This window comes from Bradyrhizobium sp. UFLA06-06 (assembly GCF_054820065.1).
In genome coordinates this window covers 1-50501 of sequence record NZ_JADFUD010000057.1, presented here as the reverse complement: position 1 = coordinate 50501, position 50501 = coordinate 1, and the positions used below count along the sequence as shown (strand labels likewise).

The following is a 50501-nucleotide window of genomic DNA, read 5'->3' as shown; positions in this document are numbered from 1 at the left end:
ATGTTGCAGGGCATCAATCGCGGCCGGCGCGATCCGGATGCCAGATTGACGCGTGCTAAGGTTGCGCTTGACGAGCCCAGAACTAAGTCGGAGGATCACCCGACATTAACCGGGAAGAAATCCCGCCGCCTCCCTAAGCTATTCAGAATCAGGGAGAAGGCGCATCATCCCGGGCCAGACTTAAGCTCGGTGAGCAGTCACGTGGGGATCGAATCGGTGGCTGGAAAGATGTCCGATACAGTCCATTCTCTCAGCACGAACGGATTGACGCCCAAGCGGCAGATCCAGCGCTGGTCGGATGCGCTCACTGACCTTTGCGGCCAGTTCGACGTCGATGCGCTGGAGGGATCCTCGCTCGAAGCCCGGGTCAATTTCACGACGGTATCGCGCCTGAAGCTGTGCCAGATCGAGGCAAGCCAGCACCGCATCGCGCACACCATCTCGCGCATCAAGCTGAGCGAGCACCCCTACATCAAGATCGTGTTCCAGACCCACGGCGTCTCGCATTTCGAGCAGGACGGCCTGCACTTCGACATCATGCCGGGCGACTGCTTCGCCTACGACGTGTCGTGTCCGCACACCATCATCAGCCCGTCGCTGACGCGGCACGAGGTTGTCATCGTTCCAAAAGACTTGCTCAAGGAGCGCGGCTTCCAGCTCTCCAAGATGGCGCCGTGCAAGCTGTCGGCGCGCAACGGCACCGGCCGCATCGCCTATGATTTCGTTCATGCCGCCTTCGGCGAGGCACCGACGCTGACGCCGGTCAACGCCGTCGGCGTGGCCGATGCGCTGATCGACTTGCTGCTGTTGCCGCTGCGCGAGACCGGCGCCATGTTCGACCGCGGCAGCGCCGAGGCCACCTATGTGCGGGCCCAGGGCTTCATCCGCGAGCATCTGCGCGATCCGGATCTCTGCATCGACCGCATTTCGGCGGCGCTCGGCTGTTCGAAGCGCTATCTGCACATGCTGTTCAGCGATCGCGGCATGACGGTCAGCGACTACATCTGGAAAGCCCGACTGCAAAATTGCCGGCAGGAGCTGGAGTCCCAGAACGGCAAGACCATCACGGACGTCGCGTTCTCCTGGGGCTTCTCGAGCTCGTCGCATTTCAGCCGCGTCTTCCGGAAGTATTTCGGCATCGCACCCTCCTCCGTCCACAAGGGCCTGCACGGCGGTATGCCGGCGGATGTGGTGCTGGAATAGCGGTTCCATCCGACGTGCAGGCGTTGCGCCATGCCGTCCGCCAACAGACTTTCCCCAATCAAGTTGTCCTCAACCAAGCTTTCCTCGATCAAGGTTTGGGCACGCAACCTCAAACGGGACAGCGTTGCGCTGTATCTCGCATCGCGTGATCCGCGTGTGCCCTGGTATGCCAAGGCCCTTGCCGTCGCCGTCGCGGCCTATGCACTGTCTCCCATCGATCTGATCCCGGATTTCATTCCGGTGATCGGCTATCTCGACGATCTGATCCTGCTGCCGCTCGGCATCTGGCTCGCGATCTCGCTCGTGCCGGACGAGGTGATGACGGAATGCCGTGCCAAGGCGAGCGCCGTCTTGCAGCGTCCGACCAGCCGGGCGGGAATGATCGCGATCGTCGTGCTCTGGATCGCCGGCGCAGCGGCGCTGGCTTGGGCGGCTTTCAGATACTGGCGACAGCCAATCGTCTAGGACCGTGCGGCCTTTGGCACGAGCGCCTCGACCGTCACGCCATCATCGCTGGAACTGATGTTAAGCGTGCCGCCGAGCGCGAGGATCCGCTCCTGCATCCCGGTCAACCCGCGGCCAAGCCTGTGATCGCTCAGCAGGCCGCGGCCATTGTCGCGAACCCGCACCAGCGCACAGTCGCGGCTGCCGCGTAGGCCTGCCTGCCGTTCCGCCGGTTCGATCGTGATATCGACCGCCGTTGCGCCGGCATGGCGGAACACGTTGGTGAGCGCTTCCTGGACGATGCGATAGATCGTGAGGTCGGCCATCTCGCCGGTATCGCCGAGCGCCGGCGAGATGCGGCTCTCGATCTCCACCTCCGGGTGGGTTTCGCTCCATAGCCGAACCAGCGCGCCGAGCGCTTCCGCAAGCCCGAGTTCGGCCAGTCCGACCGGCCGCAAGCGCTCCAGAATCCGGCGCGTGAACTGCTGGAGCGCGTTGACCTGCTCGAGGATGGCGTTGCCGTGCTTGCGCAATGCCGCAGGGTCCGGCCGTTCGACTTCCGACAGCCGGGTTAGCGCGCCGGCATGCGCGCGCAGCGCAAACAGATAGGGCCCGAACTCATCGTGCAATTCGCGCGCGATCTCCTTGCGCTCGGAATCCTGCACCGAGACCGCGCGCTCAGCGAGCTGCCGCTTGCCCTCCACGGCGTCGCCAAGGGTCGCCGCCAAATGGTTCAGTTTGGCACAGATCGCGGCCAATTCCGGCGATCCGCCAGGCTCGACGCGTGCATCGTAGTCCCCGGCCTCGATGCCGGTCATGGCCTGCGACAATGCCTCCAGCGGCGCCAGCGCGCGGCCGACCACCAGCATGGTGACCAGAAGCAGCGCGACCGCGATCGCGGAGCCGACCTCGAGCTGGGTGACGATGCCGTCCCAGATCTCGGCGATTTCGTCGTCGGGATGCGAGGTGATGACCAACGATTGCGGCTTGCCATGCACCGAGATCGGCACCCGCACTGAGGTCTGCTCGGGATGGACCAGCGCGACGAACCACTGCGGCGGAGCGCGCGGATCGCCGGCGCCCTCGGGGCGGTCAGGAGACTTTGCGGCCGCGCCATCCTGCCGCGTGATGCTGACATGACGCAGCCGGCTCAGGTCCTGGACGATCTGGTCGAGCCGCGCATCGGGATCCGGCGCCTCGTCGAGACCCGCCACAATCGTCGCAACGAATTCGCGCGCCAGGCGGATCACGCTCTGGTCCTCGGCCTGGACACGCGGTCCCGCTTCCAGCACGAGCCGCGCAATATTGATGCCGAGGCCAAGCGCCAGGATCAGCGCCAGCAGCAGGTTGATCCGCGCGCGCAAGGATAGCTTTTGCCACATGACGTTGCCCCCGACCGCGATCCCTCCTCCGAGAGGATCGTTGACAGCCAAATTTGCCCGGCTATCTAATCGCACCCTATCGCAATCTCGCACGAGGTGCACAACCGGTCGGAACCGACCTGTCCTTCGCGCAAACCGATGTGATGATGAGTGAATCGAAGCAGGTCGCCGGAACAACGCCATGCGCATTCTGATCGTTGACGATCATCCCATCGTTGCCTCCGGCTGCCGCACGGTGTTTGCCGACGATCCCGAGATCACGTTGCTGGAAGCGGCCGATGCCGAAAGCGGCGAACGGGCGTTCGTCGCGGAGAAGCCCGATCTCTGCGTGATCGACATCAACCTGCCGACGGTCTCCGGCTTCGAGCTGGCGCGCCGCATCCTGACGCATGATGCATCTGCGCGCCTCATCATGTTCAGCATGAACGACGACCCGGTGTTCGCCGCCCGCGCCATCGACATCGGCGCCAAGGGCTACGTTTCGAAGACCGGCGATCCCAACGATCTGGTGGAAGCGGTGCGCGAGGTCGGCAATGGCGGCGTCTATCTGCCGCCGGCGATCGCGCGCAACGTGGCGTTTGCGCGGCCGGGCTTTGCGCAAAATCCACTCTCCAAGCTCACTTCGCGCGAGATGGAGATCCTGCGCCTGCTCAGTTCAGGCAAGAGCCTGTCGGAGATCGCCTGGCTGGTGCATTCGTCATACAAGACGGTCGCAAACACGTCATCGATCATGCGCCAGAAGCTTGGCGTTCGCACTTCGGCAGAGCTGGTGCGGCTGGCGATCGAGAGCGGCGTCGCCTGACGCAGCGCTCCAACCAAGAGGAATACGACAATGCAGACGGTTTCCCAGAACAAGTCGCATGGCGGCACGCAAGGCGTCTATCGGCATCCAAGCCGCGAGACCAAGACCGAAATGACCTTCTCGGTGTTCGTCCCTGAGCATGCTGTTGGCGCCAAACTGCCCGTCGTCACCTATCTGTCGGGACTGACCTGCACGCACGCCAACGTCACCGAGAAGGGTGAATTCCGGCGGGCATGCGCCGAGCTCGGCCTGATCTTTGTCGCACCCGACACCAGTCCGCGCGGCGAAGGCGTCCCCGGTGATCCCGCCAATTCATACGATTTCGGACTAGGCGCGGGCTTCTATGTCGATGCGACGGAGCCGCCGTTCGCGACCAATTACCGGATGTGGAGCTACGTCACCGAGGAATTGCCCAAGCTGATCGCCGAGCAGTTCCCGGTCGACACGACGCGGCAGTCAATCCTCGGTCATTCCATGGGCGGCCATGGTGCGCTGACGGTGGCGCTGCGCTATCCCGATCGCTATCGGGCGGCGAGCGCGTTCGCGCCGATCGTGGCGCCTTCGCAGGTGCCATGGGGCAACAAGGCGCTCGGCGGCTATCTCGGCAGCAACAAGCAGGCGTGGCGAAAGCACGACGCGGTAGCGCTGATCGAGGACGGCGCCCGCTTCTCCGATCTGCTGGTCGATTACGGCGATGCCGACGGCTTTCTCACCGAGCAGCTGCGGCCCGAATTGCTGAAGGCGGCCTGCGAGAAGGCCAACATCCCCCTCACCCTGCGGCGTCAGCCGGGCTACGACCACAGCTACTACTTCATCTCGACCTTCATGGCCGATCATCTGCGCTGGCACGCCGCGCGGCTGAAGGCTTGAGCGTCACGCAGTACGTTCATCCCGTCATCCTGAGGAGGCCGCGCAGCGGCCGTCTCGAAGGATGCACGGCCGAATTTCTGCGTGTGGCTGTAACCGGGCCGATTCATCCTTCGAGGCTCGCTCCGCTCGCACCTCAGGATGACGGAGGTCCATTCGCGAGCGCAGGCTACCGCGCCTGCGGCGCGCCGTAGTTCGGCCCGAGCAGACGGTTGCGCACGAGGTAGTCGGTGGCGCGCGACCACGATTCGTCGGTATTGCCGCGCATGTCGGCACTCGCCGCTGCCAGCAATTGCCCGCTATGTACGTCGCGCAGATAGAGATTGATGTTGAGGATGAGGTTGGAGACCTTCTGCACCACGCCCGTCATCACGAGATCAGCGCCCAGTTCGCCGGCCAGCTTCACATCGCAGCCACCACAGGCCTGAAGATTGCTGCCATGCGCCGCAGCATTGACGGGGGCGATGTCGAGCACGCGGAACTTGCCTGAGTCCGCGAGCTCCTTGCGCACCTGGTCGCCGGCCCGGAGCAGCCGCGCCTGCTCATCAGCGCGCGGCCCGCTCACTTCGCCCTGCAGGCTGGTGTCGATCATCTCGAGGTCGAACACCGCGAGCTTGGGCGGTTCGGCGCGCGCCGCCGCAGACATCACCAGCAAAGATATGACGAAGCCAAGCGCCGATCTCATGATTGTGAACCAATCGAATTTGTAACGTCGCAACGACAAAAAGCGGGGTTGCAAGCTAGGCCAATTCCGGCATCTTGCAAGTCAACAGCATGGAAGCCGGATTTCCGAAGGCCGTGCCGAGTGAAAAAGACTGCGGGAGGAGTTATGTTGCGATGGCTGATCGGCACGATCGCGCTCAGCATGGTGGCAACCGGCGCGCTGGCGGCTGATCCCGTCGAGGTTCATATCGGCTATCTCGGCCATGCCGGCGTCAAATCGACGCTCTCGCTGATCGAGCAGCCCGCCGACAATGACGGTATCGCCGGCGCGCGCCTTGCGATCGAGGACAACAATACAACCGGGAAATTCCTCAACCAGCGCTTCGTGCTCGACGAGGTCAAGGTCAAGGACAGCGACGATGTCGCCAAGGTCGCGACCGATCTTGCCGGCCGCAACGACTATATCATCACCGACCTGCCGGCAGATGCCCTGCTCAAGGTCGCCGACGCGCTGCGCGACCGCGGCACCGTGCTGCTGAACGCCGGCGCGATCGACGACCGGCTGCGCGAGCAGGACTGCCGCGCCAACGTCATCCATATCGCGCCGACCCGCTCGATGCTGGCGGACGCGCTTGGCCAGTATCTGGTGTGGAAGCAGTGGAAGCGCTGGCTGCTGGTGGTCGGCTCGCATGATCAGGACAAGCTTTACGCCGACGCGCTGCGCCGCGCCGCCACCCGTTTCGGCGCCAAGATCGTTCAGGAGCGGACCTTCGAGGACACCGGCGGCGCACGCCGCACCGACAGCGGCGTGACCTTGATCCAGCGCCAGATGCCGGTGTTCACGCAGCAGGCGCCGGCTTACGACGTGCTGGTCGCTGCCGACGAGAGCGAGGTGTTCGCGAACTATCTGCCGTACCGCACCTGGGACCCGCGCCCGGTGGCCGGCTCCGCGGGCCTCGTGCCGACCAGCTGGGACGCGGCGCATGACCAGTGGGGCGCGGTCCAGATCCAGAACCGATTCGTCAAGCTGAACATGCGCCGCATGACGGCGCTCGACATGCAGGCCTGGACCGCCGCGCGCATGATCGGCGAAGCCACATCGCGCACCAATTCGGGGGACCCCAAGAAGGTCATCGCCTTCCTCAAGGGCAAGGATTTCTCGATTGCCGCTTTCAAGGGCACGCGATTGACCCTGCGAGACTGGAATCTGCAGCTCCGCCAACCGATCCTGCTGGCCGATGGTCGTATGGTGGTTTCGGTCTCGCCGCAGGAAGGTTTCCTGCATCAGGTCTCCGAACTCGACACGCTCGGAGTTGACCGGCCTGAAACGAAGTGCAAGCTGCAGTGAGGGAGATGAAACGCATGTGGCGCCGCTGTCTGTTGACCGGGATGCTCGTTTGGCTTGCCGCGACACCGGCGTCCGCCTTCGTTGCCTACGTCTCCAACGAGAAGGGCAACACCGTCACGGTGATCGACACCAACAGCTGGACGGTGACCAAAACCATCAAGGTCGGCCAGCGGCCGCGCGGCATCGAGTTCTCGCGCGACGGCAAGTTCGTGATGGTCGCGGTCGGCGACGACGACACGATTCAGGTGATCGATACCAAGACCCAGGAGATCGTCGACACCCTGCCCTCCGGTCCCGACCCTGAATTGTTCACCCAGGATGCCGCCGGCAAGACCATGTATGTCGCCAACGAGAACGACAACACGGTCACCGTGATCGATCTCGAAAAGCGCGCCCGGATCGGCGACATCCAGGTCGGCGTCGAGCCCGAGGGCATGACGATCAGCCCGGACGGCAAGATCCTGATCAACACCTCCGAAACCACCAACATGGCGCATTTCATCGACACATCGACGCGCCAGATCGTCGCCAATGTGCTGGTGGATTCGCGGCCGCGCTTCGCCCAGTTCAAGCGCGACGGCTCCGAATTGTGGGTGTCCTCCGAGATCGGCGGCACGGTGTCGATCATCGATCCGGTCAAGCGCGAGGTGACCGGCAAGATCACCTTTGAAATTCCGGGTCTGCGCAACGAGGCAATCCAGCCCGTCGGCATCGGCATGACCAAGGACGGCAAGACCGCATTCATTGCGCTGGGCCCCGCCAACCGCGTCGCGGTCGTCGACGGGGTGACCCACAAGGTCCTCAAATATCTGCTGGTCGGCCAGCGGGTCTGGCACATGGATTTCACCCCGGACGAAAAATATCTGCTGGTCACCAACGGCGTCTCCAACGACGTCTCGGTGATCGACGTTGCATCCCAGAAGGTGATCAAGACCATTCAGGTCGGCGAACTGCCCTGGGGGATCACGATCGCGCAGCCATGACCGCAACCGACGCCCATATCGCGAGCCAGCCCTCGCCGGATGCAGGCCCTGCAACCGACGCGGCCGTGCAGCCGGCGCTGTCGATCGGCAATGTCAGCCACAGCTACGGTCCGCGCCGCGCCCTGATCGATGTCAGTTTCACGGTCCAGCCTGCGAGCTTCACCGCGCTGCTGGGCCTCAATGGCGCCGGCAAGAGCACGCTGTTCTCGCTGGTGACGCGGTTGTTCGGCATCCAGAACGGCCAGATCAAGATCTTTGGCCACGACATCAGCCGGACGCCGGGTGAAGCGCTGCGGCTCATGGGCGTGGTGTTCCAGCCGCGCACGCTCGATCTCGACCTCTCGCTGACGCAGAACCTGCTGTATCACGCCGCGCTGCACGGCATTTCGCGGCGCGAGGCGCGGCTACGCAGCGCCGAGGTGCTCGGCCGCATCGGGCTTGCCGACCGCGCCGCCAGCAAGGTGCGCGATCTCTCGGGCGGCCAGATGCGAAGGCTTGAGATCGCCCGCGCGCTGCTGCACCGGCCCCGGCTGCTGCTGCTCGACGAGGCCACGGTCGGGCTCGACGTCAAGGCGCGCGCCGACATCCTCGACCATGTCCGGCAGCTCGTCACCGAACAGGGCATTGGCGTGCTCTGGGCGACGCATCTGTTCGACGAGATCATGCCAAACGACGACCTCGTCGTGCTGCATCAGGGCCGAATGCTGGCGCACGGCCCGGTGTCGCGCGTGATCGCGGACGCAGGCGCCCAGGACGTCAATACCGCGTTCATGCGGCTGACCGGAACGGCAACACTCGCGGGGAGACCGCCGTCATGACCAGCACGACGGTCACGCCTGAGCGAAGCGGCTTCTCGCTGTCGGAATATATCGTCTGCCTAAACGGCATCGTGTGGCGCGAGGCGCTGCGCTTCCTGCATCAGCGCGAGCGCTTCGTGTCGGCGCTGGTCAGGCCGCTGGTCTGGCTGTTCATCTTCGCGGCCGGATTCCGGCAGGTGCTCGGCATCTCGATCATCCCGCCCTACGAGACCTACATCCTCTACGAGGTCTACATCGCGCCCGGGCTGATGGCGATGATCCAGCTCTTCAACGGCATGCAATCCTCGCTGTCGATGGTCTATGACCGCGAGATGGGCAATATGCGCACGCTGCTGGTCAGCCCGCTGCCACGCGGCTATCTCCTGTTCTGCAAGCTGCTCGCCGGCACGGCGGTGTCGCTACTCCAGGTCTATGCTTTCCTTGTCATCGCGTGGTTCTGGGACATCGCGCCGCCGACGATCGGCTACCTCACCGTGCTTCCGGCGCTGGTGCTGTCGGGCCTGATGCTCGGCGCACTCGGCATGCTGATCTCGGCCAGCATCAAACAGCTGGAAAATTTCGCCGGCGTGATGAACTTTGTGATCTTCCCGATGTTCTTCGCATCGTCGGCCCTCTACCCGCTGTGGCGCGTGCAGGAAGGCAGCCCGATGCTGTATTATTTCTGCCAGTGCAATCCGTTCACGCATGCGGTGGAGCTGATCCGGTTTGCGCTGTACGGCAAGATGAACTGGGTTTCGCTCGCGGTGGTCGGCGGCTGCACGGTCGTCTTCATGATCGGCGCGATCCTGGCTTACGATCCATCGCGCGGCCTGGTGCGCCGCGGACCTGGCGGAGGCGAGGCATGACAGGCTGGCGAACAGGACTGGGCGCGCTGCTCGCGATGGTTCTGTCGAACCAGGTCGCATCGGCCGCCGACCCGCGCTATCCGGACTGGCCCTGCCAGCAGGCCAAGGTGCCCGAGATCTCGCTCGCCGCGGTCTGGGCCGGGCCGCCGCTCGGCGATGCCGAGACCAAGTGGAAGGACGACCCGAAAGTCAGCGCGCTCGCGATCAAGCTCGCGGCGCGCCGCGTCCCGCTGGAGGAGGCGCAGAAGCAGATCACCGAATTCCTGTCAGCTGCTGCGGCCGACAAGGCCAATGCGGGAAAGCTGCTGTTCGCGGGCCTGTTCGATACGCTCAACGGACAGCGCGCCTCGGTCATGAACGGGCTCGAGCGCGTGATGCGCAAGCAGCGCGAGGCCGCGGAGAAGATCCGCGACGACACGCTCAAGCTGCAGGCGCTGCAGGACGCGACACCGCCGGACCAGGCCAAGGTCGACGATCTCGGCAATCAGCTGGTCTGGGAGACCCGCATCTTCGAGGACCGCGGGCGCGTGGTGAAGTTCGTCTGCGAGGTGCCGACCGCCATCGATCAGCGGCTGTTCGCGCTCGGCCGCACCATCCAGCAGGAGCTGGATTGAGGCCTGCGACCGATCGCCCCGGGATCGTTAACGTGCCGCTTTGACGATCTCTTGGGTAACAATCTTTTGGGCCACGCCGATCCGGAACAAACATCGCTGCCCGCTCGTTGTCTCCAACTATATCTGAAGTTGGGAGACCTCCATGAAAGCAGCCAAGATCGTCATGACCAGCCTTGCCGCCGCGAGCCTGGTCACCTCAGCGGCTTTGGCCCAGCAATCCATGTCGGGAATGGTCACGAAGATTGACCGACTGAGTGGAACCATCTCGATCCAGCAGACGCAAAGCGGCACGGTGGGCGCGTCCGGCGGCGCGATCCAGGAATACAAGGTGCCCAAGGGACAATCGCTGGAGGCCTTCCACGCCGGTGACAAGGTCACGTTCACCACAACGGACAGCGATGGCGGCAAGACCATCAACAAGCTCGACAAGCAGAAGTAACGCCCGGGTGGCGCGTTGGGGGCGGGCTCATTGCTCGCCCTCGCGCGGCTCGGGCTCGGCATCCGCCAGCGGCAATTTGGCACGCTCCCAGCCGTCGGTTCCCTCCGGATACCAGGCCACGTTGCGGTAGCCGTAGGACAGCACGCGCTTGGCGGCGTTCCATGACATCCAGCAATTCTCCTGGCAGTAGATCACGAGCAATCTGGTCGCCTTGCCGCCTGAGGCGCGGACGAGCCCGCGTCGCAGATAATCCTCCGTGGGCGCAGCGAGCTTGCCGTAGCCGGTGTCGGGCAGCCAGATGCTGCCGGGAATGTTGAGGTGCGGCCGTTCGCGCCACACCGTGCCGGCGGGCAGATTTGGCTTCGGCGCGCGCGGCAGCACGTCGACGAAGCCGGCGGACTTGTCGCGCCAGATCGCTTCCGCTTCCGCGGTCGTGAGCACCCGTGCGCCGGCAAGCGTCACCGGCACCGGCGCGCGGTAGTCCTCGGTGCGATAGCTCTCCGGCTCTGCGGGCGGGTCCTGCGCGCGGACAGGCGAAGCGGCAACGAACATCACCGCAAGCATGGCCGCGAGCCTGATCATGGTGATTTGGTCGCGGTCTCCGGCCCGATTGGACGGTCGTTCTCGTCGAGCAGCGGGACGCCGTAGTCAAGCAGGATCTTGTTGATCTCGGGCTGGTTCTCCTGGATCAGGCGATTGAGCTGGCGCTTCCAGTTCTGGTCGGACGCCCGCACGCCCATGCCGATGCGGTAGATCAGCTTCGGTCCCGTGGTCTCCTTGACCAACGGCGTGATGTGCAGCGGCGGGTTGGCCTTCTTGGCGTAAAATCCCGCCATCGGTCCCCACAGGATGCCGGCGTCGATCTCGCCCTTGGCGAGATCGTTCATCATCGCCTCGGCGGATGAGTCGTAGCGCGTATCGATCATCAGCGGATAAGGCTTCGCATTGGTCATCAGGCCGTTGATGGCCATGTTGGTCGCGGGCGGCGTTCCCGCCACGATGCCGATATGCTTGCCCTTCAGCCGCTCGTCCTCGAGCGTCGTGACCTCATCGAGCCCACTGCCCGGCTTGGCGACGATCGCATAGGCCGTGCGGTAATAGGGATTGGTGCCCTGCGCGAGGTCATCGCCTTGCGGAAAACCCATGATCACGTCGCAGCGATGCGCGCTGAGCGTCATCCGCACGAACCCGGTCGCCTGCGGAAAGAACATGTAATCGAGCTTCTTTTGCAGCTTCCCGGCCAGCAGTTCGCCGATCTTGTTCTCAAATCCCTCGCCCTTGTCGTTCGAGAACGGCAGATTGCGGGGATCGGCACAGATGCGCAGCACGCGGGCATCGATGAGCTCGATGGAAAGTTCGCCCTGATCGTTGACCTGCGCGCGCGCAGTGCCGGCCAGACAGGTGATGAAGCCGACAAGCGCGAGCAGAACAGGACGGCATCCGACAATTCTCATTACGCGGTCTCCTCTTGATCGGATCGATCGCCGCCATCCAGCAATTGCCCGGCGCACCATGACGTGCAACAGGAATAATGATCGCGACCACGCCGCGTTGCTTGCTGCAGCGCAAACTGGAACGCGACGACATCGATCGCGCGTCCCGGAGTAACTGAGGCGGAAACATGGCTCATGGCGGTTCGGTGCTTGCGCTGCTCCTGATGCTTTGGGCGCCGACCATAGCGCGGGCGCAAGAGGTGGAATTGCCTGTAAGCGAAGTCGCTCCCGGAATATTCGTTCACACCGGGGTCACCGCGTTGATGACGCGCGAGAACGAAGGCGCCATCGCCAATGTGGGATTCGTGATCGGCGACAGCGCCGTCGCCGTCATCGACACCGGCGGCAGCGTCCGCGAAGGACGACAACTGCTCGCCGCGGTCCGCAGCCGTACCGACAAGCCGATCCGCTACGTGATCAACACCCACGCGCATCCGGATCACAGCTTCGGCAATGCGGCTTTCGTCGGCGACGGGACCAGCTTCGTCGGCCACAAGTCGCTGCCGCGCGCGCTGGCCGCGCGCGGGCAATTCTACCTCGACGGGTTTCGCCGGACCATGGGCGATGAGCTGATCGACGAGGTGAAGATCGTCCCCCCGACCGTGCTGGTCGCGGACACGCTGAAGCTCGACCTCGGCGGACGGGCCCTCACCCTGAAGGCGTGGCCGCCCGCCCATAGCGACAACGACCTCACGGTCCTCGACGAGCAAACCAGGACCTTGTTCGCCGGCGACATGGTGTTTCTCATCCATATTCCCGTGGTCGACGGCAGCCTCAAGGGCTGGCTGCGTGCGCTCGACGAGCTCGCGGCGATCTCCGCCGAGCGCGTGGTTCCCGGTCACGGACCCGTGAGCGCGTGGCCGGCAGCGCTTGCCGACGAGCGCCGTTATCTTGCGGTGCTGGCCGCGGATGTGCGCGCACTGGTCGCAAGCGGCAAGCCGATTACGGCCGCGGCAGAGCACGCCGCAGCCGCCGAGCGGCCGCGCTGGCAATTGTTCGACGATTACAACGCCCGCAACGCAACTGCAGCATTCTCGGAAATTGAATGGGAATAGCTGTTCGTCCTATAGTGACGCGGCTGCATAGGATTTCGCGACCATGACCGGACATCGCGCCCGCCTGCTTTGCATCGCAAGCTTGCTCACGATCGCGCTGGGCACACCGGCTGCGCCCGCGGCGGAGGCCTATGATCCCTGGCCGGGTCTCGTCCAGGACATCTTCAGCAACCGTCCGATGAATGACGGCAATGATGTCATCGGCATCGAGATGCCGATGCGCGCGGAAGACGCCGCGATCGTGCCGGTGACGCTGCGCACCAAGCTGCAGCCGAGCGACAGCCGCCGCGTCGTCGCGATCACGCTTGTGATCGACGAGAATCCGGCGCCGATGGCCGCGAAGTTCACGCTGGGGCCGGCCGCCAACGTCACCGAGATCTCGACCCGCGTCCGCGTCAACAACTACACCAATGTGCACGCCGTCGCGGAGCTCAGCGACGGCAAGCTCTATGTCAGCAAGGTCTATGTCAAAGCCTCCGGCGGCTGCTCGGCGCCGGCCGGCAAGAACGTCGAGGAAGCCAAGAACCGCCTTGGCCAGATGCGCTACCGGCAATTCACCAAGTCCGAACAGGGACCTGCGACCAGCACGCGGGAAGCCCAGATCATGATCGGGCATCCGAATAATTCAGGCCTGCAGATGGACCAGGTCACGCAGCTCTATATCCCGGCCTTCTTCGTCAACGAGCTGCACATCTGGCAGGACGACAGTCCGGTGCTGGCGATGGAGGGCGGAATCTCGATTTCCGAGGATCCCAATATCCGCTTCACCTACGTCTCGAATGGCGCCAAGCGCTTCCGTGCCGAAGCCAAGGACACCGAAGGGCACATCTTCGAACACGAATGGAAGGTCGAGAATCCCGGCACCTGACGCGCCGGCGATTCTCACGATCAACGCTGGAGTCCCGGTCCGATTGAATCGGAACGGGGCTCTAGATTTTTGTTTTGACGCGTTTTCTTCACGCGAACCGGGGTCCACTTCGCTCGAAAGCGCTCTAGAAGCACCTGACTTCGGCTTCGGCCTGGGCGCGCCTGAGGTCGTTGAGCGCATTCGCGGCCTGCTCGGACGAGCGGAACTGGCCGCCCAAATTGCCGCGCACCTGCGCCATGCTCAGCACGGTCTCGGCGGTGACGTAGCGGTCATAGGGGATGATCGAGGCGACGACGTCGATCGAGCAGGAACATTGCTCGATTGACTGCCGGGATTCGCCATTGGCCTTCATGCAACCGAACACATATTCCGCCCGCGCCGAGGTCGGATAGTCGTTGATCTCCTGGGCCCGCACGCTGACGGCCGTCCCGGCGAGCACCAGGATGGCGACAATCGGTCGTAGCATGCCAGCTCCTGCCATGGTCCTGCTTCCTCTTCTCTTTCCGCAAGCTATGCTATGGATGTTGATCAGAAAAGAAAACATTCGGGGAAGTGGCTCAAGAAACGATGATCATCTCTGTACGCACGGTGTTGGCTGCGGCAGTTCTGGCGGTCATGCAGTTCGGCACCTCGTGCTACGCGCAGACCATCCGCGTTGCAGCGCAGAAGACCGGAACGCTGGCCTGGGAATTGGCCGTCATTCGCTCCCATGGTCTCGACAAGAAGGCCAATCTGTCGATCGACGTCGTCGAGCTGGCCAGCCCCGAGGCCGGCAAGATCGCGCTGCGCGCTGGCACGGCCGACGTAATGGTATCGGACTGGCCCTGGGTGTCGCGCGAGCGGTCGCTCGGCGCCAAGCTGCAATTCTATCCCTATTCGAGCGCGCTGGGTGCCGTGATGGTCCCGGCCTCCTCGCCGGCCAAGACGCTCGCGGACCTCAAGGGACGCAAGCTTGCCATTGCCGGCGGGGCGATCGACAAGAACTGGCTGTTGCTGCAAGCCGCATCGAAGCAGGACGGCGTCGACCTGAAGTCGCAGGCGACCATCGTCTATGGCGCACCGCCGCTGCTGGCCGCCAAGACGCTCGGCGGCGAGATGGACGCGACGCTCAATTACTGGAATTTCTGCGCCGCGCTCGAAGCCAAGGGCTTTCGCCGGCTCGCCGGCATGGAAGAGATCCTGCAAAAGCTCGGCAGCAAGGGCCGCATCGCCATGATCGGCTATGTATTCGACGAAGCCTGGGCCAACGCCAACAAGGATCTGGTGGCCCGCTTCATCGCCGTGACGCGCGCCGCGAAAGAGATTCTGGCGACATCGGATGCCGAATGGGACGCGATCGCGCCGCTCACCGGTGCGCAGGATGCCGCAACCCTGCATGCCTATCGTGAGCGCTACCGCGAAGGCATCCCGCGCCGTCCGATCGCCGAAGAGGAGGCGGATGCGCGCGTACTCTACCGCGTGCTGGCGCAGCTCGGCGGCCGCGATCTGGTCGGCACGGCAACCGAGCTCGATCCCGGCACCTTCTACCAAGCGATCCCGGGAGACTAGCGGTGCTGCGTCTCCTCTCATTCGCGCTGTTCATCGCGACCTGGTGGATTGCCTCGCTGCTGATCGGCGATGCGAAGCTGCCGGCGCCGCCTGCAGTGCTGTCAGTGCTCGTCGCCGAGGCCCGATCGGGCGCGCTGTTCGTCAATCTCGGCGCGACGTTGGCGCGCGTCGCGCTGGCCTTCACCCTTGCGATGGCGCTCGGCTCGGCGATCGGCTACCTCATGGGCCGCGTCTCGCTTGCCAATCGCCTTGGCGATCCCTGGCTGATCCTGCTGCTCAACCTGCCGGCGCTCGTCGTCATCGTGCTCGCTTACATCTGGGCCGGCCTGACCGAGGTCGCCGCGATCGCCGCGATCGCCATCAACAAGCTGCCGACCGCCGTCGTCACCCTGCGCGAAGGCGCGCGCGCGCTCGATCCTGCGCTCGACGAAATGGCGACGGCGTTTTCTTTTCCGCGCGGCCGCGCCTTTCGTCATGTGATCCTGCCGCAGCTTGCGCCCTACATCGCGGCCGCTGCGCGCTCCGGGCTCTCGCTGGTCTGGAAGATCGTGCTGGTCGCTGAATATCTCGGACGGCCGAACGGTGTCGGCTTCGAGATCGGCGTCGCCTTCCAGCTGTTCGATATCCCCTTGCTGCTCGCCTATTCGCTGAGCTTTGCGGGTGTCGTGCTCGTCATCGAAACCCTGCTGGTGCAGCCGTTTGAAACCAGGCTAACGCGGTGGCGGCTCCGTGCAGCTTGAGGTCAATATCACGGGCAAGAGTTTTGAGAGCGCGGCCGGGAAGCGGCACGACGTGCTCGACAACGTCACCTTCACGTTGAACGCTGGCGAGGTCGGCGTGCTGTTCGGCCCGTCAGGCTGCGGCAAGAGCACCCTGCTCCGGATCCTCGCCGGGCTCGACGGCAACTACCAGGGCCATGTCACGCGATCGCCGGGCATGCGCCTCGGCATGGTATTCCAGGAGCCGCGGCTGTTGCCCTGGCGTACGGTCGAGGAGAATGTGCGGCTGGCCGCGCCGCATGTCGGCGACAGCACGCTCTCTGCGCTGTTCGAGGTGCTCGAACTGGGCGCGCACCGCAACCATTTTCCCGCGGAGCTGTCACTCGGCCTCGCCCGCCGCGTCGCGCTGGCCCGCGCCTTCGCCATCGAGCCCGATTTCCTGATCCTCGATGAGCCGCTGGCCTCGCTCGACAATGCGCTCGCGGGACGGCTGCGCGACCAGGTCGCGACGCTGGTGGCCAGCCGGAAAATGATGACCTTGCTCGTCACCCACGATCTCGACGACGCCGTTCGCCTCGGCGATCGCCTGTTCTTCCTGTCGTCGCGGCCGGCCCGAATCCTTCACGTCGAGACCATTGCCGCACCACGCGCGACGCGCGGCGAGCCCGAGATCGACGAAATCAAGCGGCAACTCTCACAGTTGGACCTTGCAAATATGTGAGACGCCGTCATCCTTGGACGAAGCATAAGGGAGAGGCTGGATGTCGCGCGCGTTGATCGCTGTTGGTGTTGCGTTGCTTGTGCTGCCGGCGACAGTGCTCGCCCAAAGCAAGGGCAAAGGCATTCGGCTGTGGAATCTGACCAGCGCCACGATTTCGAGCTTTGAGCTGTCGCCGGCAGGCAAGAACGAGTGGGGTCCCAACCAGACGCTCAACGACAAGGACAAGGAGGTCGACCACGACGAGCGGCTGCGGATCACCGGCGTGGAACCCGGTCGCTACGACGCCAAGGTCGGCTACAGCGGCGCCAGGCAGTGCTTCGTTCGCGACATCGAGATCAAGGCCGACGCGGTGTTTTCGGTATCCGACAAGGACCTGAAGGACTGCAACAAATAGGAAGGCTAACCCGCCGGCGGCTCGCCGCCCGCGCCGGCCCGATCGTTGCTGTGCGGATATTCGCAACGCCAGCGCACCGCAGTCCATTTCGGATGTTCGCCGACCCATCGCGCGATGTAAGGCGGCGCGGCCATGGCGCATTGCTGCAGCGAGCCGTTCCAGTTGAACACCAGATGCTGCTCCTCGCAGGTGGCGGGCGACAGCACGGCACATACAGTGACGATCAGATCAATCGGGTTCATGCGCGATCCCCAAGCGTGCTCATGCAATAGATAACACGACGAAATACGTAATCCGCCAAGTCCGGGTTTCACAGCCCCGTGAAAAGTTGGGGAACCCGGTGCCAGAGGCTTCACGCTCTAGAAGTTCAAACCGTACACCAGCCGCGCCTGGTGGCGCTCGAAATTGACGAGGTCGAGGGCAGCGTTGCTCCCGGCCCGCTGCCCCCAGGCCTGGACGCTCCAGGTCGCGGTCAGGCGTGAACGTTCGGAGAGCTGGAAATAGGCGGTGGGCCCGATGAACAGCGCCTGCCCTGACAGTTCATCCAGGCCGATTCCTTCATACTTCCTGAAATAGCGCGCTTCGCCGCCGATCAGGATATCCGGCTTAACCCTGGCCATCAGGCCGAATGCCGCACCGATGGTTGCATCCTGATCCGCAGCGCCGGTGCGCGGCGTGCGCGTCCATTCCGGCTCATAGCTTAGGTTAAGGGCCGCGATGACAAAATTCGGGATCACCTCGCGGTCGAACGCGACCGTGAGTTCGGTGCCATAACTGCGGACCGCCGCGGCCGTCGTCTCGTCGACGCGATCGGCTCGCGTCTCCAGCGCGACCGTCATGCCAAAAGGTGCCGCCTCGCGATTCAGAAAGCGATAGCGGAAATCGACCGAGACGCTCTGCCACGACAGCTGGCGCCGATCGTCAAGACCGGGAACGCGGCTGATGTCGTATGCGCTGAATGACGTTCCGAGCTCGACGCGAAAATTCGGCGCGGGCACGAGCTCGAGCTCCATTTCCTGATTGAGCGTGCGATACCGGCCGCCGTCCTTGGCGAAGCGCCCGGTGGTCTGGCTCTGGAATTCACGCTCGCCGACATTGCCCACGTCGGAGCCGATCATGAAGCCGAAGATGTGCTCGGTATCAAAGTCCTCGGCATAGGCGCGAGGCGGCAGCACCGCCGCGATGCCGGCAACCACCGCGCACAGCATCCCCGCCCAACGCCCGGTCTTGATCTTTGGATTCATCGTCCCCGCACCACCGCCTCAGGCCACACTGTAGGACAAAGCAGCAAGGCCCGCCAATCGCGCAGGTGGTGTCGGTCTCAAGGTCTTGTGGGAAGGGTATGAGGGAAGCTGTCCGAGCGGCCGCATCAGGGCCCGCGAAAGACACTTTCCACAAAAGACGCCTGCCCGGCTCGATGCAGCGCGCTGCACGAGCCGGGCAGGCTGTCTCGCGTTACTTGTCTTAAGATTATTTGCGCGCTGCGCAGGCGTACATGTTGATTTCCATGCCCACCGGCACTTCGACGATCTTCGGTGTTTTCCAGGCCATTTCCTTCTCCCAAGTCATAAGTTGGCGCAAGCCTCGCGCCGCGCGGCAAGCTAGGGCTGCCTTTTCCAGGGCGCAAGCCGGCCGGGTAAGGACCCGACTTCGCTGCTGGACATGCCGAAGCGGACGACGGTTCGCTGACGTCTACCCGGCGTCGGGAACTCCGACACTGATCTGTCGGGCATTTTCCGGCTGCCGGGCGGCGACGCGCGGGTAAGGAGACCCGATTCATCCAGCCGCGTCTTGCCCAAGAGCGAAATCGCAACTTTTTTTGTTATGCGCGGAATCCTGCGTCAATATCCGGCAATCCGCCCCGGCAAAGTTCACCGGCTCGTAAGCTATTTGAGCAGGCGCAGCAGGGCCCGGCCGGCACGCGACTTCAACTCTTTCGCGTCCAGCGTTCCGTCATTGTCGGGATCGGCGGCCTTGAAGCGCTGCTCGACGACCGCAAGGTATTCGTCGAGCGTCAGGGTGCCGTCGTGATCCGGATCGGCAGCGGCCAGTTCTTTCGCGGTCAGCCGTCCGCGCAATTCGCGCGCGTCGAGCGTGCCGTCATGGTCGGGATCAAGCTTCGCGAACAGGTCGGCGGCAGCCTTCTTGGCTTCGGCAAGGTCGACCGTGCCGTCATTATCGGGGTCGAGCATCCTGAGCGCACTGCGGCCGCCCGATGCGGCCAACGCGGGACCTGACAGGACAACCATAGCCAAACTCAGCGCAAGCGATCGGCGCGAAATCATCGTTCGTCTCCCGTAAGTGCCGCTCCGGCGAAGACACGGAGCGCCTGCGATCGGACCCTACCATAGCAGCTTCTTCAGCGGAGCTTCCCACGGTTCGTGTACGCGGCGAAATCCTGTCGGAATTCGGGTGGAAAGCGATTGCCTCACAGGCCATCTGTGGCGCTCTCGATTGCACCACAACGAGCGAGGTGACCCATGACCAGTATTTGCAGGAACGCATTGGGCTGCCTCGTTGCATTCGGTCTGATCGCGCCCGTGTCCGCGCAGACCCAGCACCCTGCCCCATCGGCGGAGGCAGTCCCGCAGCGCGTGCTCACCGGCAAGGAGCGGCTCGGCCGCAAGTGGACCGACGAGCAGCGTATCGATAATTGCAATGTGCCGCCGGACAAGCGGGGCGCGAAAGCGCGGCCGAGTGTCTGTCCCCCCACACCGTCAAGCTGACCGTTCGCGCTGCGGCATAACGGCGGGCTGCACTGGTGTAGCGTATTCCACGCGACGGTAAGCCACCGGCGCGTTTGCCAAAACCTGACGCCTTCGACCGGCCTCGCGCGGTTAGCGGGCGCTCGTTCACGTTTTCGTATTGACCCGTTTTGGTTTCAGGCGGATGGTTCCGTCCGCAACGTCAGGAATAGGCGTGCAGAAAAAGGTTCATTGGGAGGATATGATGAGACGTATTGCGCTGGCCGCGAGCCTCGTAATTCTTGCATCCTATGGGGCAAGCGCCCAGACCAGCGAGCAGTTGGTCAAGGGTGCGACTGATACATCGAACGTTCTCAATTATGGAATGGGCTACAATCTTCAGCGCTTCTCGACGCTGAACCAGATCAACAAGGACACCGTCAAAAATCTGGTGCCGGTCTGGAATTACAGTTTGAACGACGACCGCAGCGAGGAATCGCAGCCACTCGTCTACCAGGGCGTCATTTACGTCACCACGCACAACGCCACGATCGCGATCGACGCCAAATCCGGCAAGCAGATCTGGAAGACCAAGGTCGAGTATCCCGCCGAGACGCCGCGCATCGTTTGCTGCGGCATCATCAATCGCGGTGCCGCGCTGTATGACGGCAAGGTGTTCCGCACCACACTCGACGCCAACGTGATCGCGCTCGATGCCAAGACCGGCAAGGAGCTATGGCGCCAGAAGGCTGCGGATATCAAGGAAGGCTACTCGATGACGGTGGCCCCGCTGGTCGCCGACGGCGTCGTGATCACTGGCATCTCGGGCGCCGAATTCGGTACCCGCGGCTTCATCGATGGCTGGGATCCGGCAACCGGCAAGAAGCTCTGGCGGACCTACTCGATCCCGACCCCGGACGAGCCCGGTGGCGACACCTGGAAGGGCGACACCTGGAAGCTCGGCGGTGGCTCGACCTGGATCACCGGCTCCTACGATCCCGAACTGAACACGGTGTATTGGGGCATCGGCAATCCCGGACCGTTCAACTCGGCGGTGCGTCCCGGCGACAACCTCTACACCTGCTCGGTGCTGGCGCTCGATCCGAAGACCGGCAAGATCAAGTGGCACTACCAGTTCTCGCCGAACAACCCGTTCGACTACGACTCGGTGGCCGAGATGGTGCTCGCCGACATGAATGTCGACGGCAAACCGACCAAGGTGCTGATGGACGCCAACCGCAACGGCTTCTTCTACGTGCTCGATCGCACCAACGGAAAGCTGCTCGCGGCCAATCCTTATGTGAACGTCAACTGGGCCACCGGCATTGACATGAAGACCGGACGGCCGATCGAGACCGACATCACCAAGGATGCGCGTGAAGGCAAGAAGGTCACGGTCTACCCGTCGATCCTCGGCGGCAAGAACTGGGAGCCGATGTCGTTCAATCCGCAGACCGGCCTCGCCTACGCCAACACGCTCGCCTTCGGCGGCAAGTACAAGGCCGAGCCGGTGACGTTCAAGCAGGGCGAATGGTATCTCGGCATGGATCTCACCGATCCCTGGGAATGGGGCACCGGACCGCGCGGCCACCTGAAGGCGATCGATCCGATGACCGGCAAGGCGAAGTGGGAAGCGCCGAGCGACATTCCGCGCTTCTCCGGCGTGCTCTCCACCGGCGGCGGCGTGGTGTTCTCCGGTCAGCTGACCGGCGAATTCGAGGCGTTCGATGCCGACACCGGCAAGAAACTCTGGCAGTTCCAGACCGGCTCCGGCATCGAAGGACAACCCGTCACCTGGCAGCAGGACGGCGTGCAGTATGTCGCCGTCACCTCCGGCTATGGCGGCGTCTATTCGCTGTTCTCGGGCGACGAGCGGCTTGCCAAGGTTCCACCCGGCGGCTCGCTGTGGGTTTTCGCGGTCAAGAACTGAGCGCGGAGCACACGTGACTGAACGAGTAACCCTGTTGACGGCGGCGATCTTCGCCGCCGTCGCGACGGCCTTGATCATGTTGATCCCGGCCGCCGCACAGCAAACCACCGCAATCGACCTTCAGGGTCAGGCCGACCAGGGCAAGGTCACCTACGCCAAGAACTGCTCGCATTGCCATGGGCCCAACATGGTCAACTCCGGCACCATCACGCCGGACTTGCGCGCGTTTCCCGACGACAAGACGCGCTTCGTGACCACCGTAAAGCAAGGCAAGAACGGCAAGATGCCGCCCTGGGTCGACATCCTGAACGAGCAGGAGATCGCCGACGTCTGGGCCTTCGTGTCGAGCCGGAGGAGCCCATGAGGGCTCTGCTTGCGGGCGCCGCGACAGCTCTGCTTCTTGCCATATCGGCGGCAGCACACGCTGCCGACGACCCGCTCACGGTATGCCTCGACGAGGATCTGCCGCCGCTGTCGGCGCATCATCGCGGCAAACCGGATGCCGGCTTCGACGTGGCGCTCGCCCAGGCCATTGCCGAGCGGCTTGGACGGCCGCTCAAGATCCAGTGGTTCGAGAGCAAGCTCGACGAAGATTCGAGCCCCGCGCTCGAAGCCAACGCGCTGCTGTCGGACGGGCGCTGCTCGCTTGTCGGCGGCTACGCCCTCACCAAGGACTCGCTGAAGGCGCCCGGCGTCACGACGGCCAAGCTGCCGGACTTCGACGGCGCCACCCGCGAGGATCGCCGCCGGCGGATCCCGATCGGGGTGCTGGCGCCAAGCCAGCCCTATATCTATTCGCCGATGACCGTCGTCCTCGGTCCCAAGGCCAAGGACAAGATCAAGGAGCGCAAGATCACCGATATCGGCGATCTGGCCGGCCTTCGCCTGACGATCGAAAGCGGCACGCTGGGCGATGCCATCCTGATGACCTTCGACAAGGGAAAGCTGATCGACGACATCACGCACCTCGTTCCAGGGCGCAGCGACCTGCTCGGAGAGTTGGAACGCGGCGAATTCGACGCCACGCTGCTCGACCTGCGCCGCTTCGACGCCTACCGCGCTGAACATCCGGACACCAGGATCACGGCGTCGGGCTACTATTATCCGATCGGCGCCAACCGCGGTTACGTTGCGCTCGAAACCGACAAGGCGCTGCTGGAATCCGTCAACAAGGTCCTCGCCGATCTGCAGGCCAAGGGCACCATCGCCGAGCTCGGAAAAGCCGCCGGCCTCACCTGGCTTCCGCCGCGCGAGCCGATCATCCTCGGCGATGTCTGGCTGAAGATCCTGAACCGGTGATGCCGGCGATGGCTATCGCAAATAGCTCGCCAGATTCATGCTCTGGATCTTGGAGATCGCCGAATAGGACGCCGTCAGCTGCGCCTGATAGGTCGAAAGCTGCGCCGTCACGGCCGCAACGTCGACGCTGGTGAGGTCCGTCGACAGCGTCTTCGCAAAATTTTGGTAGTCGCTCTGATTCGTGCTGGCGGTCTCGATCTGCGACGCCGCGGTCGACAGCTTTGCCTGCACGGTGGACGTCGCATCCAGCGCATTGCTGGCGAGGTCGAGTGCCTGCGAGACATCGCTCGACGACAAATTCGAGCTGTTGCCGACGTATTTCAAGAGCCGCATCACCTGCTCGAACGCCGGATTGTCGGCGGTGATGCCGTAGGAGATCGACTGGCTGTCCGACACGCGCACGGACGCGATCTCGCCGTCGCCCTTGTAGTAGCTGGTGTCTGATGTCGTCAGCGATCCGGTGCCCGTCCCATAGCTCGACAGGTCGGCCGGCGCGGTGTCGGTGCGGGCGCCGCTGAAGACATATTCGCCGTCATACTGAGTGTTGAGCAGCCCCTGCATCTGCGCCATGGCCTGCTGCGCATAGTTGATCACCGATGCCGTCGCCGTGCTGCTGCCGGTGGTGGCTGCGCTGAGCTGGGTCCGCAGCTGCGTGATGATGTCGGTCACCGAGCCGACCGCCGAATACATCACCTGCACCTTGTTGTCGGCGAGTTGGCTGGCATCGATATAGGACTGCGCGCGCGTCACCGACACCTGCAAATTGATGACGCGTCCGGCGCCGGAACCGTAGCCGCCGAAATCCTCGGACTGCAGCCCGGAGGACTCCTGCACCTGCTCGTTGGCCATCACCGCCTGAACCCGCAGCGCGTTTGAGATCATCTGGTCCGACTGTGCAAAGGTGGCAACACGCATCATCATGACGACGGCCTCGGGCTCAGCTGGCGCTCATCGCGGTCATCAGCGCCGAAAACATGGCGTTGATGGCGGTAATGATCTGGGACGCGGCAGCATATTTGTTCTGCAACGCACTCAGATTTGCGGATTCCTCGTCAATGTTGACGCCGGACTGCGACGACAGCGAATTCGCATAGGTCGCCTGCGCCGTCTGCTTTGCGGTATAGGCCGCCGATGCCTGGGTCGCCTTGCCGGCGACGTTAGCAACGATGGCGGCCGCGTAGTCCGTAAAAGAGCCGGTGGTCGCGCCGAGGCCGCCGGCCATGCCGAAATTGGTCGACCCCGTCAGCGCGCTCGAGAGCGCGTTCACCACCGTCGCCGAGCCCGGCGACAGCACCGAGTTTCCGGCCGTCAGCATGGACGACGCATCGAGCGTCGCCGTCGGCAGCGCCGCCGTGCCGTTCAGAATGTCGCTGCGAACGGCGATGTCGGACGCGCCGGTCCCTGTGATCAGGTCGTTGAACCCGAAGTAATCCGAAAAGCCCTCACTCGAACTGCCGACCGAGCTCGTCATCTCGTTGATCGCAACGCCGTTGCCGGATGTGGTCGCCGAGATCGACAAGTGTCCATTGGCATCGACCGAAGCTGACAGCCCCGAGATACCGTTGATCGCAGTGGCGAGATCACCGACCGTGGCGTAGGATGACAGATCGAGGTCTTGGTACGACACCAGGTTGCCGCTCTTGTCCGCAACCGCGATGCGCACCGTGCCGGTTGCCGAGAACGGTGTCGTGCTGCTCACGGGGGCAGTTCCGGTCAGGCTGGCCGGCGGCGGCACCGATGTGCCCTGGTTGGACACAGCGTTGACGGTCGCGGTCAATTGCTGAGCCAACTCGTCGAGCTGCGACTGCGCCGCCGGCAGCGTCTGGTCGCGCAGCGTGATCAGCGCACTGACCTTGCCTGAGGAGATCTGCGAGGTGATGTCGACCCCGTTGACGGTGATACCGCTGAAACCGCTCGACGATCCCGCGCTATACGTCGTCGACGCCGTGACGCTGGGCAGCGCCGTATAGCTCAGCGGATGCGCCGTGCTATCGACCAGCGCCTGCCCCGAGCCAGTATAGACCTGCAGATCGCCGCTCGACGTGGTGAAGTAGCTCACATTCATCATCGACGCGAGATCCTGCAGCGCGCTGTTGCGCTGGTCCTCCAGATCGGCCGTCGACTGCCCGGCTGCCGCCTGCTGCCTGATCTGCTTGTTGAGGTCGGAGATCTGCTGCAGGTCGGAATTGATGTCGGTAACCGACGATGCGATGTCCTGGTCGGCATTGGAGCGCAGCGTCTGGATGCCGCTCGAGGTCTGCTGCAATTGCGTCGTCACCGCCGCAAGCGCGCTGACGGCGTTCGATTGCAGCGACGCACTGCTCGGCGTGCTCGCCAGCGACGACAACGCCGACTCGAATGCCGCGATCGTGTTGGCCAGCGAGGTGCCCGTCGTGGAGCTGTCCGAGCTCGATGTGCTGCCATAGAGCTGCTGGAGCTCGGTCAGAAAGCTGTTGGTGGTGTCGGCGGCGCCGAGATCGGAATCGGCCCCGACCAGCGACTTCAGGAGCAGCTTGTCGACCGCGCTGCTGATCCCTGTGATCGTGACGCCGGTACCGACACCGGAGGTGACGCTGCTGCTCTGGTTGGCGGTCTTCTCGGTATAGCCCTTGGTGTCGGCATTGGAAATATTGGCCGAGGCTACGCTGATCTGCACCTGCGTGGCTGACAGCCCGCTGAATGCGATGCTTCGTGCAATATCGAGCGACGACACGACCCACTCCCTCCGGCGTCGGCCCGATCAGGCCCGCACATTGGTGCCGTAGGACATCGCCGGCGTGACGCGACGGCCGCCGGCGCCATAAGGCGATACGTTGGCGATCTGCTCGCGGATCGCCTGCATGATGGCCTCGATCCTGCGATTGCTGGCATCGATCGCCGCGCGCAGCCGCATCACGTTCTCGTCCATCGCCATGCGCAGCTTCAGGATCCGGTCCATCAGCTGCTCGCGCAGCACGCGATCCTGAACGTGGAGATTTGCCGTCTTGCCGACCGCCTCCGCCACACACTGGTCGAACAGGGTGGCAAGGCGGTGCTTCTCGTCGACCTCCTTCAACCGCGAGGCCGGCAAGCCCTTGGCGAGCTCGACATTCTCCTCGTTCACGATCGCGATCAGATTGTCGATCAGCGCGATCAACGACCTTGCGCGCTCGTCATTGCCCGCGGGATTGATCTTGATGTTGCGTTCCGGTGTCATGTCATCGCTCCCGTTCAAGCTAGTGTCCGCGACGCAGGGCGCGAACCGATTGTGCGCTGCGCCCGTACGCGGTGATTGCCGTTACCCGGACCGCGGCCCGGTTGAGTTCCTGGTCGAGCCGCGCGCATTCGCGCATCAACTGATCCCGCAACGTTCCGACATCGTCGAGCAACGCACGGAGCTGCGCCCGATCGTCCGGCCGGACCGAAGCGGCCCTCGCCTTCAGCCGCTGAAGCCTGACCAGCAAGCGGTCATTTTTCTTTTCGGTCATCATCGCGACACCGCCGAGATCAGCGTATCGAACATCTTGTCGACGGTGGTGATCACCTGCGACGCCGCCGAATAGGCCTGCTGCGCCGAGATCATGTTGGAGAACTGGCCGCTGGTGTCGGTGGTGCTCGACTCCAGTTCGCTGCCGTAGATCGTGCCGGCACCATTGGTGCCCGAGGTCTGCAGCGTGGCGTTGCCGGAGGCGGCCGTCGCGGAGTACATGCCGTCGCTGGCCGCGCTCAATCCGTTGGGGTCGCTGAAGGTCGCGACCGCAATCTTGTAGATCGCGATCGTCTGCCCGTTGGAGTAGGTCGCGTCGACCACGCCGCCCTTGCCGATCGAAATGCTGCTCAGCTTGCCATAGGGCAGACCGTCCGACGTGATGCTGGTGAGATCGACCGCTGGCGTGGTCTCACCCGATGAATACTGCGTCAGGCCGTCGGTCTTGCCGGCCGTACCGAGATTGAGCGTGATGGCCGTGCCGTTCGCGGCAGAACTGTCGGCCGCCCCATCCTTCCAACCCGTCACCGAGATGACGGGAGGGCTCGGGCTGGTCGAGGCGAGCGAGCCGTCGCTGTTGAAGGTGATATCTACCGTATCGGTGATCGCGTTGGCACTGTCTGTCGTGGAGTCCGACGCGAGCTTTGGCGTTTCGAAACTGGCCTGCCAGCTGTTGTCGGCGGTCTTTTTCCAGTCGATCTGGATCGTGCTTGCCGTGCCAAGCGAATCGTAGACCGTCATCGAGCTATTGAAGGTCGCACCGACGGCGGCATCGGCCGGCAGGTTCGCCGCGACCGTGGTCTTGGTGGTGGCGCTGCCGCTGGTGGAGGCAACCTGCGTGTTGATTGGCCCGAGGCTCGCGGCGGAGGCATTGCCGATGATGTTGCCGTCAGCGTCGGTGCGCCAGCCCTCGAGGTAGTTGCCGTTGTTGACGAGGTAGCCCAGATTGTCGGTGGTGAACGCGCCGTTGCGTGTATAAGAGGTGGTGCCGCCGGACGTCGCGTTGGTGGTGACGAAGAAGCCGCTGCCCTGGATCGCGACGTCGGTTGCGTTGGTGGTCGCGGACAGCAAGCCCTGCTGGGTGATGTTGGCGCGGCCGGACACCGTGACGCCGCCGGACGTATATGAGGTGGCGCTGTTCGACGCGGTCACCAGATCCTGGAACATCGCCGACGTGGTCTTGTAGCCCGTGGTATCGGCGTTGGAAATGTTGTCGGAAATCATTGCCAGCGACTGGCTCTGCGCATTGAGCGCCGAGATCGCCGAGGAAAGAGCACCAGTGAGACTCATGATATTACTCCGGTAGCAATCAGGACGTGACGCCGATGATGTTGGCGGCGCTGACGGGCACGCCGTTCACAAGCAGCGAGGGCGTCGGGCCGGAGGCATCGATGCCGGTCACCGTTCCCGTCATCGTGGTGTAGCTGAGCAGCGAGTTTCCGGCGGAGTCGGTCGCGGTCACCTGAATCGTGTACTGGCCGCCGTCCTTGAGCTGGGTGCCGTCGGAGGTCTGGCCGTTCCAGGTGAAGCTGTTGGAGCCGGCGGTTCCGGTCCCCTTGCCGCTCCACACCGTATTGCCCGAGGAGTCCTGGATCGTGATCGCAACGTTGGAGGCGGCCGAGGTGAGCGAGTAGCCGAACGTCGCCGAGCCGTTGGTCAGCTCCGCCGTGTTGGTCTTCGCCTCGACGGTGTGGCCGATATAGTTGACCGAGTTGAGCGTCACGAGACTCGAGAACGAGCTCGCCAGCGACGTCATGCTGGCGTTGGTCGACTGCTGCTCGGTGAAGTTGGCGTAGGAGGTGAGCTGGTTGATGAAGTCGGTCGTGCTGGTGGCGTTCAGCGGATCCTGATTTTGCAGCTCGCTGACGAGAAGGTTGAGGAAATCGGTCGAGCTCATCCCCATCGACGCGCTCGACGACGAGCTCGACGTGGTGGAGGTTGCAGCAGAGGTTGCCGAGGAGACGGTCATGACAAGGCTCTCTTCGCCGCGGAATGCGCGACGGAACGCGGTGGAACATTGGGGTCGTGATGTCGTTCGCAGATAAAACGGATGACGCGCCGATTTCAGGCGCGAATTCATCCACCCGGAATCACCTGATGAAGCGGCAGAATTTGCCGTGTCCGTTGCGGATTCGTGGCTCGCAGGCGTGCGCAAGCATCTCGCCGCGAAAGCACGCGGACAGCTGCAATGGCAATGCGGAACGTCTTAGAGCGAGAGGCTGATCGGCAGATCCGGCTCGCCGAGCATCAACGCCGGCGGCGTCAATGCGGGCAACAGGCAGAGGGCCAGCAGCAGCGCCGGCAGCACCTTGCCTTGCGGTGCGGATCGGCCCGGTGGTTGTGCATCGTTCGGCTGATCGTCAGCCGGGACCGGCCCCGAAATAGGCTTCTGGGGCAATTTCGCCGCCGCGGTCACGATGCGGTCGGCAAGGCCCTTGGGTGCGCGAACCGGCGGCGCCGCGAGCGCGCGGCGTACCGCTCCCGCCTCCTCGTAGAGTGTCCGCGCCTCAGCCGAGGATGCAAGGAGCTGGACGGCGGCAAGACGTTGATCGTCGGGCCAGCGGGACAGATCCTCCCCCAGCCGGTCGATCAGGTCTTCGAATGTCGCAACATCCATCGCGCGCGCAGATCCAGCCTCGTCGCCAAGGCTGTCATAAAGCATTCGCGGGATGGCGGAAATCAATTTCCGCCGCTGTCGCGTCAGGTCCAGCATGGTGCTCGCCGGGCGGCTATTTTCCTCAACCAGGGCGCCGCCCAAGCCTCTGCTGCGCCGGCTAAACGCCCTCGCCGGGTGATTCGCGGCTCTCTCCGGGCTCAGCGGCCGGCGGCTGATTCGAGCGTCCTGTCGAGTGCCCTGGCCTTGGCGGCCTTGCCGGCGGTCGCCTCGACGAACTTCCAGGCGTCGCGCAATTCCACCAGGCTTGCGATGATGCGCCGGAAATTGTCCCTGGCCTGCGGCCGGCCATAGGAGCGCAGGCACGCCATGATCAGGGCGTTATAGGTGCGGTAGAGACGATCGGCCATCGCGCCGCCGCGGGTGAAGTCGAGATTGTGGCTCAGCCCGCGCAGGATCGCGGTCGCCCGCGTCAGATAGATGTGCCCTTCCTCGAATCGTTTCGCCTCGTGCGCGTCCAGCGCCTTCTGCAACAGCGTGATCGCGCCGTCGCACAGCATCACGACCGCCTTCAACGGCGGCACCGCCACCGCGGCGGATCGATAGGCATTGTTGGCTTGGTAGGCGGTCGCGTTCTGGGTCATTAGTTACTCGATGATGCGTCTAGGAGTGCTTTCAGGTAGCCCAGCGTGTTGTTCGCGCTTTCGATGGCCGCCTGGTAATTGGCGTATTGAACCTGCAGCTGGGCCTTGAACGTCGCCGCATTGCTCTGAATGTCGCTGACCTGGGACTGTAGGTCGGTATCGCGCGACTGCAAGTTGGTGATCAGCGTCTGCAGCTGACCGCTGGTGCCGGAACTGGTGTGCGCGAGCTGGTAGAGTTGCGTCGCGAGGCCGGACGACGATGTCACCGTGATCGACTGCGAGGTCGAGCCCGTATAGGTGAAGGCCATGCCAGCGTAGATCGTGCCCGAATTGCCGATGATGGTGTTACCGACCACCGAAAAGCCGGAGCTGTCGCCGCCGACCGAGGCTCCGGTCAGCATACCGGTGGAGTCCACCGTGAGGTCGAGCGTGAAGGATTGCGGCGATGTGCCGGTATTGACCACACTGAGCTGGCTGGAGGAAGTGTTGGTCTGCGCCGACAGCAATTGGGTGACGCCGGCGAGATTTTGCGTCAGCACCGTCGACAGCGTGCCGGTATCGAACTGGAGCTCGTTGTTCTCGTTGAAGGACAGGCCGAGATCGGCCATCGTCATGCCGCCGACCGTCCCGCTGAGCACCTGCTGCAGCCGCGTCATGATATCGCGCATCGTGCTGTCGCCGAACAGCACCGCGCTTGATGCGGCCGTGCCGTCAGAGTTCTGCGCCGACTGCGCGATCACCTGGTCGCGAAATGCGTTGTAGTTGGTGACGAAGGTCTGCAGCGCGGACGTGATCTGGCTGGTGTCGGTCTCGATGCTGATGTTCAGGCTGGTGCCGCTCGGCGTCGGCTGCAGCAGGTCGAACGTGACGCCGGACAGGACGTCGGAAATGTCGTTGGTGTTCCGCGTGAGCGCGATGCCGTCGAGGGTGAACTCCGCGGACTGCGACTTCTGCAGCACGTCGGTGAACGCTCCGGACGTGTCGGTGACGCCGAGCTTGTTCAGGATGTCGTCGCCCGACGTCGACGAATAGGTGATGTCGGCGGCGTCCTGTGTCCCCGTCAGCACCATCTCATAGGACCCGCTCGACACCTGGACGATCGAGGCCTGGACGTTGGTGGTCGAGGTCTGGGCGTTGATGGTGTCGACGACATCCTGCATCGACATGCCGCTGGTGATCGAGATCGCCGTGCTGGTGCCGCCGGACAGGCCGAGCGAAAAAGTGCCGGACAGGCCCAGCGCCGTCGAGCTGCTCGACTGTGAGGCACCGATCACCTTCTGCGCGGTCGCGAGCTGGGTGATCTGGAGCGTGTGATCGCCGGTCGCCGAGCCGCTGTTGACGCTCATGTTGAGCGCCGACGAGGCGCTGACGTCACCGGTGGACGAGATCGTCGCCGCCCGCGTGGCGAACGCGTTGGTGGCAATCGAATTGATGATCGAGGTGCTGAGCGACGACAGACCCGTGGCCAGCGTGGACAGCTCGGTCTGGAGGGATTGGTAGGCGGTGATCTTGGCCTGGTTCGCGGTGATCGTCGTGGTGATCGAGGTCGCCGCTGTGAGCTTGGCATTGACCTCGGCCTCGATCAGGGCATCCCAATCGATGCTGGTCGAATTGGTCGTGCCGGTCGTTGTCACCGTACTGGCAGAACTGGTCGACGTGGTGCCCGATGTGCTCGAGGTGGCGCTGCTAACCGTCATGTCGACACTTCCGCCGCGATAGGAATCGGGCCGGCATCATGCCGGCCCGACCGGTCTTTCGAATTAGCCGAGCAGCTTCAGCAGGTACTGCGGCATCTGGTTCGCCGCGGTTTCCGCCGAAACCGCGGCCTGGGTCTTCACCTCGGCCGAGGACAGCGTCGCCTGCTCGGAGGCGATATCGACGTCCTTGATCGCCGAGTTGGCCGATTGCAGGTTCTGGGTCTGGGTCGAGATCGAGTCGGCGCTGAAGTTGAAGCGGGATTCCTGAGCACCGATCTCGGCACGTGCGGACGAAACCTTGTCGATCGCGGTGTCGAGAGCCGTCATCGCGCTGGTGGCGCTCGACAGGCTGGAGACGTCGAGCGACGTCACGGACAGCGACGAGGCCGTGAGGCTCGTCAGCGTGATCGTGATGGTGTCGGCCGAGGTCGAACCGACCAGCACAGAGACGCCGGAGGAGAACACGCTCGAACCGTCGAGCAAGCTCTGGCTGCTGTAGCGGGTGCCACTGGCGATCGAGTCGATTTCGCCCTTGAGCTGTGTGAATTCCGAATTGATGTAGGCGCGGCTGGAATCCGCCACGGTGCCCGAGGCGGACTCGGAAGCCAGTGACTTCATGCGGGCCAGGATGTCCGAGATGTTGGAGGCGCCGCCGTCGGCCGTCTGCAGGATCGAGGTCGCCTGCGCCGCGTTGGTGGCGGCCTGCTGCAGCGTCGTGATGTCGGAGGAGATGCGGGTCGAGATCGCAAGGCCGGCCGCGTCGTCGGAGGCGGAGGTGATGCGCGAGCCGCTCGACAGCTTCGACAGCGCGCTGGTTTCCTGCTGCGAGTTGATGTTGAGGTAACGGACCGCGGAGTTCGCGGCGGTGTTGGTGGAGATTGCCGGCATGAGTAGCTCCTGTGCTGATGGGGCATGGCATGCCGCATCGTGAAATAGAGAGGTGACGCGGATCCAGCCCCCGTCCGCCCGATCAAACGGGTCGGCCGCCGGTGGTCAGGCGCAAAATCTTCAGAAGCCGGAATTTATGGTTAGCAGTCGGTAAACGCGCCGCGCAGGTCGCGCTCGTGCCGTTTCAGCATCTCGCGCAGCTGCTGCCGTCCTCGCTTCAACAGCGACTCCACCGCGGCCACAGTCGTGTCCATGACCTCGGCGATCTCGCCGTTGCTCATGTTCTCATGATAGGACAGGATCACCGCGACGCGCTGCTGCTCGGGCAGCCGCTGCATCGCGACCTCCAGCAGATTGCCGATCTCGTTGCGCTCGATGACGGCGGAGGCATCAAGCTGAGTGTCGGCGACCTCGGGCACGACATCGACATTCTCGGTGCGCGGCTTGCGGCGCAGATCGATGCAGCGGTTGCTGACGACGCGATAGAGCCAGGTCGAAAACTTGGCGCGGCCATGCTGCCAACGGCCGCGATGCGTCCACACCTTCAGCATCGTGTCCTGCACGACGTCTTCGGCGTCGGCGGCGTTGCCGACGATGCGCAGCGCGATCGCGTAGGCGCGATCGACATGACGTTCGACCAGAGCGCGAAACGCCGTCTCGTCGCCGGCGGCGAGGCGGTCGAGCAATTCCTTGTCTTCGTCGTGGATCTCGACGGTGTCGAGCGGGCCCGCATCGGCAACGGTGGGGACGTTGCTCCACGGAGCAGCCGCCTCGGCCGGCGCAACCGCGGCCGGCGTGGCCTCCACTTCGGCCGGTGCCCTCATATCAAGCGCGTAACTCATCCGCCGCTCTCCAACCAACGCCGCTGGCACACATTCCATGCGGCTTCTGAGCGTTGAACGAAGGGGGCCCGCAAACCAGGCGAACTTTTTTCGTTATTTTTCAAATGCTTAGCTGGATGTTTTTGCCGACCGCCCGGCAAAAGCTGCCGCTGCGCGGAGGCGCAGGGAAAAATTCGACGGAGTTTGGAGCAGTCGTTCAGCATCGCCTCGCATTTCCGCGGGAGAGATCGTCGCGTCGGAAAACGCTGTTGTCACACCAACTAACGCCACGCGAACAATTGCATGCGCGGAGCATGCGAATGATTCATCGCCGTTGGTCGCCATCCTGCATTCGACGATTGCGACTAGGCAATTTTTTCCGAATCACTGTTTCGACGTTATCGGATTTTTTGAATCTGTCAGTCGCGAAGCGCGCGTTTTCGAATCCCGCATCAACTTTTTTGAACTGTCGCGCCTGATTTGTCTCATGCGCGCGTTCAACGCATGAGGACTGGCGGGAATTTTGCGCATGACGATCATGACGGTCGACGCGACGCGTCGAGCGCAGAATGTTTCTGCATGTTCATTCGATGTTTTCGATACATTTCTGTTGCGCGCCTGCACGACGCCGGATGGCGTATTTGAAAGGGTTTTTCAGCGTTCCTGCATTGCTGAAAAATTTCCGAACATGTCCGCCGGTTTCGTTCAGCATCGAATCCAGGCGGAGGCGCGGGCGCGCAAGGTATCGCAGGAGCGGTGCGGCTCAACTGAAGTGCGCATCGCCGACATCTACAAATACTTTCCGTTCAGGCTGTTCGGCCTGAGCCGCGATGCGCTGCACGATCTCGCGCAGTTCGAGTTCGAGACCGAACTCGAACTGTGCCGCGTCAATCTCGAAATGCTCGAGCAATATCTGGACATGAAGCGCGGTGGTTTTCGCGTCGGCTTCATTTCCGACACCTACTGGAGCACCGACCAGCTCGCGCAGCTGCTGCATTCCTGCAGTCCCGGGCTGAGCTGGGATTTCCTCTATGCGTCCTGCGATCACGGTAGTAGCAAGAGCGAAGCGCTGTTTAAGGCCTATCTTGCCGAGCAAGGCATCGAAGCGGCAAGCTCGTTCCATGTCGGCGACAACCACACCGCCGATATCAAGGGGGCGCGCCGTCACGGCATCCGTCCGCGCTACTATCCGCAGGCCGGCGCGGCATTGGCCTCCAAGTTTCAGCGCGAGACATCGATCTTCGAATTGCTGTGTCCCGATCAGCCGTCGCGGCTCGATTGCGGCGCCCGCACGCTTCGGCGCGCTGTGACGGCGAAGGGCGCGGAGCATTCTCCCGCTTTCGACCTCGGCGTGACCGTTCTCGGCCCCGTGATGGCGGCGTTCGATGCATTCATTGCCGCCCGGCGCACTGCGCTTGCTCGCGACGGCGCGCGCGTTGCGGTCGGATTCCTCGGTCGCGACGGTCTGCTGCCGTATCGGGTCTGGCAGGCAAACCACGGCGAGACCGGCGCCTATATCGAGATCAATCGTCGCGTCAGCCTGGTCGGGTCTGCTGACACGCTCGAACCGCTCTGTGAGCTGCTGAACCGGGTCGTCAAGATCGACGCGGCGACCTTTGTCGACATCGTCAAGGTGCAGCCGCCCGCCGTGATGAAGTTCTTCGCGCAGTATCCCGACGGCATTGCGAGCGGCCGCGAACTCGCCGACGCCCTGCCCGATCTGATGGACCCGCGCGAAATCACCGATATCGCTGCCGGCGTCCGGACCCGTCTGCTTACCTACCTTCGCGCGAAGATCCGGGATTTCGACGGCTGCACCGATCTGATCCTGGTCGACCTCGGCTATTCCGCAAGCGTGCAGAAATCGCTGCGGCGCATCTTCGATCGCGAGGGCATCCGCATCCGCCTGCACGGCGCCTATCTGCTGACGCTTGACGATGCCTTCGACGACATCGCCGATGACGATACCGCGGAGGGACTGGTCTCGGATCGCATCGTCACGCCGCACGTCAAGCGCATGCTGATCCGCAACGTCGCATTGCTGGAACAGCTGTGCTGTTCCAGTGAAGGATCGGCGCGGGATTATCGTGATGGTGACGTGTTGCGCGAGGGTGATCAGCGCCCGGCCGCCCAGCTGGCGCTCGCGAGCGAGGTGCAATCCGGGACGCTGGCCTATGTTTCGCGCGCCCGCGAGCTGGCACCACGCTACGGATTGCAGCCCGATGCCGACCCCGCGGTCGCGGCGCGCTGGGCCGCCGCCGTGCTGGGACGCCTCCTGCTGCTGCCGGACGACGATGAGCTCGCGTTGCTCGGCGGCATCAAGCATGACGTCAATCTCGGCACCCAGGCGCTGGCGCCATTGCTCGATGCCGACTTCATCAATGATTGCATCATCGCCGGCGGCCTCATGACCGCCTGCACGGCTCCGGCGCCCCCGATGTGGCTGGCGGGCAGCTTTGCCACCCTGTCGCCGTCGCACGCCTATCTCTACACGCTGTTCGGCGCCAATCGCCTGCCCGCGAATGTGTTCGGCGAAGCACCGTGCGGGACGCTGCAGGTCGGTCTGTTCGATCGGAACGGCCAGGCCTCGCTGGAGGCGGTCAGCGTCTATCATACCGGGCTCGGCGACCTCCGCCTGCGGATACCGCTGTCGCGCCGGATGGCAATCGCGACCATCGCGCTGCCGCTGGCCAAGCTCACCCGCGACGGGATGCTCCACGGCATCACGGTCCAATACGGTGAGAGCGCCGCGAAAGCCGCCGACAGTTCGAACGTGACAGCGATCGCCGCGGGACGGCTCATCGATGCCGGCCTCGAACGGCGCGGCCGTCACTTCCGTGCTACCAGTGACGACGGCATGCTGCTGATGCCGGTCGACGGCTTCGAAGACGACGTCGCCATCTACACGGTCGCGCTGACCGCCCTCGACCATGACCGCATCCTTGCGGTCGCGGACCGCGACGGCAACGGTGCCCCCTCGGCCACACTGACCTGGCGCAGCACCAACGACACGCTCGCAACGAACAACGACAGCTGATTTGTCCGCCTGATCCGGCCGCCCCGCACGTAGAAGGTTAACGAGGGGTAGTGCGGGCATGATTTCGGCTGACACGGCGCAAGCGGACGGCTTGCAGACGAACTTCGACCAATTGCTGGCGGCGAACGGCATCCGGATGAGTGCCGCGCAGCGCCGTCGGCTTGCATGGCTGTCGGAGCGGCTCGGACCCGCGGTCCTCCATCAGGCCGGCTCGGTGCCGGCGAGGGACCATGGCGTCATCATCCTCGTCGAGCCGCCAAGCGGCCCCGCCGCCGAGATGCTTTACCGGTCGCTTCGCGCCGGCTGCGCGGTCGTCGTCCCCTTCGGCGAGAATCCCGCCTTCGACTTCCTGAAGAGCAAGCTGACCGACTTCGGAACGATCGGGCCGAGCCCTGATGGCCCGCACGAGATGTGGTGGGGCGGCCTCAATTGGCGCCCGATCGCTCCCGAGGAGGGCTCCCGACCCGATGCATCGCTGCGCGTGGTCTCCTGCTATCCCCGCGCTTGCGGCGACGATCGTGCCCGCGCCCTCCGCGACAAGCTGGCCGAATTCCGGATCGCCTGCGATATCGCACCGATCGACACCGCAGACGGCGAGCGCATGCGCGCAGCCGAGAAATCCGGCTTTATGCTGCGGATGTGGGAACAGCACCGCGAACCGCTGCTCTTCATCGAGGCCGACGCAGTCCTCAGCGAGCCGCCATTGCTGCCATCATACCTTGATTGCGACATCGCGCTCCACAAATGGAACCGGTGGGAAATGTCGGCGCGCACCCTCTATCTCGGCCGTTCGGCCGCCGCCGAAGCGGTGCTGCGCAACTGGCATCACATCGCGAGCGCCTATCCCGCGGTCTGGGAAGGCTATTTGCTCGACCAGGCCTGGAGCCTGACAGCATCGCAGATGGCGCTCGACACCGTCTGGCTGCCGCGCTCATACCACGCTCCGGCCGAAGACGCCGGCACGCCCCGCCACACCACAATCGTTCACAACCTGCCTACCGACAGCAGCGATCTTGGACCGGACGCCGAATTCGGCGTCGCGATGCGGGCCGCGCGGCGCGCCAGCCGCAGCGGCGGCCGTGACGCCATGATCGTAATCCGGTCGCAGGCGGCCTCGAATGATGCGATCACCGTGATCATGCGCGCAATCGCGACCAGCGACGCGCACGAAATGGCTGCCAGCATCGAGGCGGTCACCGGCGCGTTCGCGGCCGATTGCGGCGGGTTCGGCCGGCTCGAGCTCGCACTCTGCCCCTGGCAGGACGATATCCGCGCGGCGAAATCGGCCGCGAAAAGCGCGAACAACCGCATCATCGAGATCGCGCCGTGGCAGACGCTGCCGGCCGACCTGTTCCGCACCGTGGGCCAGTCCCGCGATGCCGGCAGCGTCGTCGTGATGGCCGGGCAGCGCGGCTGATTACCGCCGGAAAGACAGAGCAAGGGAAGGACATCGACATCATGAAGACAATCATCCTTCTTACCGGTGCCGCCAACCAGCAATTCGCGCTCACCGAACTGTTGAAGGCGCACAATCCGGCGCTGTCGTTCCGCTGCGCGGTAACGGCCGACGAGCTCGCCGCGATCGAGCCGGAGGTCTTGCGCGAGGCCCGGCTGTTGGCCTTCACCACCAGCGTCGTCGTGCCGGAGCACATTCTGGCGGCGCTCGGCCACGGCGCCTACAATTTCCATCCCGGCCCGCCGCAATATCCCGGCTGGGCGCCGGCGCATTTCGCGCTCTATGATGGTGCCCGCACCTTCGGCGCGACGGCCCATGTGATGGCCGCGCGCGTCGATTCCGGCCCGATCGTCGGGGTCGAGTCCTTCATCATTCCCGACAAGATCAGCGTACGCGGACTCGAACAGATCGCCTATGTGCGGCTTGCCCATCTGTTCTGGCGGATGTCGCGCAATCTCGCCTGCGATCCCATGCCGCTGGCGGAACTGGAGATCGCCTGGTGCGGAATCAAGAGCACGCGGCGGATGTACCGCGAGATGTGCGAGCTTCCCGCCGGCATCAGCGCCGGCGAGCTGGCGCGTCGGATTCGCGCCTTCCATGACGATTTCCGCGGCATCCCGCTGACCTGCTCGTTGCACGGCATCCGCTTCCAGCTGGCAACGACTGCCACGCAGGCGCCTGAGCCGCCGCAGGTGGTCTCGCCGCCGCTCGCCGCGGCCTCCTGAGCAACGGCCTCAACCGCGCGTCGCACGGCTCCGAACCTCGTGGCGCTGCTGCAAGTGCGCCCTCACCGCACGCTCCGCGGCGCGCGCGGAGCCGAAATAGCCGCCGTCGAGGCCGTCAAAGGCGCGGTCAGAGGAGAAGAAGCAGAAGCCGCGGTTGTCGCTGACGACGATACCGGCGGTGCGATCCGATACTTCGATGACATAGGCTTGGGACATTTGGGCTCGGGACATGCGTGTTCGATCGCCGAATGACGGCGCTCCTGTCTGATTGTCGGGTGCTTTGGATTTGTCGAAGCGATCAACAACAACAGACGCCGGTCGCCGCCGAGACGCAGCGATGCTGCATGCGGCTTCGCATGTCGCACATCAAGCTGCGGTGGTCATGTCTCATTGCGGTAACCTTGGACAACACGGATATCGAGCATCAATATCCAGCCGAACCGCGCCGCGGTCAATGAAATGGCTGACCAAAGATAAGAGCCCGGCGCGACGCCTCATTCGCGATGGGCGGAAAAACAGCACAGTTTTGGTGATGACGGTCGTTGACCGCTGAATTGGCCGGGCACCGGGTGCCCGGCCATGATCGCTCAGGGCAGGATCGGCGGATGATAGGTGAAGGTCGCCATCAGGATCGCCGCCAGCAGCATCACGATCGGAAAGTGGATGAAGAACTGCACCGACGTGTAGCCGATCAGATCCTTCGACTTCAGGCCGAGGATGCCGAGCAGCGGCAGCATCCAGAACGGGTTGATGAAGTTCGGCAGCGTCTCGGCGATGTTGTAGACCATCACCGTCCAGCCGAGATGCGCGCCGATGTCGTTGGCCGCCTTCATGATGTAGGGCGCCTCGATGATCCACTTTCCGCCGGCCGACGGCACGAAGAAGCCGAGCAGCGCCGAATAGATTCCGACCAGGAACGAGAACACGGTGGAATTGCTGGAGGCGCCGACGAACCAGTGTGCGATCGTGTCCGACAGCGTCGTACCGCTGCTGTTCGGGACCTTGGTCAGGATCTGCGCAATGCCGGCGTAGAACGGAAACTGCAACAGCACGCCGGAGACACTCGGCATCGCCTTCGAGAACGACTCGATGAGGCTGCGCGGACGCCAGTGCAGCACGATGCCGAGGATGAGGAAGACGAAGTTATAGGTGTTGAGGCCGGACAACGTGATCAACGGATTGCCCGACTGGAATGTCTGCCACAACCAGCCGGCGGCAAGCACGGCGATCAGGATCGTCAGCAGCGGGCTGAACTCCAGCCAGTCGCCCGGACGCGCCGGCTTCCTGGCCTCGATGCGATCATCGCCAAGCGCAACGCCGAGGTCTTCCGCCGTCTTCGCCTGTTCGGGCGCAGGCGTCGTGAAATAGCAAATCGCGGCGGAGACCACGGTCACCATCACGACGGTGACCATGTTCTGCCAGGTCAGGATGGTTTCCGAGAAACCGATCACGCCGGTGATCGGCAGGAGCGATGCCGGAATGCTGCCGGCATTCGCCTGCAGCTGCGCAGCCGATGACGTGATGCCGAGCGTGAAGCCGCAGCCGAGCCCGAGATAGCCGGCGGCGCCGGCCGCCCGGTAGTCGAGCCTGATGTCGGTGCGCCGTGCGATCTCCCGCACCAGAAGACCCGAGAAGATCAGGCTCAGGCCCCAGTTCAGCAGCGACAGAAAGATGCTGAGCACGCCGACAAAGACCACGGCGCCGCGCCCGGTCTTCGGCACGCTGGCGAGCCGCGCCAGCACGGCCGCCACCGGCGGCGACATCGCCACGACATAGCCGCCGATCGCGACCAGCGCCATCTGCATCGTGAACGGAATCAGGTTCCAGAACCCGTCACCAAACGCGCGGCTTACGGCGAGCGGCGAACCGCCATGCAGGATCGCGCCGATTGCGACCGCAATCACCGCGATCAGGACGAAGACGTAGGCATCCGGAAACCAGCGCTCCGCAAACGCCACCAGGGCTTGCGAAAATCGCGCGATGATGTTGTCCGCGACAGGTTTTCGCAAACTCACGGCTTGATCGTGCGTTGCATTCGTCATCAATCTGATCCCCTTCCGGTAAATGCGGTTACAGCCTTCAATCGTGTTTGGTCATCAAAGCGCGAGCGTGAGATCGGTCAGCGGCACGGCCTGGCAGGCGAGGCACTGTCCCTCGCTGCCATCGACAGGGCCGAGATGGGTAAACTCCCCATCGACGACCTGAACCGCACAGCTTTCGCATTGCCCGACACGGCAGCCGCTCGGCAGCGCGACGCCCGCCGCACCCGCCGCATCAAGCAGCGTCCCCTGCTCCGGCCCCCAGGAAAAACTCTGCGTGCTGCCCGCAAGCCGGATGGTGCGCGGCGCCAGGTTGCTCGGCACCGACGGCGGCGACACGAAGCTTTCGGCAAAAATGTCGAAGCGCGGCACGCCGAGCGCCGTCACGGCCTCGATCTGTGCCGTGACGAATTCCGGCGAGCCGCAGATGTAGACCAGCGGCCGGCGCGCCAACAGCGGCTTGACTGGTCCGAGATCAACCCTCCCCTTGCGCAACGAATGCGAGTCGATCGGGTCCTGCGCGAACGGCGCGGAATAGAACGTCACACGCTTCAGCCCTGGAATACCGGTTTCCAACTCCGCAAGTCGCTCGGCAAACGGATGCTCCCGGCTGCTGCGGCAGCCGTGCAGCAGCAGGATTTCGCCTGCGCGATCTTGTGGTGCGATACCTTGCAGCGTTTCGAGATGGCTCATAAACGGCGTGATGCCGATGCCGGCGGCGACGAAAATTAGGGGCCGCGGCCCCTTCAGCTGCGGCGTGAAGATGCCGCCCGGCGGCTCCAGCACGACCTCGTCTCCGACGGCAAGACGGTGCAGATGATCCGGCATGAAGAACGGCGCGTCGCCACTCGGCGCCTCACTGAAGAAACGTCCCTTCACCGCAATCGACAGCGAACGCGGCAGATCACCGGATCCGGTCAGCGAATAGGCCCGCGCCTCCGTCGCGCCGGGCAGCGAGACCATCACGCGCTGGCCCGGCAGGAAGTCGGGCAGCGGACCACCGTCAAGCGGCAGCAGGTTGAGCGCGATGACATTATCTGCCTCGGCGCGGCGCGCGCCGATCTTGAACCGCCGCTGACCGCTCCACAGGCCACGACTGGCAATTCCGTCGCGCCTGATATCGCAGACGATCGCGCGCAACGGGACGGACCCGCTGACCGGATCGCGCGCATCGTCGTGCAGCACGGCGTTGATGTTGCGGGTGTGGATGCCTGCCGGCGCGGAACGTTCGCGGCCGAGCGGCGGACAGTCCTCCCACCAACCGAATTCGGCGACGACAACCCGATCGTCGAGCGCCGCATTGAGGCGCACCTTCAGGCGCACGGCACCGCCATGCGTTTCCACCACGGCCCAGTCGCCTTCGGCAAGGCCGCGCCGCTCGGCGAGCTGCGGACTGATCTCGACGGCCGGATCGGGCGACTTGCGCCGCAGCGAGGCGACGTGCCGATAAGAGGAGTGAACGAACCAGCCGCTCTTGGCAGTGGAAAGCACGAGCGGAAAGCGTGCGTCCGGCGCTGCCGTGAGCGGGCTGCCGACCGGCTCGACGTGGTCGGGCAAGGGATCATACCCGTGTCCCAGCATCAGTTCGGAATAAAGCTCGACGCGGCGCGTCGGCGTCGCGAATCCGGCAACCGTTCGGTCCTCGCGCGCCACGGCGTATTTTTCGTCGCGGAAGATCTGCGGGAAGCGGCGGCCTTCGGGGTGCGCGCGCAGATCCTCGACACCGATGCCGAGCGGCGCGAGCTGATAGTTCCAGCCGGCCGTGATGTCGCCGCCGAAGAACAAATCGCCCATCCCGAGCCTGAGCGCGAGCGCGGCGGCGATCTCGTAATCGGCCTTCACTGCGCCGACCGGCTCGACCATGCGCGGGCGAAACTGCACGGTCTCGACGGCTTCCTGCGTGATCTCGAATCCAATCTTGAGCGCATCGCGCTCCCACGGCGTGCTGGCGGGCAGCACGAAATCGGCGCTCTCCGCAGTCGGGTTCATGAACATGTCGATATGGACCTGGAACTCCAGCGCGTTCAGCGCGGCGCGGTTGCGCTCGGAATGGCCCTGCGAGACGACGAAGTTGGTGCCGAAGGCGACCAGCGCGCGCACCCGGTAGGGCTCGCCGTCGAGCACGGCCCTGCTGAAATCGCGCGCCGTGATCCAGCCCTTGGCCGGCGGGCCGAGCGGCAATTCGGCAATGCCCAGCGCCTTTGCCTGCTGCTCCGGCGACAGGATATTGTAGTCGTTGAGGGCACGGGTCGGCGGCGGCACCGACCAGCGATTGCCGCCGGGCCGATCGCAAGCGCCGGTCAGCGCATACAACGTCGCAATCGTGCGCTCGATCGCGGTCGCGTTGGTGTGCTGGCCGACGCCGGTCCAGGAATGATAGGCGAGCCGCGGCCGGCGAGCGAGCAGCGTGTTGAACGCGTCGACGTCCTCGACAGGAAGCCAGGTCAGCTCCGCGACGCGTTCCGGCGTGTAAGGCGCGGCTCGCTCGACGAGCAGTTCGAACGCAGTTGCCGCCGCTATCATCCGGCCGTCGCGTGCCCGGACCTGCAGCGCGCCACGCAGCTGGCCACAGCTCTCCGGCGCGTAACGCGTGTCGCAAGGCACGGGCGCGCCCGACGCATCGAGACGAACGAAAGCCTCCGGCGCGCCATCCGGCCACAATGCGTCGGCGCGCAGGAAGCGTCCGGTCGCACGATCGACCAGCAGCGATCCATTGGTCCATGCGTTGACGAAATCCGCATCGAAGCTGCCGGCCGCGATGAGGTGACGGATCGCCCCCATTGCGAGCGCGCCATCGGCACCCGGGCGAATGCGCAGCCACAGATCGGCCTGCTGCCCCGAGCCGTTCGGCTTGGGATCGACCACCACGACCTTGGCGCCGCGACGCCGCGCATCGGCGATCCGCGTTGCCTGGGCGAGCCAGGTTCGCGCCGGATTGTGGCCCCACAGGATAATCGCATCGGCATTGTCGTAGTCGGGAAAGCCGATGCCGCGGCCGAAGGTCAGCGCGTGCGCATAGTCCTTGTGCCAACCGCAGATCTCGACCGCATAGATCAGGTTCGGGCTGCCGAAGCCGCGGATGAAGCGCTCGACCCACTCGAAACTGTCGACCATCGGCGTGCCGCTCGGCGTGGTGACGCCGAACGCCACCGCCTCGGCGCCGCTCTCCGCGCGGATCGCACCGAGCCGGGCGGCGATCTCGGTCAACGCCTCGTCCCACGACACCTCGACCCAGCCCGGATCGGCGGCGCCGCGCGGCTGGGTTCGCTTGAGCGGGACGGTAAGCCGGCGCGGGCTGGCGACGATTTCGGGCGCCGCCCTGCCCTTGGCGCAAAGCGCGCCGCCGGTCGGGTGGTTATTTAATACCTCTACCCCGACAAGGCGCCCATCCTCGACCACGGTGACGGCACCGCAGCGCGAGCGACAAAGCGTGCAATAGCCGGGCAGCCGCTGTTTCACCGCCGTCTCACCTATCCCAGTCAATCCATGTGACGCATTTTTGTAATGCGTTACACATTTACGTCATACGCTACCGGCCGCGTCAAGGCTAAGTAATAATCAGCGACGAATCGGAGTTCCCAGCGAGAGGGCGGCCACGACCACCGATGGACCAGAATTTGCGAGAACAAGTGCTGCAGCGGGTGCGGGCCGAGATCATTTCCGGGCAGAGCCTTCCGGGCACGATGTATTCGGTGCCGAGTCTCGCGGCGAGCCTCGGCGTCTCCTCGACGCCGGTACGCGAAGCGCTGCTCGAGCTCAGCCGCGGCGGTCTGGTCGAGCCGATGCGCAACCGCGGCTTCAAGGTGGTCGAGCCGACTCTGACCGAGTTGCGCAACCTGTTCGACATGCGCGAGGTACTCGAGCTCCACGCCGCCGTGCTGGTCGCCGCCAATCCGCCAAAGGATCTGGCAGTCGTGCGCGGCTGGGCCGACCAGATCGCCAAGGCCGTCGAGACCGACGACGTCCAGCTCTATCTGGAAGCCGACCGCAACTATCATCGCGAGTTCATCGCGGCCGCCGGCAACGACCTGCTGACCGACACGGTGATGGGCCTGCGCGACAAGATGCGGCTCTACGGCATCAGCTCCCGCGCCGGCCACGAGCGGCAGCAAGCGTCAGTGCCTGAGCACTACCGGTTGATCGAGCTCGCGCTCGCCGGCGAGACCGAGGCGCTGACCACCCTGCTCCGCACTCACATCCGCTCCTGGGAGCCGATCTTCGTCGATGCATTGCTGCGCTCGAAGGAGCATGCGCGCGAACCGCTGCGGCAGGCCCGCGGCTGACGCGGGCGGACGCAGCTAGCCGGTCGTGGTGAACGGCTAGTCCAGAATGCTCTTGTAGTGCTCCGAGAAGACATCGCGGCCGATGATCAGCCGCATCACTTCGGAGCTTCCAGCCAGGATTCGATTGACGCGCGCATCGGTGAACATGCGGCTGATCGGATATTCGTCCATGTATCCCGCGCCGCCGTGCAGCTGGACGCCAAGATCGAGCATCTTCCACTCGACCTCCGACGACATCATCTTGGCCTTGGCGCCCATGTTGCTGGTCAGGCGTCCGGCATTGTGCTCGGTCACGCAGTGATCGACATAGACCTGCACGAGATCGATTTCGGCATCCACCTCCGCCATGCGGAACTGGGTGTTCTGCTGTTCGGCGAGCGGCCGGCCGAACAATTTGCGGTCCATCACGTAAGCGCGCGTGATGTCGAACGCCTTGCGGCCGTTGGCGATCGATCCGACCGCGGAGATCAACCGCTCCTCGGCAAGGCCTTCCATCAGATAGTAGAAGCCCCTGCCGGGTTCTCCCAGCACGTTGGCCTTGGGCACCTTCACATTGTTGAAAAACAGTTCGGCTGTGTCCTGCGCCGGCATGCCCATCTTCTTGAGATTGCGGCCGCGCTCAAAACCTTCCATGCCGCGCTCGACGATCAGGAGCACCATGGCATGCTTCTTCTCGGCGCCCGCGAGCTTGGCCGCGACGATCACCACGTCGCAATTGATGCCGTTGGAAATATAGGTCTTCGAGCCATTGAGCAGGAAATGATCGCCCTTGTCTTCCGCCGTCGTCCGCATGCCAGCAAGATCCGAGCCCGCGCCCGGCTCGGTCATCGCGATCGCCAGGATCGTCTCGCCGCTGACGCATTTCGGCAGGAATCGGTCGCGCTGCTCCTCGGTGCCGAAGCGCTTGAAATAAGGACCGACCAAGCGGCTGTGCAGCGTGTTGTACCAGCCCTTGCAGCCGGATCGCGCAGTCTCCTCAATGATGATCTGCTCGTAGCGGAAGTCCTCGTCGCCCATTCCGCCATATTTTTCCTCGGGCCAGATCATCAGGAAGCCGAGGTCGCCGGCCTTCTTGAACGCGCTGCGGTCGACGATGCCGGCCTCCCGCCATTCCTCCATATGGGGCGCAATCTCGCTGGCGAGAAACTTGCGGTAGGAGCCGCGGAAGATGACCTGGTCTTCGGTAAAGCTACGCATCAATCACCTAATAGCGCTGTCATGGAAACCGCCGGCATACGCTGAGGCACCGGTACAAAAAATTGGAGCGCCGGTTCTGCTGCAATCAAAACCGACGCTCCGTCACCGAAACAGGCGATGCCCTACTTGCCCTTCCAGTTCGGCGGGCGTTTTTCCGCAAAGGCAGCCGCGCCCTCGCGGGCATCCTCGGATACGAAGACAGGACCGACGATCTCCTGCTGCCTTTTCCACATCTCATCTTCCGGCCAGAGCCGGGATTCGACGATCACCTGCTTGGATGCCTTTACGGCGAGCGGGCCGTTGGCACCAATCGCTGCCGCGAGCTCGAGCGCCGCGTCGAGCGCCGGTCCATCGGTCAAACGGTTGATGATGCCGAGCTGGTAGGCACGCTCCGCGCCGAAGAACTCGCCCGTCAATGCGAACTCCATCGCCACACGGAACGGCATCTGGCGCGGCATGCGGATCAGACCGCCGGCCGCGGCGGCCAGCCCGCGCTTCACCTCGGGGATCCCGAACTTGGCGTTGCGGTTGGCGACGATCATGTCGCACGACAGCGCGATCTCCATCCCGCCGGCGAGCGCGTAGCCGTCGACAGCCGCGATCAGCGGCTTCTTCGGCGGCGCCTCGGTCAGGCCGGCGAAGCCGCGGCCGGGGATCGATGGCCGCTCGCCTTTCAAGAACCCCTTGAGGTCCATGCCCGAGCAGAATGTGCCGCCGGCGCCGGTGATGATGCCGACGCTCAGGGAGTCGTCGGCGTCGAGCCGGTCGATCGCCGCGGCCACGCCCTTGGAGAGGGCGAGGTTGGCCGCATTCTTCGCTTCCGGCCGGTTCAGGGTGATGATCAGGATCGGTCCGCGGACTTCAGTGAGGACCGGAGTTTCTTCGGACATCGCTTTCGTCTCCTGATCGCTTAACGCGGAGCCATGCGGATGGCGCCGTCGAGACGGACGTCTTCACCGTTGAAGTAGCCGTTGGTGATCATGGTCAGCGCCAGCTGCGCATATTCCTCCGGCATGCCGAGACGCTTCGGGAACGGCACCGACGCGCTGAGCGCGGCCTTGACGTTCTCCGGGGCGCCCTGCAGCAGCGGGGTGTTGAAGATGCCCGGCAGGATGGTGTTGACGCGGATGCCTTCGGCCATCAGGTCGCGCGCGATCGGCAGGGTCATGCCGACCACGCCGGCCTTCGAGGCCGAATAAGCCGCCTGCCCCATCTGGCCATCCTCGGCCGCGACCGAGGCCGTGTTGACGACCGCGCCACGCTCGCCGTGCTCCAGCGGGGACAGCGACAGCATGCCCTGCGCCGACTTGGCGATGCAGCGGAAGGTGCCGACGAGGTTGATCTGGATGATGCGGTTGAAGGCGTCGATCGGGAAGTGGGTGGGCTCGCCGGTCTTCTTGTCGCGGCCCGCGGTCTTCACCGCGTTGCCGGTGCCGGCGCAGTTCACCAAGATGCGCTCCTGGCCATGCGCAGCGCGGGCCTTGGCGAAGCCCGCATCGACCTGCTCGTCCGAGGTGACGTCGACCTTGCAGAACACGCCGCCGATTTCCTTGGCGATGGCCTCACCCTTCTCTTCGTTGAAGTCGAAGATCGCGACTTTCACGCCTTGCGCAGCGAGCGCGCGCGAGGTGGCAGCACCAAGGCCGGAAGCGCCGCCGGTGACGACGGCGGCGACCGATGAATCGAGTTTCATGGCAATATCCTTTCGCGATCAGATGCGTTCGATGATGATGGCCGGCGCCATGCCGCCGGCGGCACACATGGTGACTAGGCCATAACGTCCGCCGCTCCGCTCGAGTTCGTCGAGCGCCGTGCCGATCAGGATCGATCCGGTCGCGCCGATCGGGTGGCCGAGCGCGATCGAGCCGCCATTGATGTTGACCTTCTCGCGGTCCAGCTCGAGGTCGCGGATGAATTTCTCGGCGACGACCGCGAAGGCCTCGTTGATCTCCCAGACGTCGATGTCGTTCTTGGTCAGGCCGGCCTTGGCGAGAACCTTCTTGGCCGCCGGAACCGGCGCGTTGAGCATCAAGGTCGGGTCGTCACCCTGGTTGGCATAGGCCACGATGCGGCCGCGCGGCTTGAGGCCGTGCTTCTCGGCATATGCCTTCGAGGTGATCAGCACCGCGGCGGCGCCGTCCACCACGCCCGAGCTGTTGCCGGCATGGTGCACGCCCTTCCACTCCAGGTCCGGGTAGCGGCGCTGGATCTGCTTCTTGAACGTCGTGCCGTTGCCGAGATCGAAATCCGCAAGCTGCTCGAAGCTCGGCTTCAGCGAAGCAAGGCCTTCAGCCGTGGTCTCCGGGCGCGGGAATTCTTCGCGATTGAGGGCGACGCTGCCGTCGTCGTTAAGGACGGGGATCACCGACTTGGCGAAGCGGCCTTGATCGATGGCCCGCTTGGCGCGCTGCTGGCTCGTCAGCGCCAAGGCATCGCAAGCCTCGCGGCTGATCCCCTCGCGCGTCGCGATGGCGTCGCCGCACACGCCCTGGTGCGACTGCGGGTGAATCTCGTCGAGCGCCGGATTGCCCGAACCCATCATCCGCGCCGGCTGCCCGGCCTTGGAGCGCTCGGCTGCGAGGGTCTGTTGATAGCTCATCATCTCGGTGCCGCCGGCGATGACGCAATCTTCCATCCCCGACATCACGGACGCTGCCGCGAGGTTCACCGACGTGATGCCGCCGCCGCAGAAACGATCCAGCGTCGTGCCGCTGGCGTTGATATCGTAGCCCGCCGCGAGCGCCGACATGCGTCCGAGATCGCCGCCCTGCTTGCCTTCCTGAGTCGATGTCGACCAGATGATGTCATCGACGGTCGACGTGTCGAGCTTGTTGCGCTCCTTGAGCGCGCCGAGCACCGTCGCGGCCAGATGCTGCGGATGCAGGTGCGACAGCGCCCCCTTGCCCGGCTTGCCGATGCCCCGCGGCGTGCGAACAGCGTCAATGATGTATGCTTCAGACATGCGTTTCCCTTTGCTTCGAATGTTTCGTTAGTTTGCGCTCGTGCCGATGATCCCAACCGTTTCCGCGAGGCGTCAACGGTGTGGCGTCACCGCAAGCGGCTCGGCAATTGAGTTGCGCTGATCTTCGAAGTACCCGAAGCGCGGCACCTGCCGGAGTTGCTGCTCGTCGGCGCAGACAGGCTTATCGCAACCCTGCGCAAACAACGGCGCGCCGGCCGGGGCGGCGTGGGGACCGAGAGCATATTTCTGCTCCTGCGGCAGATAGATCAGCTGGCCGATCTGGGTAAGCGTCAAGGTGAGACGGGACACCGTCGATCGGGGAAGACCGCAGCGATCGGCGATTTCGCGATTTCCCAGGCGTATGCTTCGACCTTCGAAGCAACGCACGATGTCGAATGCGCGCGACACCACCTGGATCACGCGCCGGTTGTCCGTGCCGGCGGTCTCTTGTGCCATCAGTACCTCAGATCGACGTCCCATCGTTTACGCCTCACTCCTCATTTTCCATACGGGTGAACGAAGCCCACTCTGCTTCGAGCGGCCGACGCCGATCCGCGACATCACGGCCGGGCGCGCAACGCTCGCGCGCGCGAACTGATGTGCGGGATTTGGCGGCAGGGGCCCGCGGCGTGCACCGCGTGGGCGATTGCAGCGGTGCTGCACAGCTTGTTCCGGGATCGACGGTCTGACGCGATGGCCGGTCGCTCCGGCGTTCGGTCCGCCCGCGGTGATCACGCCGACGCTGCGCGCGGCAACGCGTGCGGTCTGGTCACTCTCAGCCTGTTCGAGAGCGCTGCGCACGGAATGCAGGAACACCTGGTTTTCCAGCCAAGTGAAGCCGCGACCGCGCGGGGCAAGCAGCTTCGGATGTCTCTGGCCGGCCGGCATCAGGCGGATTCTTTCCCTAGGGTTTTGCGCTTTAATTAATTGATTAATTAGTCAGGTGATTAAAGTGGGCGCTCTCCGCTGTCAACCGCCCTCGCCGCAGGGCGCCCCGCGCTCAGCCCGCACCTTCACCCGAACGCCTGTCAGCGCAGTGATCAGGGATTCGTCGTGATGAACTTCGTCAAATTCAGTCCGCCGCCGAACGGTGATCGACATTCCACACGCGATAGCGGACATGCCCCGACAATTTGCTGACCGGTGCGAAACGCACGCGCAAGCATAAGAGCAGGGATCAGGCAGCGGCGTGAGGAAGCAAGGAAGCAGGCAATAGCGGTTGTCGGAACAGACACGACCGCTGGCCGGGATGGCCGTTACGAGGGCGAACCTAAGCTATGAAAGCTTGGTGGGCGCACCAGGGCTCGAACCTGGGACCCGCTGATTAAGAGTCAGCTGCTCTACCAACTGAGCTATGCGCCCGGAACTTGTCCGGAAATGACCCTCGCAAGAGAGCGGTCGTTTAGCAAAGCGATTCCCCGATGTCCAGCAAGCTCGAGCAAGTTTTCCCGACTTTCTGACAACCGAAAGGCCGCCGGAATCCGGCGGTCTTTCATAGGCTTGGCGAGGGCGGCGGCGGACGGCGCTCAGAGGCGGCCGGAGCGCTCCTGATC

General features: G+C 64.2%; 52 protein-coding genes, 1 tRNA gene and 1 pseudogene. 24 read left to right on the top strand and 30 right to left on the bottom strand.

Annotation, left to right across the window (positions count from 1 at the left end):
* Positions 1 to 228 precede the first annotated feature (228 nt).
* Positions 229 to 1203 carry a helix-turn-helix domain-containing protein gene (locus tag IF803_RS33305; protein ID WP_016847804.1) on the top strand — a complete coding sequence of 325 codons (975 nt, stop codon included), beginning with the start codon at positions 229 to 231 and terminating at the stop codon, positions 1201 to 1203.
* A gap of 30 nt (positions 1204 to 1233) precedes the next feature.
* Positions 1234 to 1668 (top strand): YkvA family protein, encoded by a 435-nt coding sequence (locus IF803_RS33300; protein WP_461195020.1) that lies wholly within the window; start codon positions 1234 to 1236, stop codon positions 1666 to 1668.
* Here the strand turns inward: IF803_RS33300 and IF803_RS33295 are convergent.
* Positions 1665 to 3029: a histidine kinase gene (locus tag IF803_RS33295; protein ID WP_461195018.1), complete on the bottom strand. Its 1365-nt coding sequence runs from the start codon at positions 3027 to 3029 to the stop codon at positions 1665 to 1667. The two genes, IF803_RS33300 and IF803_RS33295, sit on opposite strands and share 4 nt — an antisense overlap.
* A 181-nt stretch (positions 3030 to 3210) precedes the next feature.
* On the opposite strand from IF803_RS33295, the gene IF803_RS33290 reads away from it, so the two are divergent.
* Positions 3211 to 3831, top strand: a complete 621-nt coding sequence (locus tag IF803_RS33290) for a response regulator transcription factor (protein WP_016847801.1) — start codon at positions 3211 to 3213, stop codon at positions 3829 to 3831.
* A 30-nt stretch (positions 3832 to 3861) separates the two neighbouring features.
* Positions 3862 to 4701, top strand: coding sequence for an S-formylglutathione hydrolase (fghA, locus tag IF803_RS33285; protein WP_461195016.1), 840 nt, complete (start codon positions 3862 to 3864; stop codon positions 4699 to 4701).
* A 166-nt stretch (positions 4702 to 4867) separates the two neighbouring features.
* Here the strand turns inward: fghA and IF803_RS33280 are convergent, their stop codons facing one another.
* Positions 4868 to 5383: a DUF3280 domain-containing protein gene (locus tag IF803_RS33280; protein WP_461195015.1), complete on the bottom strand. Its 516-nt coding sequence runs from the start codon at positions 5381 to 5383 to the stop codon at positions 4868 to 4870.
* Positions 5384 to 5527: 144 nt separating this feature from the next.
* Here IF803_RS33280 and IF803_RS33275 point away from each other — a divergent pair, with 144 nt between their 5' ends.
* The 6 genes from IF803_RS33275 (at position 5528) to IF803_RS33250 (ending at position 10408) form a co-directional block, all read left to right on the top strand.
* Complete coding sequence (locus IF803_RS33275) at positions 5528 to 6709, top strand: ABC transporter substrate-binding protein (protein WP_461195013.1); 1182 nt, start codon at positions 5528 to 5530, stop codon at positions 6707 to 6709.
* Between the two features lie 5 nt (positions 6710 to 6714).
* The gene (locus IF803_RS33270) at positions 6715 to 7692 is read left to right on the top strand and encodes a YVTN family beta-propeller repeat protein (RefSeq protein ID WP_304496316.1); all 978 of its coding nucleotides are present in this window, start codon (positions 6715 to 6717) and stop codon (positions 7690 to 7692) included.
* The gene (locus tag IF803_RS33265; RefSeq protein ID WP_028340101.1) at positions 7689 to 8510 is read left to right on the top strand and encodes an ABC transporter ATP-binding protein; all 822 of its coding nucleotides are present in this window, start codon (positions 7689 to 7691) and stop codon (positions 8508 to 8510) included. The genes IF803_RS33270 and IF803_RS33265 overlap by 4 nt, the downstream gene beginning before the upstream one ends.
* Positions 8507 to 9355 carry an ABC transporter permease gene (locus IF803_RS33260; protein ID WP_028340100.1) on the top strand — a complete coding sequence of 283 codons (849 nt, stop codon included), beginning with the start codon at positions 8507 to 8509 and terminating at the stop codon, positions 9353 to 9355. Before IF803_RS33265 ends, IF803_RS33260 begins: the two co-directional genes overlap by 4 nt.
* Positions 9352 to 9969, top strand: a complete 618-nt coding sequence (locus IF803_RS33255) for a hypothetical protein (protein WP_035631286.1) — start codon at positions 9352 to 9354, stop codon at positions 9967 to 9969. Before IF803_RS33260 ends, IF803_RS33255 begins: the two co-directional genes overlap by 4 nt.
* A gap of 142 nt (positions 9970 to 10111) precedes the next feature.
* Complete coding sequence (locus IF803_RS33250) at positions 10112 to 10408, top strand: copper-binding protein (RefSeq protein WP_038383451.1); 297 nt, start codon at positions 10112 to 10114, stop codon at positions 10406 to 10408.
* Between the two features lie 27 nt (positions 10409 to 10435).
* Here IF803_RS33250 and IF803_RS33245 read toward each other — a convergent pair whose 3' ends face one another.
* Both IF803_RS33245 and IF803_RS33240 read right to left on the bottom strand, forming a co-directional pair.
* The gene (locus IF803_RS33245; protein WP_461195012.1) at positions 10436 to 10990 is read right to left on the bottom strand and encodes a PQQ-dependent catabolism-associated CXXCW motif protein; all 555 of its coding nucleotides are present in this window, start codon (positions 10988 to 10990) and stop codon (positions 10436 to 10438) included.
* Complete coding sequence (locus IF803_RS33240; RefSeq protein WP_028340096.1) at positions 10987 to 11862, bottom strand: substrate-binding domain-containing protein; 876 nt, start codon at positions 11860 to 11862, stop codon at positions 10987 to 10989. The genes IF803_RS33245 and IF803_RS33240 overlap by 4 nt, the downstream gene beginning before the upstream one ends.
* A 167-nt stretch (positions 11863 to 12029) precedes the next feature.
* Between IF803_RS33240 and IF803_RS33235 the strand changes: the two genes are divergently transcribed.
* Positions 12030 to 12956 (top strand): quinoprotein relay system zinc metallohydrolase 2, encoded by a 927-nt coding sequence (locus tag IF803_RS33235; RefSeq protein WP_304496323.1) that lies wholly within the window; start codon positions 12030 to 12032, stop codon positions 12954 to 12956.
* Positions 12957 to 12999: 43 nt separating this feature from the next.
* Complete coding sequence (locus IF803_RS33230) at positions 13000 to 13824, top strand: quinoprotein dehydrogenase-associated SoxYZ-like carrier (protein WP_316397603.1); 825 nt, start codon at positions 13000 to 13002, stop codon at positions 13822 to 13824.
* Between the two features lie 124 nt (positions 13825 to 13948).
* On the opposite strand, the gene IF803_RS33225 is transcribed toward IF803_RS33230, so the two are convergent.
* On the bottom strand, positions 13949 to 14290 hold the full coding sequence (locus IF803_RS33225; RefSeq protein ID WP_371852187.1) for a hypothetical protein: 342 nt from the start codon (positions 14288 to 14290) through the stop codon (positions 13949 to 13951).
* A gap of 149 nt (positions 14291 to 14439) precedes the next feature.
* On the opposite strand from IF803_RS33225, the gene IF803_RS33220 reads away from it, so the two are divergent.
* From IF803_RS33220 to IF803_RS33205, 4 genes are read left to right on the top strand one after another with little or no spacing between them, the layout of a single operon-like run.
* Positions 14440 to 15372: an ABC transporter substrate-binding protein gene (locus IF803_RS33220; RefSeq protein WP_461195025.1), complete on the top strand. Its 933-nt coding sequence runs from the start codon at positions 14440 to 14442 to the stop codon at positions 15370 to 15372.
* 2 nt (positions 15373 to 15374) lie between these two features.
* The gene (locus IF803_RS33215) at positions 15375 to 16112 is read left to right on the top strand and encodes an ABC transporter permease (RefSeq protein WP_028340091.1); all 738 of its coding nucleotides are present in this window, start codon (positions 15375 to 15377) and stop codon (positions 16110 to 16112) included.
* Positions 16102 to 16812: an ABC transporter ATP-binding protein gene (locus IF803_RS33210; RefSeq protein WP_028340090.1), complete on the top strand. Its 711-nt coding sequence runs from the start codon at positions 16102 to 16104 to the stop codon at positions 16810 to 16812. The genes IF803_RS33215 and IF803_RS33210 overlap by 11 nt, the downstream gene beginning before the upstream one ends.
* Positions 16813 to 16852: 40 nt before the next feature.
* Positions 16853 to 17206, top strand: a complete 354-nt coding sequence (locus IF803_RS33205; protein ID WP_028340089.1) for a hypothetical protein — start codon at positions 16853 to 16855, stop codon at positions 17204 to 17206.
* A 5-nt stretch (positions 17207 to 17211) separates the two neighbouring features.
* Here the strand turns inward: IF803_RS33205 and IF803_RS33200 are convergent, their stop codons facing one another.
* The 4 genes from IF803_RS33200 to IF803_RS33185 all read right to left on the bottom strand — a co-directional run bounded on the left by IF803_RS33200 (position 17212) and on the right by IF803_RS33185 (position 19491).
* A complete protein-coding gene (locus IF803_RS33200) occupies positions 17212 to 17448 on the bottom strand; it encodes a hypothetical protein (RefSeq protein ID WP_028340088.1) in 237 nt (78 codons plus the stop codon).
* Positions 17449 to 17565: 117 nt separating this feature from the next.
* The gene (locus tag IF803_RS33195) at positions 17566 to 18450 is read right to left on the bottom strand and encodes a hypothetical protein (protein WP_411781456.1); all 885 of its coding nucleotides are present in this window, start codon (positions 18448 to 18450) and stop codon (positions 17566 to 17568) included.
* A 226-nt stretch (positions 18451 to 18676) separates the two neighbouring features.
* Entirely contained in the window at positions 18677 to 18757 is an 81-nt protein-coding gene (gene pqqA, locus IF803_RS33190) for a pyrroloquinoline quinone precursor peptide PqqA (protein WP_009031067.1), read from the bottom strand.
* A gap of 335 nt (positions 18758 to 19092) precedes the next feature.
* On the bottom strand, positions 19093 to 19491 hold the full coding sequence (locus tag IF803_RS33185; RefSeq protein WP_028340086.1) for an EF-hand domain-containing protein: 399 nt from the start codon (positions 19489 to 19491) through the stop codon (positions 19093 to 19095).
* Positions 19492 to 19686: 195 nt separating this feature from the next.
* Here IF803_RS33185 and IF803_RS33180 point away from each other — a divergent pair, with 195 nt between their 5' ends.
* The 4 genes from IF803_RS33180 to IF803_RS33165 all read left to right on the top strand — a co-directional run bounded on the left by IF803_RS33180 (position 19687) and on the right by IF803_RS33165 (position 23119).
* A complete protein-coding gene (locus tag IF803_RS33180; RefSeq protein ID WP_411781457.1) occupies positions 19687 to 19932 on the top strand; it encodes a hypothetical protein in 246 nt (81 codons plus the stop codon).
* Between the two features lie 223 nt (positions 19933 to 20155).
* Complete coding sequence (locus IF803_RS33175) at positions 20156 to 21820, top strand: methanol/ethanol family PQQ-dependent dehydrogenase (protein WP_461195024.1); 1665 nt, start codon at positions 20156 to 20158, stop codon at positions 21818 to 21820.
* A gap of 76 nt (positions 21821 to 21896) precedes the next feature.
* Positions 21897 to 22184 carry a c-type cytochrome gene (locus IF803_RS33170; RefSeq protein WP_304500349.1) on the top strand — a complete coding sequence of 96 codons (288 nt, stop codon included), beginning with the start codon at positions 21897 to 21899 and terminating at the stop codon, positions 22182 to 22184.
* Positions 22181 to 23119, top strand: a complete 939-nt coding sequence (locus tag IF803_RS33165) for a substrate-binding periplasmic protein (RefSeq protein WP_461195011.1) — start codon at positions 22181 to 22183, stop codon at positions 23117 to 23119. Before IF803_RS33170 ends, IF803_RS33165 begins: the two co-directional genes overlap by 4 nt.
* Before the next feature lie 12 nt (positions 23120 to 23131).
* Here the strand turns inward: IF803_RS33165 and IF803_RS33160 are convergent, their stop codons facing one another.
* The 11 genes from IF803_RS33160 to IF803_RS33110 form a co-directional block, all read right to left on the bottom strand.
* Entirely contained in the window at positions 23132 to 24040 is a 909-nt protein-coding gene (locus tag IF803_RS33160) for a flagellin (protein ID WP_304496327.1), read from the bottom strand.
* 16 nt (positions 24041 to 24056) lie between these two features.
* Positions 24057 to 25832 (bottom strand): flagellar hook-associated protein FlgK, encoded by a 1776-nt coding sequence (flgK, locus tag IF803_RS33155; protein ID WP_461195010.1) that lies wholly within the window; start codon positions 25830 to 25832, stop codon positions 24057 to 24059.
* Between the two features lie 27 nt (positions 25833 to 25859).
* A complete protein-coding gene (locus tag IF803_RS33150) occupies positions 25860 to 26315 on the bottom strand; it encodes a flagellar protein FlgN (RefSeq protein ID WP_461195008.1) in 456 nt (151 codons plus the stop codon).
* A gap of 19 nt (positions 26316 to 26334) precedes the next feature.
* A complete protein-coding gene (locus IF803_RS33145; protein ID WP_028340078.1) occupies positions 26335 to 26589 on the bottom strand; it encodes a hypothetical protein in 255 nt (84 codons plus the stop codon).
* Positions 26586 to 27875, bottom strand: a complete 1290-nt coding sequence (gene flgE / locus IF803_RS33140; RefSeq protein WP_028340077.1) for a flagellar hook protein FlgE — start codon at positions 27873 to 27875, stop codon at positions 26586 to 26588. The genes IF803_RS33145 and flgE overlap by 4 nt, the downstream gene beginning before the upstream one ends.
* A 19-nt stretch (positions 27876 to 27894) precedes the next feature.
* A complete protein-coding gene (locus tag IF803_RS33135; RefSeq protein ID WP_461195005.1) occupies positions 27895 to 28554 on the bottom strand; it encodes a flagellar hook assembly protein FlgD in 660 nt (219 codons plus the stop codon).
* 237 nt (positions 28555 to 28791) lie between these two features.
* Positions 28792 to 29298 carry a hypothetical protein gene (locus IF803_RS33130; RefSeq protein ID WP_420888141.1) on the bottom strand — a complete coding sequence of 169 codons (507 nt, stop codon included), beginning with the start codon at positions 29296 to 29298 and terminating at the stop codon, positions 28792 to 28794.
* A 101-nt stretch (positions 29299 to 29399) separates the two neighbouring features.
* Positions 29400 to 29843, bottom strand: a complete 444-nt coding sequence (locus IF803_RS33125) for a flagellar export chaperone FliS (protein ID WP_028340075.1) — start codon at positions 29841 to 29843, stop codon at positions 29400 to 29402.
* Entirely contained in the window at positions 29843 to 31540 is a 1698-nt protein-coding gene (gene fliD, locus IF803_RS33120) for a flagellar filament capping protein FliD (protein ID WP_028340074.1), read from the bottom strand. The genes IF803_RS33125 and fliD overlap by 1 nt, the downstream gene beginning before the upstream one ends.
* A gap of 63 nt (positions 31541 to 31603) precedes the next feature.
* A complete protein-coding gene (locus tag IF803_RS33115; RefSeq protein ID WP_028336954.1) occupies positions 31604 to 32428 on the bottom strand; it encodes a flagellin in 825 nt (274 codons plus the stop codon).
* 140 nt (positions 32429 to 32568) lie between these two features.
* Positions 32569 to 33270, bottom strand: a complete 702-nt coding sequence (locus IF803_RS33110; RefSeq protein ID WP_028336955.1) for an RNA polymerase sigma factor — start codon at positions 33268 to 33270, stop codon at positions 32569 to 32571.
* A gap of 508 nt (positions 33271 to 33778) precedes the next feature.
* Between IF803_RS33110 and IF803_RS33105 the strand changes: the two genes are divergently transcribed.
* Genes IF803_RS33105 through IF803_RS33095 form a run of 3 tightly spaced genes read left to right on the top strand, consistent with a single transcriptional unit; the run spans position 33779 to position 38467 of the window.
* Positions 33779 to 36286 carry an HAD family hydrolase gene (locus IF803_RS33105; protein ID WP_461195003.1) on the top strand — a complete coding sequence of 836 codons (2508 nt, stop codon included), beginning with the start codon at positions 33779 to 33781 and terminating at the stop codon, positions 36284 to 36286.
* Positions 36287 to 36344: 58 nt separating this feature from the next.
* Complete coding sequence (locus IF803_RS33100) at positions 36345 to 37703, top strand: hypothetical protein (RefSeq protein ID WP_461195001.1); 1359 nt, start codon at positions 36345 to 36347, stop codon at positions 37701 to 37703.
* A 38-nt stretch (positions 37704 to 37741) separates the two neighbouring features.
* Positions 37742 to 38467, top strand: a complete 726-nt coding sequence (locus tag IF803_RS33095) for a formyltransferase family protein (RefSeq protein ID WP_461195022.1) — start codon at positions 37742 to 37744, stop codon at positions 38465 to 38467.
* Between the two features lie 9 nt (positions 38468 to 38476).
* On the opposite strand, the gene IF803_RS33090 is transcribed toward IF803_RS33095, so the two are convergent.
* From IF803_RS33090 to IF803_RS33080, 3 genes are all read right to left on the bottom strand, one after another.
* Entirely contained in the window at positions 38477 to 38683 is a 207-nt protein-coding gene (locus IF803_RS33090) for a hypothetical protein (protein ID WP_461194999.1), read from the bottom strand.
* A gap of 371 nt (positions 38684 to 39054) precedes the next feature.
* Complete coding sequence (locus IF803_RS33085; protein WP_411784356.1) at positions 39055 to 40509, bottom strand: short-chain fatty acid transporter; 1455 nt, start codon at positions 40507 to 40509, stop codon at positions 39055 to 39057.
* Between the two features lie 54 nt (positions 40510 to 40563).
* A complete protein-coding gene (locus IF803_RS33080; RefSeq protein WP_461194997.1) occupies positions 40564 to 43965 on the bottom strand; it encodes a molybdopterin-dependent oxidoreductase in 3402 nt (1133 codons plus the stop codon).
* Between the two features lie 146 nt (positions 43966 to 44111).
* Between IF803_RS33080 and IF803_RS33075 the strand changes: the two genes are divergently transcribed.
* Entirely contained in the window at positions 44112 to 44789 is a 678-nt protein-coding gene (locus IF803_RS33075; protein ID WP_028340066.1) for a GntR family transcriptional regulator, read from the top strand.
* A 36-nt stretch (positions 44790 to 44825) separates the two neighbouring features.
* On the opposite strand, the gene IF803_RS33070 is transcribed toward IF803_RS33075, so the two are convergent.
* The 7 genes and pseudogenes from IF803_RS33070 to IF803_RS33040 form a co-directional block, all read right to left on the bottom strand.
* Positions 44826 to 45986, bottom strand: a complete 1161-nt coding sequence (locus tag IF803_RS33070; protein WP_028340065.1) for an acyl-CoA dehydrogenase family protein — start codon at positions 45984 to 45986, stop codon at positions 44826 to 44828.
* Positions 45987 to 46108: 122 nt separating this feature from the next.
* A complete protein-coding gene (locus IF803_RS33065; protein WP_028340064.1) occupies positions 46109 to 46876 on the bottom strand; it encodes a crotonase/enoyl-CoA hydratase family protein in 768 nt (255 codons plus the stop codon).
* Positions 46877 to 46896: 20 nt separating this feature from the next.
* Positions 46897 to 47679 carry an SDR family NAD(P)-dependent oxidoreductase gene (locus IF803_RS33060; RefSeq protein WP_028340063.1) on the bottom strand — a complete coding sequence of 261 codons (783 nt, stop codon included), beginning with the start codon at positions 47677 to 47679 and terminating at the stop codon, positions 46897 to 46899.
* Positions 47680 to 47697: 18 nt separating this feature from the next.
* A complete protein-coding gene (locus IF803_RS33055; protein ID WP_028340062.1) occupies positions 47698 to 48948 on the bottom strand; it encodes an acetyl-CoA C-acetyltransferase in 1251 nt (416 codons plus the stop codon).
* 222 nt (positions 48949 to 49170) lie between these two features.
* Positions 49171 to 49428: pseudogene (locus IF803_RS33050) on the bottom strand (helix-turn-helix domain-containing protein); the annotation flags it as partial.
* Positions 49429 to 49431: 3 nt separating this feature from the next.
* Positions 49432 to 49836, bottom strand: a complete 405-nt coding sequence (locus tag IF803_RS33045; protein WP_028340060.1) for a hypothetical protein — start codon at positions 49834 to 49836, stop codon at positions 49432 to 49434.
* Positions 49837 to 50234: 398 nt separating this feature from the next.
* A tRNA-Lys gene (locus tag IF803_RS33040) sits at positions 50235 to 50310 on the bottom strand.
* Between the last annotated feature and the right edge of the window lie 191 nt (positions 50311 to 50501).

What these genes read in the sequence shown, in the direction of transcription:
- IF803_RS33305 (WP_016847804.1), top strand. Translation starts at nt 229, where the DNA reads ATGTCCGATACAGTCCATTCTCTCAGCACGAACGGATTGACGCCCAAG.
- IF803_RS33300 (WP_461195020.1), top strand. Translation starts at nt 1,234, where the DNA reads ATGCCGTCCGCCAACAGACTTTCCCCAATCAAGTTGTCCTCAACCAAG.
- IF803_RS33295 (WP_461195018.1), bottom strand. Translation starts at nt 3,029, where the DNA reads ATGTGGCAAAAGCTATCCTTGCGCGCGCGGATCAACCTGCTGCTGGCG.
- IF803_RS33290 (WP_016847801.1), top strand. Translation starts at nt 3,211, where the DNA reads ATGCGCATTCTGATCGTTGACGATCATCCCATCGTTGCCTCCGGCTGC.
- fghA (WP_461195016.1), top strand. Translation starts at nt 3,862, where the DNA reads ATGCAGACGGTTTCCCAGAACAAGTCGCATGGCGGCACGCAAGGCGTC.
- IF803_RS33280 (WP_461195015.1), bottom strand. Translation starts at nt 5,383, where the DNA reads ATGAGATCGGCGCTTGGCTTCGTCATATCTTTGCTGGTGATGTCTGCG.
- IF803_RS33275 (WP_461195013.1), top strand. Translation starts at nt 5,528, where the DNA reads ATGTTGCGATGGCTGATCGGCACGATCGCGCTCAGCATGGTGGCAACC.
- IF803_RS33270 (WP_304496316.1), top strand. Translation starts at nt 6,715, where the DNA reads ATGAAACGCATGTGGCGCCGCTGTCTGTTGACCGGGATGCTCGTTTGG.
- IF803_RS33265 (WP_028340101.1), top strand. Translation starts at nt 7,689, where the DNA reads ATGACCGCAACCGACGCCCATATCGCGAGCCAGCCCTCGCCGGATGCA.
- IF803_RS33260 (WP_028340100.1), top strand. Translation starts at nt 8,507, where the DNA reads ATGACCAGCACGACGGTCACGCCTGAGCGAAGCGGCTTCTCGCTGTCG.
- IF803_RS33255 (WP_035631286.1), top strand. Translation starts at nt 9,352, where the DNA reads ATGACAGGCTGGCGAACAGGACTGGGCGCGCTGCTCGCGATGGTTCTG.
- IF803_RS33250 (WP_038383451.1), top strand. Translation starts at nt 10,112, where the DNA reads ATGAAAGCAGCCAAGATCGTCATGACCAGCCTTGCCGCCGCGAGCCTG.
- IF803_RS33245 (WP_461195012.1), bottom strand. Translation starts at nt 10,990, where the DNA reads ATGATCAGGCTCGCGGCCATGCTTGCGGTGATGTTCGTTGCCGCTTCG.
- IF803_RS33240 (WP_028340096.1), bottom strand. Translation starts at nt 11,862, where the DNA reads ATGAGAATTGTCGGATGCCGTCCTGTTCTGCTCGCGCTTGTCGGCTTC.
- IF803_RS33235 (WP_304496323.1), top strand. Translation starts at nt 12,030, where the DNA reads ATGGCTCATGGCGGTTCGGTGCTTGCGCTGCTCCTGATGCTTTGGGCG.
- IF803_RS33230 (WP_316397603.1), top strand. Translation starts at nt 13,000, where the DNA reads ATGACCGGACATCGCGCCCGCCTGCTTTGCATCGCAAGCTTGCTCACG.
- IF803_RS33225 (WP_371852187.1), bottom strand. Translation starts at nt 14,290, where the DNA reads ATGCTACGACCGATTGTCGCCATCCTGGTGCTCGCCGGGACGGCCGTC.
- IF803_RS33220 (WP_461195025.1), top strand. Translation starts at nt 14,440, where the DNA reads ATGCAGTTCGGCACCTCGTGCTACGCGCAGACCATCCGCGTTGCAGCG.
- IF803_RS33205 (WP_028340089.1), top strand. Translation starts at nt 16,853, where the DNA reads ATGTCGCGCGCGTTGATCGCTGTTGGTGTTGCGTTGCTTGTGCTGCCG.
- IF803_RS33200 (WP_028340088.1), bottom strand. Translation starts at nt 17,448, where the DNA reads ATGAACCCGATTGATCTGATCGTCACTGTATGTGCCGTGCTGTCGCCC.
- IF803_RS33195 (WP_411781456.1), bottom strand. Translation starts at nt 18,450, where the DNA reads ATGAATCCAAAGATCAAGACCGGGCGTTGGGCGGGGATGCTGTGCGCG.
- pqqA (WP_009031067.1), bottom strand. Translation starts at nt 18,757, where the DNA reads ATGGCCTGGAAAACACCGAAGATCGTCGAAGTGCCGGTGGGCATGGAA.
- IF803_RS33185 (WP_028340086.1), bottom strand. Translation starts at nt 19,491, where the DNA reads ATGATTTCGCGCCGATCGCTTGCGCTGAGTTTGGCTATGGTTGTCCTG.
- IF803_RS33180 (WP_411781457.1), top strand. Translation starts at nt 19,687, where the DNA reads ATGACCAGTATTTGCAGGAACGCATTGGGCTGCCTCGTTGCATTCGGT.
- IF803_RS33175 (WP_461195024.1), top strand. Translation starts at nt 20,156, where the DNA reads ATGAGACGTATTGCGCTGGCCGCGAGCCTCGTAATTCTTGCATCCTAT.
- IF803_RS33170 (WP_304500349.1), top strand. Translation starts at nt 21,897, where the DNA reads ATGTTGATCCCGGCCGCCGCACAGCAAACCACCGCAATCGACCTTCAG.
- IF803_RS33165 (WP_461195011.1), top strand. Translation starts at nt 22,181, where the DNA reads ATGAGGGCTCTGCTTGCGGGCGCCGCGACAGCTCTGCTTCTTGCCATA.
- IF803_RS33160 (WP_304496327.1), bottom strand. Translation starts at nt 24,040, where the DNA reads ATGATGATGCGTGTTGCCACCTTTGCACAGTCGGACCAGATGATCTCA.
- IF803_RS33150 (WP_461195008.1), bottom strand. Translation starts at nt 26,315, where the DNA reads ATGACACCGGAACGCAACATCAAGATCAATCCCGCGGGCAATGACGAG.
- IF803_RS33145 (WP_028340078.1), bottom strand. Translation starts at nt 26,589, where the DNA reads ATGATGACCGAAAAGAAAAATGACCGCTTGCTGGTCAGGCTTCAGCGG.
- flgE (WP_028340077.1), bottom strand. Translation starts at nt 27,875, where the DNA reads ATGAGTCTCACTGGTGCTCTTTCCTCGGCGATCTCGGCGCTCAATGCG.
- IF803_RS33135 (WP_461195005.1), bottom strand. Translation starts at nt 28,554, where the DNA reads ATGACCGTCTCCTCGGCAACCTCTGCTGCAACCTCCACCACGTCGAGC.
- IF803_RS33130 (WP_420888141.1), bottom strand. Translation starts at nt 29,298, where the DNA reads ATGCTGGACCTGACGCGACAGCGGCGGAAATTGATTTCCGCCATCCCG.
- IF803_RS33125 (WP_028340075.1), bottom strand. Translation starts at nt 29,843, where the DNA reads ATGACCCAGAACGCGACCGCCTACCAAGCCAACAATGCCTATCGATCC.
- fliD (WP_028340074.1), bottom strand. Translation starts at nt 31,540, where the DNA reads ATGACGGTTAGCAGCGCCACCTCGAGCACATCGGGCACCACGTCGACC.
- IF803_RS33115 (WP_028336954.1), bottom strand. Translation starts at nt 32,428, where the DNA reads ATGCCGGCAATCTCCACCAACACCGCCGCGAACTCCGCGGTCCGTTAC.
- IF803_RS33110 (WP_028336955.1), bottom strand. Translation starts at nt 33,270, where the DNA reads ATGAGTTACGCGCTTGATATGAGGGCACCGGCCGAAGTGGAGGCCACG.
- IF803_RS33105 (WP_461195003.1), top strand. Translation starts at nt 33,779, where the DNA reads ATGACGATCATGACGGTCGACGCGACGCGTCGAGCGCAGAATGTTTCT.
- IF803_RS33100 (WP_461195001.1), top strand. Translation starts at nt 36,345, where the DNA reads ATGATTTCGGCTGACACGGCGCAAGCGGACGGCTTGCAGACGAACTTC.
- IF803_RS33090 (WP_461194999.1), bottom strand. Translation starts at nt 38,683, where the DNA reads ATGTCCCAAGCCTATGTCATCGAAGTATCGGATCGCACCGCCGGTATC.
- IF803_RS33085 (WP_411784356.1), bottom strand. Translation starts at nt 40,509, where the DNA reads ATGACGAATGCAACGCACGATCAAGCCGTGAGTTTGCGAAAACCTGTC.
- IF803_RS33075 (WP_028340066.1), top strand. Translation starts at nt 44,112, where the DNA reads ATGGACCAGAATTTGCGAGAACAAGTGCTGCAGCGGGTGCGGGCCGAG.
- IF803_RS33070 (WP_028340065.1), bottom strand. Translation starts at nt 45,986, where the DNA reads ATGCGTAGCTTTACCGAAGACCAGGTCATCTTCCGCGGCTCCTACCGC.
- IF803_RS33065 (WP_028340064.1), bottom strand. Translation starts at nt 46,876, where the DNA reads ATGTCCGAAGAAACTCCGGTCCTCACTGAAGTCCGCGGACCGATCCTG.
- IF803_RS33060 (WP_028340063.1), bottom strand. Translation starts at nt 47,679, where the DNA reads ATGAAACTCGATTCATCGGTCGCCGCCGTCGTCACCGGCGGCGCTTCC.
- IF803_RS33055 (WP_028340062.1), bottom strand. Translation starts at nt 48,948, where the DNA reads ATGTCTGAAGCATACATCATTGACGCTGTTCGCACGCCGCGGGGCATC.
- IF803_RS33045 (WP_028340060.1), bottom strand. Translation starts at nt 49,836, where the DNA reads ATGCCGGCCGGCCAGAGACATCCGAAGCTGCTTGCCCCGCGCGGTCGC.